This window comes from Yoonia tamlensis, from assembly GCF_900115105.1.
Taxonomy (GTDB): domain Bacteria; phylum Pseudomonadota; class Alphaproteobacteria; order Rhodobacterales; family Rhodobacteraceae; genus Yoonia; species Yoonia tamlensis.
The window spans coordinates 522,381-577,731 of sequence record NZ_FOYP01000001.1; the positions used below are offsets into that span (position 1 = coordinate 522,381).

Below are 55,351 nucleotides of genomic sequence, written 5' to 3' on the forward strand. Positions count from 1 at the left end.
AATCAACTTCGAAATTTTCGGGCCACCCTCAAAAGATGACCCCGGAATTTCGGTTGTCGTCTTGCTACTCATTACTGTCTTCACTGTGTTTCCCTTAGTTAACTTAACGAAATTATTCCGTTACCTGAGGTCAACTATTTTCAAAATAAGGCAAATTAAAGATAAAACTGAAGCGAAACTTGGGTTAGCTTTTTTGCAATTCTTAATCATAGTCAGAACGCCTATCAGCTGCTAAGGTACCGAAGGTTTCGTATCTTGAAACGCACATACTCCCTGATCAAAGAACGTTACAAATCCCTTTCGGGAATAGTATCCCACTGAGACTCTCTGTGATCATTGTTTCGAGCCGCGTTTGACCTGCACCAAGCTGCCCCCCCTTTTGCATCGATGCTGCGTTCGAGGTCATTTCTCTTACTCATCCGTGCAGTTATTTGCCTTGTGGAGGTTGCTCAAAACTCGTTGGCTTTAGCATTATCAAAATGCGCTGCCAGGATTGCAAAGCGGCTATTCGCCCGCGCTGCAGTATCAGATAGTTAGGGCTCAAAGCGGACATTATATAAATTGGTGCCTAGCCCGGCATCAGGTGGGCCGGAGCCCACCTGAATTTTCTTACAGGTTCGGATACATCGGGAACTTATCGCAGAGCGCTTCGACTTCGGCGCGGACTTTGGCTTCGACGGCGCCGTTGCCTTCTTCGCCGTTGGCGGCAAGCCCGTCGGTGACTTCGACGATCCAGTCGGCGATCTGGCGGAATTCAGCTTCGCCGAACCCGCGTGTGGTGCCTGCGGGTGATCCCAGACGGATGCCGGATGTGACCATTGGTTTTTCGGGGTCAAACGGGATGCCGTTTTTGTTGCAGGTGATATGCGCGCGGCCCAGTGAATTTTCGGTCGCGTTGCCTTTGACCCCTTTGGGGCGCAGGTCGACCAGCATCAGGTGGCTGTCGGTGCCGCCTGAAACAATGTCCAATCCACCTTTCATCAACTGATCCGCCAAGGCTTGGGCGTTCTTCACAACCTGTTCTTGGTAGGATTTGAATTCTGGGCGCAGGGCTTCGCCGAATGCCACGGCTTTACCAGCGATGACGTGCATCAAGGGGCCGCCTTGGATACCGGGGAAGATGGCAGAGTTCACCTTTTTCGCGATATCCGCATCATTGGTGCAGATCATGCCGCCGCGTGGGCCGCGCAGGGTTTTATGCGTGGTTGTGGTGGCGACATGCGCGTGCGGGAAGGGTGACGGGTAGATGCCCGCGGCCACAAGACCCGCAAAGTGGGCCATGTCAACCATCAGGATCGCGCCAACGGAATCCGCAATCTCGCGCATTTTTGCGAAATCAATGATGCGCGGGATCGCTGAACCGCCTGCGATGATCATCTTGGGCTGGTGTTCGGTGGCAAGGGTCTGGACTTCGTCATAGTCGAGCAGGCTGTCCTGACGGCGCACACCGTATTGCACGGCGTTGTAGATTTTGCCCGATTGGTTTGGCTTGGCGCCGTGGGTCAGGTGACCGCCTGCGTCCAGTGACATGCCCAGAATGGTGTCGCCCGGTTTAATCAGCGCGTTATAGACGCCTTGGTTCGCTTGCGAGCCTGAATTCGGCTGCACGTTCACGTATTCGCAACCAAACAGCTGCTTGGCGCGGTCGATGGCGATGTTTTCTGCAACATCCACATGTTCGCAGCCACCATAGTAGCGGCGGCCCGGATAGCCTTCGGCGTATTTGTTGGTCATCACGCTACCTTGGGCTTCCATGACGGCGGCAGAGACGATGTTTTCAGAGGCGATCAGTTCGATCTCTTTGCGCTGGCGGCCCAGTTCGGCCTGAATTGCCGCGTGGATTTCAGGATCGCGCGTATCAAGTGTTTCGGTGAAAAAGCCGGCGTCGCGGACGTTTGCTGTCATGGGGGTGTTCCTTGTCTCAGGGGCCTAATGCAAAGTGATGGCATCTCTTACCGCAGGACGCCGCGGTGCTAAAGCATCAAAACGACCATGATCTTTATGAGCGCGTCATAGGGGTCGTTTATCGGCGGCTTGCGTTTCAGGGGTGATCCCATCACTAATAGCAGGAGTAAGAGGACCAATTTGCCGATGTCGCAGCCCAAAATCGCCTTTGTTGCCAGCCCCGTGCCGACCGCGCAAAGCGCGCTGGATGCGTTGTCGGGGCTATACGGGAATAGGCCGCCTGATCAGGCGGATATGATTGTCGCCTTGGGTGGTGACGGGTTTATGCTTGATACATTGCACGGGACCCAAGGGCTGGACCTGCCGGTTTATGGCATGAACCGCGGCACGGTCGGGTTCTTGATGAATGCCTATAGCGCGGATGATCTGGTTGAACGGCTGAACGCCGCCGTTGAAGAGGTGATCAACCCGCTTGCCATGACGGCCCTGACCGTTGACGGGCAAATGCACGAGGCATTGGCCATCAACGAGGTCAGCCTTTTGCGCGCAGGCCCGCAAGCGGCCAAATTGCGCATTTCGGTTGATGGCAAGATGCGCCTGTCCGAACTGGTTTGTGATGGCGCGTTGCTTGCGACGCCTGCGGGGTCAACGGCCTATAATTATTCCGCACATGGCCCGATCCTGCCGATTGGTTCCGATGTGCTGGCATTAACTGCGATGTCGGCGTTTCGCCCGCGCCGCTGGCGTGGTGCCTTGCTGCCCAAACGCGCCATTGTCCGTTTTGATGTGATCGACCCTGGCAAGCGTCCGGTCATGGCAGATGCCGACGGGAAATCCGTGCGCGACGTGGCCAACGTTGAAATCCGCTCCGAGCCGATGGTCAAACACCGGATCCTGTTCGATCCGGGCCATGGGCTTGAAGAACGGCTGATCCGCGAACAGTTTGTCTAGGGAGACCGCGCTATGAAAATTCAGGTGGAAACAACCGTAAAGGCAACAATCCAGACGGTTTGGGCCTGCTGGACAACCCCGGCCGATATTATGTAGTGGAATGCGGCTTCGGATGATTGGCACACGACGGCGGCAACTGTTGATTTGCGCGCAGGCGGCAAGTTTTCGTCGCGGATGGAGGCCAAGGACGGTAGCATGGGTTTTGACTTTGCGGGCACATATACGTTGGTGGATGCGCCAAACCGGATCGTTGCGACATTTGGCGACAGGCAGATGGCGGTGTCATTTGTCGAAACGGCGGATGGCGTAGCCGTCACCGAAGAATTCGACGCAGAAGAAGAAAATGATTACGACATGCAGCGGGCCGGCTGGCAGGCCATTCTGGACAGCTTCAAGCGCCACGTTGAAGGGCTGTCGTGACGATGCGCGTCGCGCAACCCCTTAATAAAATTGACCAAATGGTTAATGCGTCATTTGCGGGTGCAGCAATTCCGAATCGCCATCCAATGCTGTGATGCAGCATTCGATACAGGTTGGCCGATTGCGCCGGTAGTGATGGAAATGCATGCGATTATTCAGCGTAAGGCCGCAAATTTAGCCGGATTCACCCGCTACAACCTATTTCCAGAACGCGCGAAACTGCTATAGTTGCTTGAAAAGCGGGAATAAACCCGAACGACGTGATATGTGTTTTGGGAGGCTAAGTTATGATCCGATCTGAATTGATCCAAAAAATTGCTGATGAGAACCCGCATTTGTATCAACGCGACGTTGAGAAAATTGTGAACACGATCTTTGATGAGATCACTGACGCTATGTCGCGGGGCGACCGGGTCGAATTGCGTGGCTTTGGCGCGTTTTCCGTGAAAAAACGGGATCAGCGTATTGGCCGCAACCCGCGCACGGGTGAAGCGGTTGAAGTCGAAGAAAAACATGTTCCGTTCTTCAAGACCGGCAAGCTTTTGCGGGATCGCCTGAACGGCAACTAAGAGGACGTTATGAAAACCATTCGCTATGCCTTTTGGGCCATTGCTGCACTTTGCCTGATTGTCATCGGGCTGGCCAACCGTGACGTTGTGACGGTGCGCGCGATGCCAAAGGCGCTTGCCGATCTGTTGGGTCTGTCACCGGATGTGCAACTGCCGCTGTATATCGTCATCTTTCTGGGTGTCGGTGTCGGGCTTTTGATCGGCTTTCTTTGGGAATGGGTGCGTGAACACCGCATCCGCGCGCAATCGCGTGCCAAAAGCCGCGAGCTGGACGGGTTGCGCCGTGAGGTGCAAAAGCTGCGCGGCGAAGCAGTGGGCGCAAAAGACAGCGATGACGTGTTGGCGATTTTGGAAAACGCGCGCTGATGCCATCACAGGTGCGTGTGAAAATCTGCGGGCTGCGGACTGTGGCTGATGTTATGGCCGCATCCGATGCCGGAGCGGCCTATGTCGGGTTCAATTTTTTCCCCAAATCGCCGCGCTATGTCAGCCCCGAACAGGCCCGCGATCTGGCGATTGAGGTGCCTGTCGGCATTGCCAAAGTCGGACTTGTGGTGAATGCGGATGACGCGCTGCTGGACCGGCTGGCAGAGATTGTACCGCTTGATATGTTGCAGTTGCACGGCGCTGAAACGCCGGAACGCGTTGCGCAAATCCGCGCGCGTTATGGGCTGCCCGTGATCAAGGTGCTGGGCATTTCAGGTCCGGATGATCTTGAGGCGATTGACCGCTATAGTCTGGTGGCCGATCAGTTGCTGGTCGACGCAAAACCTCCCAAGGACGCGGTGCTGCCTGGTGGCAACGGTGTGCGTTTTGACTGGTCGCTGCTGGCGCGCCGCAAATATTGGACCAAACCGTGGATGCTTGCCGGTGGGCTGACCCCTGAAAACGTTGCCCAAGCGATCGCCCAAACAGGCGCAATGCAGGTTGATGTGGCATCCGGTGTGGAATCCGCCCCGGGCTGCAAAGACGCGGGCCTGATGCGGGCATTTTGTGCGGCGGCGCGTGGGGCTTAACCCTGCATTGACTGTGTCCTGACAAAATTGACGCATGAAACATGCAGTCATTCCCATTACACCCGAAATCTGGTTCCGGCATTTATTCTCTGCACAGGCCGCGCTTGACGGTGGGGTTGTGCGCCGCAAATCGCGGGATATGGAACGGATTGTCGGGCGCGCGGCCTTTATCGCGGAAATCCAAAGACGGGGATATTCAGCCGTTGAAAATGCTGGGCAGGTGGTTGTCTTTTGCAATGCTGAACCCGTGCGCGTGATCGTGGGGTAGTCAATTTCTATTCTAGAAATTGGGGCCAAACCCTCAATGAGGGTTTGCAGGCAGAGTTTCAGTGAAACTCTGCTGTGCTTGTCTGCTTTACCATTCCCCGCAATAGCGATAGTCCTGAGCTGCGCGACAAAGTGAGATGTGACATGCCCAACGATCTATTCAACAGCTTCATGACCGGTCCCGATGAAAAGGGACGTTTTGGTGATTTCGGGGGCCGTTTTGTGTCGGAAACCCTGATGCCGCTGATCCTCGAACTTGAGGAACAGTATGAGTTCGCCAAAACGGACGATGCGTTCTGGGCTGAGATGAATGATCTTTGGACCAATTACGTGGGCCGCCCCAGCCCGCTGTATCACGCCGAACGGCTGACCGAACATTTGGGCGGTGCAAAGATCTATCTCAAACGTGACGAGCTGAACCACACAGGCGCGCATAAGATTAACAACGTGCTGGGCCAGATCATTCTGGCGCGCCGCATGGGTAAAACCCGGATTATCGCCGAAACGGGCGCGGGTCAGCACGGCGTTGCAACGGCGACAGTTTGTGCGAAATTTGGTCTCAAATGTGTGGTCTATATGGGCGCGCATGATGTTGAACGCCAAGCGCCGAATGTGTTCCGCATGCGCCTGCTGGGCGCCGAAGTTGTGCCTGTCACATCGGGCCGTGGGACGCTGAAAGACGCGATGAATGACGCGCTGCGCGACTGGGTCACCAATGTGCGTGACACGTTCTACTGCATCGGCACTGTGGCTGGGCCGCACCCTTACCCCGCGATGGTGCGTGATTTCCAAGCGATCATCGGCAAGGAAACCAAAGAACAAATGCAAGCCGCCGAAGGCCGTTTGCCCGACACGCTGATCGCCGCGATTGGTGGCGGATCGAATGCGATGGGCCTGTTTTTCCCTTTCCTTGACGACAAATCAGTGAATATCATCGGCGTTGAGGCCGGCGGCAAAGGCGTAAACGCCAAGATGGAACATTGCGCGTCGCTGACCGGTGGCCGCCCGGGTGTGCTGCACGGCAACCGCACCTATCTGTTGCAAGATGACGACGGCCAGATATTGGAAGGGTTCAGCATCTCGGCCGGCCTTGATTATCCGGGCATCGGCCCCGAACACGCTTGGTTGCATGAAATCGGCCGCGCACAATATGTGTCGATCACCGATGTCGAAGCGCTTGAGGCGTTCCAGCTTTGCTGTGCATTGGAAGGGATTATTCCTGCGCTCGAACCGTCGCACGCGCTGGCCCATGTCATGAAAATTGCGCCGACACTGCCCAAGGATCATCTGTTGGTGATGAATATGTGTGGCCGTGGCGACAAGGATATCTTTACCGTCGCCAAGCACCTTGGCTTTGATATGAAGGCCTAAATCAGGCCGTTTGCGTACTGCCGCAGCACATCTATCGGCACGATTTCCAACGCGCGTATATGTGTGGCGTGCAGATTGATCTGCGGCGCGCAGCCTTCGGCGTGCGCCTGAAAGAAACGGCTGGCGCACAGGCACCAGCTATCGCCGGCCTTTAGCCCCGCAAAGCCGAATTCGGGGCGCGGCGTGCTCAGGTCATTTCCGAAATATTTGGAATAGGCTAGAAATTCGTCGGTCATGATGGCACAGACCGTATGGCTACCTGTGTCTTGCGCACAGGTATCGCACGAACCGTTACGAAAATATCCGGTGACCGGATTAAGGGAGCAGGGGGCCAACGGGCCACCCAGCACATTGAAAGACGGGTCTTTATCCATGATTGGCCAGACTTTCTGCGATCTGTTGGAACATCACTTCGTTTTCGCGGCTGACGCCGTCCTCGCGGAATGCGCGGTCAGCGCTATGTACTGCGATGACGACCTGATTGATTTGATCAATATAGATATATTGCCCGTAAATGCCACGCGCCAGAAACTGCCCATCTTGGCAGCCCATAGGCACCCACCATTGATAGCCATAGCCGATTTCGCCGGGCGCGGTTTTGGCGCTGGCGCGGGTTGATTGTGCAACCCAATCGGCAGGGACAATCTGATTGCCTTGCCACATACCGCCCTGCGCCATCATCTGCCCGAAGCGGGCATTGTCGCGGGTCGTGCTGTTCAGCCCACCCAGCACAAAGGCGACCCCGTTGCCATCGGTCACGTAATAGGGAGCCTGTTCCATGCCCAAAGGTCCGATGATTTTCGCATGCAAAAGCTCAGCACAGCCGCGCCCAGTGGCCCCCCGAATGACCATGCCCAAAACATGGGTGTCGATGGATACATATTCCATCCGGGCACCGGGTGCGGCTGCGCTGGCCTTTTGCTTTTGCGCAAACACGTCCATTGATCCGCCAAGCGCCAGCACCCGCCCCATGCGGTTGATATCGGAAAAGAAGGCAAGATAGTCTTCGTCAAACTGCAGCCCCGACGACATCTGCAACACGTCCTTGATTGTCGCGTGGTGATAGGCGGTGCCGGCCATGCTTGGCGCGTATTTCAGGACAGGATCGTCAATGCTGTCGATTGCGCCTTCGGCCAGGATCACCCCGAACAGGGCCGACAGGTAGCTTTTGGAAACCGACCAGTTGATCCGCAAATCATCCGCACCTGTGCCGTGGAAATATTCCTCGCATACGCGCGCCCCGTCTTTGAGGATCACCAGTGCCGTCACATTGCGCGCGTTGATCCAGTGTTGCATTGCAGGGGTGATCGCCATTGGCGTGCCCGCTGGCAGGGGGATGATAGTGTTTGCTGCGGGCAGGCGGTCGGTGTTGAATGCCATGTCCATATGCGAAAAATTATGGAAAATGTTTTCGGCTGAGAACAGTTTCAGCACATGGCGCAGCCGCTTGATTTCTGTGCGTTTGATCATCGCGACCGTGGTCAGCGCGCCTGCGGCAATTGCTGCAGTCAAAGTCAGTGGGTGCATGTCAAATCGGTCCTTGTTCGGGGCACCATGCCGCGTTCAATCAGCCGAGGCAATGCCATCCCAGCGCACCCAACGCCCGTGAAAATCAGCGCGCCCCAGTGCAATGGTCAGATCACCGGGCCAAAGCCGTAGCGTCAGTGCCGCGCCGGGGGCGTTGCCATCGGTTTCCATGGTGAACCACGCCAGCGGGCTGTCACTGGTGGCTGTGCGCCCCGCCTGTTCGATTATCGCGGTGCCTTGCGCTTGCTTGTCTGCAGGGAAATACTGCCATGCCACGGTGCTATAGATCATATGCAACTGCCCGTGGTGATGGTCCAGTTGCCCATTCAGCCAATCAATGGCGTCGCCCTTTGTAACCGGCGTTTTTGCGGTCGCAATTGCCGCGCGGGTCAATGTCATCCGTGTCGGCTGATCGGCCCAGAGATAAGATTGCAGCCTCTGCGCATCTGCCTGTGGGTCAAGCGGGTTCAGATCAACGCCCGCCCGCGCAATGACATCGGGGCGGGTTGGTGGTGGTGGCGATCCGGTCCAGTCGGGGCGCAGCACCAAGGCAGGGTCGGCGGCACCAAAAATGGTGCCGTCAATATCCAACCCGTATTGATCCCAGTAAAGGTTTAACCCTGCGCTTGCGCCCAGTTCGGAAATACGGATCGGCAGGCCGAACCGGTCGGAAAGAACGTGACCGGCTGCGATCAGAACGGCTGATCTGCGGACTTCGTTGGTTTGCGGGGCTTGGTCCAGATGGGTGTTGATCGTATCGGGTGCGCGCAAAATTGCGTCACAAACAGCATCCCAAAGCACGGTATCATCGGTGTTGTTTGGCGGGTAAACCTGCGCGAGCATGGCATCCCCCGACAGCTTGCACGCATGCAGCGCCCCCGCCAGCCGCAGCGGCACGGATTGCCCGCTTGGGTGCAGGTCGCCTTGCCATGTGAAAATGCGGTCGGTGATCGCGCAATCCGGCCAGTCGCGTGTCGCGCACAGGCGCATGAGCTGCGCCATAAAGGGTGATCCCAAGTCATCGCAAGAAGCGGCTTGGTAAAGAAAAGCATCTTTGACATGGGGTGGTATCATCGGAAGCGATCCACAAGTTTTTGCATCGCAGAACGGTTGTCATCTTCGGCAGGGGCGGTTTCGACAACGGGTTTTGGCTTTGACTTGCTTGTCGATGATCGCGCTGGCGCGACGCGCAATGCGATGGCGTTCAGGAACTTTGGCCCGTCACCCGTAACCAGCTCGGTAATCCCGTCGCTTAGCCCGCGCAATACGTCATCCAGCCATGCGGCGTCTGCCTTGGCGAAATCGCGCAAGACATAGCCTGCGACCGCGTCCTTGTGGCCAGGATGACCGATGCCCATGCGCACGCGGTCGTAATCGGGGCCGATATGACCGTGGATCGACCGCAACCCGTTATGGCCTGCGTGGCCGCCACCGGTTTTCAGCCGGACCTTGCCTGGCGCCAAATCCAGTTCGTCGTGGAAAACAATAACATCTTCGGGCGCGGCCTTGAGATAGCGCATTGCCTCTCCCACGGACTGGCCGGACAGGTTCATAAATGTCTCGGGCTTGAGCAAGGCGACTTTTTCAGACCCGATGCGCCCCTCGCTCAGCTGGCCTTGGAACTTGCTCCGCCACGGTGCGAACCCGTGATCAGCAGCGATACGATCAACGGCCATAAAGCCGATGTTGTGACGGTTTTGCGCGTATTTCGCGCCGGGATTGCCAAGGCCTACGATCAGTTTCATAGGGCTTACTTACCCTATGCCGCAGTGCAGCGCTAGTGTTTCGTCTGACATAGGTCGTGATCGGCCAGTGATGTCAGCACATAACAATCACCCGCGCGGCCCGCCCCATAGCAATTGGTGGCAATGCGTGACAATTCCGTTTCGAGCCGTCGCAGCCGCGCGATCTTGGATTGCACGTCGGCCAACTGGGTTTGCGCAATCGCATTGGCCTGTGCGCAGGACCTGTCGGGGTGGTCATGCAAGGTGATCAGCGCCTTGATGGCGTCAATCGCAAAACCCAGATCACGCGCGTGTTTGATGAATGCCAAACGGTCAAGCCCAGATTGGGAATAGCGGCGCTGATTGCCGGCGGTACGTTCGGGCGGCGGCAATAGCCCCATGTCTTCGTAATAGCGGATCGTCGCGATTTTCACCCCTGTCCGGTCCGAAAGCGCGCCAATGGAAAACATCGTGAAAAAACCTCTTGAACCTCTAGTCACTAGAGACCCTACATAGGCTGCGATGACAAATAAAGGAGAATCGCATGGCGGGATGTTGCGGGCATGAGGCCCAGTTTGAAGGGGTATCAGCGGATTACAAGCGGCGGCTTTGGGCTGTGATCGCGATTAATGCGGGCATGTTCGGGGTGGAAATGGTGGCGGGCCATGCAGCGCAAAGTCAGGCGTTGCAGGCCGATGCGCTGGACTTCTTTGGCGATGCGGTGACCTATGGGATTTCACTGGCGGTGATTGGCGCGTCCTTGCGGGTGCGCAGCACGGCGGCACTGGCCAAGGGGATCAGCCTGCTATTGATGGGGCTTTGGGTGTTCGGGTCAACGGCCTACCGTGTGTTTAACACGGGTGTTCCCACGGCTGAAATCATGGGCGGCATCGGGTTTCTGGCGTTGCTTGCCAATCTGGCCAGTGTTGCGCTGCTGATGCGCTACAAGGACGGGGACGCAAATGTGCGGTCGGTCTGGTTGTGTTCGCGCAATGATGCGATTGGCAATATCGCCGTGATGGTGGCCGCACTTGGCGTTTGGGGCACCGCGACAGGCTGGCCCGACCTGATCGTTGCGGGCGTTATGGCGGCGCTATTTGTGTCAAGCGCCACGCAGATTATCCGGCAGGCGCGGGCCGAACGCGCGCGCGCTATTGCCTTGTAATACGGGCGCCGGTTTCGGCCGAAAACAAGGTCACAGCGCCCGGAGCAATCGCCAGGTGGATAGGGTCGGTGCGGTTTTCATCGATCCGGCCAGGGATGCGCGCGGTCAGTGTCGTGTCGGCCAGTTTGAACGTCACGTAGCATTCCGCGCCCGTGTTTTCGATCATCAGCGGTTCAACGCAAAGATCGGCGGGCGTTTGCGACAGCGACAGATGCTCGGGGCGCAGGCCCAGCTGCACATCGGGCGGCAGGTCGCGCGCCTGCCAGTCAGGGATCGCGAGCTGGGTGTTGCCAACCGCAAGCCCCGTTTCAGTCACGGTTGCGGGCACGATATTCATTGGCGGTGATCCCATAAAGTCGGCGACAAATGTATTGGCGGGCGTGTCGTAAATCTCGGCGGGCGTGCCGATCTGCTGCACATATCCGTCCTTTAGCACAACAATCCGCGTCGCCAGCGTCATTGCCTCGATCTGGTCATGGGTGACATAGACGATGCTTGCGCCGGTGGTCTTGTGCAGCCGCTTTATTTCGGCGCGCATTTCGACGCGCAGCTTGGCATCAAGGTTGGACAGGGGTTCGTCAAACAAGAACAGCTTGGGATCACGCACCAACGCGCGGCCCATCGCAACCCTTTGGCGCTGCCCGCCCGAAAGCTGCGCAGGCTGGCGATCAAGCAGGTGGTCAATTTGCAAAAGCTTTGCAACCTCTGAGATCCGCGCGTCCATCGCGGCCTTGGGTGTCTTGCGGATTTTCATCCCAAAGCCGATATTTTCGCCCACGGTCATCGTGGGGTAAAGCGCGTAGGACTGGAAAACCATCGCTATATCGCGGTCTTTTGGCGGCACTTGGGTCACATCGCGGCCGCCGATATGCAAACTGCCACCTGTGATTACTTCGAGCCCCGCGATGCAGTTCAGCAATGTGGATTTGCCGCAGCCCGACGGGCCGACCAGCACAAGAAATTCGCCTTCGGCCATGGTGATGGCAATGTCATGCAAGACATCAACCGCACCATATGATTTCTTAAGATTAATGGCTTCCAGAGCCGCAATGTTTGTGCTGTCGAGTGCCATTCAAGCCTCCTTTGGGGCGGGGCCGGTCGAGCCGCGCACGATCAGTTCAATATCCTGTAGCCGCTGCAATTCCAGGGCAGGGGTGCCGTTCAGGTGATCCAGTAAAATATCGGCAAGCGGGGTGCAGGCGTCGCGCAACGGCGCGCGCGTGACGGTTAGCGCCGGATCAAAATTAATCGCCCGTGTCAGGGGCAGCGCGTCGTCATGGGCCATGACCGAAACATCATGCGGCACGCGCAGCCCGCGGTCGCGCACGGCACGGATGACACCCGCAGCAATAACGGTTGATGCGCAAATGAACGCGGTTGGCGGGGTCGGGCCTGCCAGCATATCAAGCGCCTTGGTGTAGCCGTCGCTTTCATAGGTGGCCTCGTTTGCGATCGGGGTTTGTGTCAGACCAAGACCACGGGCCGCATCGTCGAAACCGGCCAAACGGTCGGACGCATAGGCATGCCGCAGTTTGCCATTGATCAGGGCGATCCGCTGGTGCCCCAGATTTGACAGCATCTTTACTGAACGCGCCGATACCGCCTTGTTGTCGATGCCAAAGCTCGGGTAGGTCGGGTCGGGACGATCCTGCCCGTGCAGCACAAACGGAATCCCGCGTTCAAGCAAAAAGCTTACCCGCGGGTCATTGGTGGTCGGCGCGTTCAATATAAACCCGTCCAGAATATCGCGTTCCAGCAATTTCTTGTAGGGTGTGACCGGATCGTCATCTTGATCAACTGCAAGCACAAGGTCAGTTTCGCGCCGCGATAGCGCGGCCGTCAATCCGGTGAGAATTTCGAAAAATGTCTGATCAGCGCTCATGTCGGCTTTGATTTTGACGATCATCCCGACCATGCCCGACCGTCCGGTAACAAGGCGCTGCGCCACGCGGTTGGGCCGGTAGCCGAGCCTGTCCGCGACTTCTTGTACCTTTTTTCGGGTGTTTTCATTCACCTCGGGAAACCCGTTCAGCGCACGGCTCACGGTTGTCACAGACCAGCCGAGTTCGGCGCTGATTTCCTTGAGTGTGGCCACGGGGCTGCTCCAAATCGTTTAAAGTTGAAATTGGCTATATAGAAATTCAGTCTTAAAATAAAGCAAATAGTTTTTCCAAAACGTTTTGAATAATATTTCAAGTTTGTTAATGTCGCTGCGAATCGAAAGGATAAACGATGCGTGAATGGTGGAGAGACGCGGTGATCTATCAGATCTATCCGCGGTCATTTCAGGATGATAACGGCGACGGGATCGGCGATTTGCGCGGGATCGCGCGCCGCTTGCCTTATGTTGCGGGGCTGGGCGTGGATTGCATCTGGCTGTCGCCTATTTTCATGTCACCGCAAAAAGACATGGGATATGATATTTCCGACTATATGGCGATTGACCCGCTGTTCGGGACAATGGCGGATTTTGACGATCTGATCGCAACGGCGCATGATCTTGGGCTAAAGGTGATCACCGATCAGGTGCTTTCGCATACCTCGGACCAGCATGAATGGTTCCGCCAAAGCCGCCAGAACCGCGATAACCCCAAGGCCGATTGGTACGTCTGGGCTGATCCGCTGCCGGACGGGTCGCCACCAACAAACTGGCACAGCCATTTTGGCGGGCCTGCGTGGGAATTCGACCCGCAGCGGGGGCAGTATTACCTGCATAACTTCCTTGCGGCGCAGCCTGATTTGAACTTCCATAATCCGGATGTTGTCGATGCCATTCTTGAAACCTGCAAGTTCTGGCTTGATCGCGGGTTGGACGGGTTCCGGCTGGATACCGTGAATTACTATGTCCATGACGCGCAATTGCGGTCCAATCCGCCCGCGCAAACGGCCCCGCAGGTGATGGCGACCGATCTTTATGGGATGCAGGACAATATTTACAACAAAAGCCGCCCCGAAAATCTGGATTTCCTGAAAAAGCTGCGCCTGCTGACCAATCAATATGACGACATCATGATGGTCGGCGAAGTTGGCGAAGGCGGACAAAAAGCGATCCGCCTGATGGGTGAATATACCGAAGGCGACACGCATCTGCATATGGCCTACAGCTTTGCGATGCTGGGGCCGGAATTTACGCCCGAACATTTGCGCAATTGCATCGAAGGTTTTCAGCAGGGCGCACCCGGCGGTCACCCGAGCTGGTCGTTCAGCAACCATGACGTGCCGCGCCATGTTACACGTTGGGCGGATCATGCGGTCAGTCCAAATGATCTTGCCCGTCTGACATGTGCCATGCTGATGGCGTTCGAGGGCACAATCGGGATTTATCAGGGCGAAGAGCTGGGCCAGACAGAAACCGTTCTGACCTATGACGAACTGACCGACCCACCCGCGCTGCGCTATTGGCCCGGGATCAAAGGGCGCGACGGTTGCCGCACACCGATGGTCTGGGAACATGACCAGCCAAACGCCGGATTTTCCGATGGCACGCCTTGGTTACCGGTCAAGGATCCGCAAAAAACATGTGCCGTCGATCTGTCCGAAGCGGACAAGGGCAGCACATTACATTTCTACCGCGACGCAATCGCGTTTCGGAAAGAAAACCCCGCGCTTACGATCGGCAAAACCGCGTTCTTGAACCTTGCTGCGCCGTTGCTCGGGTTCACCCGCCACTGTGCCGCGCAGCGGATCACATGTGTTTTCAACATGTCCAAAGACCCGCAAACGCTATCACTTTCCGGCCCCGCGACCATCGTCGGGCCGCACCATGCGCGTCTGGAGGATGCGTCTCTCGTACTGCCCGGCAACGGGTTTGCGTATCTGTCACATGACGGGGAACTTGTCCTGTCTGCCTAATTCAACCACATTCTCTGGGAGGAGAAACAATGAAAAAGACGTTTTCAATCACCGCATTATTGCTGGCAACAGCAATGCCCGCCTATGCGCTTGAGGATGGTGTGATCACTATCTGGACCGGTGCGAACCGTGACAAAGACGCGCTGATGGAAGCAGTCGCCGCGTTCACTGCCGATCTTGGTGTCGAGGTTGTTGTCGAAATCGTGGACCCCGATCTGCCGCAAAAATTCCAGCAAGCTGCAGCAACTGGCGATGGCCCTGATATCGTTTTGTGGGCGCATGACCGTTTTGGCGAATGGGCGGATGGCGGGTTGATCCAGCCGGTTTCCCCATCGGCAAGCTGGTCCGAGGACATTTTGCCCTCTGCGATGGAAGCCATGCAATTTGGTGGCAACACATGGGGCTACCCGCTGGCCGTCGAAGCGGTGACGCTGATCTATAACAAAGACCTGATCGCGACGCCGCCCGCCGCATTCGAAGACATCGCAGGTGCCGATATTACGGGTCAAAAGATCCTTTGGGACTATAACAACACATATTTCACAATGCCGATGCTGATGGCTGGCGGCGGTTACGCGTTCCAAAAGGTCGACGGCGTTTATGACGGCACGGCGACAGGCGTCAACACGGATGGCGCGATTGCAGGGGCTACGGTTCTGAAGGCATTGTTTGACGATGGTGTCATGCCCCAAGGTGTTGATTACGGCGTTATGGACGGCGCGATGCTGAACGGCGAAGTTGCGATGGTTCTGAACGGCCCGTGGTCATGGGCCGGCTTTGAAGAAGCAGGGATCAATATTGGCGTGGCGCCAATTCCGACAGTAAACGGCAATGTCGCGCCGCCGTTCCTTGGGGTGCAGGCACTGGGTATCAATGCGGCGTCACCAAATGCCGATCTGGCGGTTGAGTTGATCGAAAACTATCTGGCCACCGACGAAGGTCTGGCGATCTGGAACGCGAAAAACGGCTTGGGTGCTTTGGCGGATGCGTCGGCAGCGGTTGCGCAAAACAACCCGCTGGTCACCGATATGCTGGCCGTTGCGGCCAACGGCGTGCCAATGCCGTCCAACCCCGAGATGGGCGCATTCTGGGCCGCGATGGCGCCTGCGCTGACCAACATCACGTCGGGTGCAGCAACACCCGAAGATGCGCTGAACGACGCGGCTGCGCGTATCTTGGGCGAATAAGACCGGTTAGGGGCGGCGGGTATATCCTGCCGTCCCGCACCAACCTGTCGGGGGGGCATTATGGCGATCACGGATACATCAGCACCGCAAGGATCAGCATGGGTGCGACTGGCGGTTGTTGCCTGCGTCACGGCTGTCTTGCTGGCGGGGTCGTTTTACCTTTACCAGCTTTCGCAACCTGTTTTCGGGGCGATCCTGCTGGCGCTGGCGACAGGTTTTGCCATCATTTTTGGCGCCAAGCGCTACTATGGCGCGCGGTTCATCTTTCCGGGTGTCGCGGCAGTTTTGATCTTTATTGCCTTTCCGGTCGCCTACACGATCTATATCGGCTTTACGAATTATTCGTCCTTTAACCTGCTAAGCTACGAACGCACGATCGAGGTTTTGACCGCGCGCAGTTCGGTGGACGCATCAACAGAACAACCCTTTGCCGTAGCGGCCGAAGACGACGCCTATCGGATCTGGCTGCCCGAAAGCGGTTTGCTGTCGGATGTCGTCAGTCTGCAAGATGCGCAGTCAGCGGCCCTGACCCCCGCTAATGCGCCCGCGGTACTGCTGGACAGGCGTGATGCGATCAAGCTGCGCAGCGGGCTGCAAGCCCTGACCCTGACCACGCCTGACGGTACTGTGATCCAGAACGCCGGCTTGCGCACATTTGCAAGCCTGACGCCCGATTTTGTGCGCACCGGTCCGGACGAGCTGACGAAATCCGACGGTACAATCCTGATGGCCAATCATGAGACCGGATTTTTCGTGGATCAGGCGGGTGAAAACGTGCCGCCCGGTTGGCGGGTGACAATCGGCTGGGACAATTTCGCCCGCGTGTTCCAATCCGAAGGCATCCGCCAGCCCATGGTCAGCGTCTTTATCTGGACGTTCTTTTTTGCGACCGCATCTGTTGTGCTGACATTCGGGATCGGGCTGACCCTTGCCGTGATCCTGCAATGGCCACACCTGCGGTTCAAAGCGCTTTACCGGATTTTGCTGATCCTGCCCTACGCAGTGCCGGCATTCATTTCAATTCTGGTTTTTCGCGGGCTGTTCAACCAGAATTTTGGCGAAATCAACCTGATCCTCGAGGCGCTTTTCGGTATCCGGCCGAACTGGTTTACCGATGGCAATCTGGCGCGGGCGATGGTTTTGATCGTGAACACATGGCTTGGCTACCCCTATATGATGCTGCTGGCGATGGGGTTTTTGCAATCGGTCCCCGAAGACCACAAAAAGGCGGCCGCCCTTGAAGGGGCCAGTGCGCTGCGCGTGTTTTTCACGATTACCTTGCCGCAGATCATCCCGCCATTCCTGCCGCTGCTGATCGCAAGCTTTGCGTTCAACTTTAATAACCTGGTGCTGGTTTTCTTGCTGACGCGCGGTTTGCCCGACATTCCGGGCACGATCATCCCCGCAGGTGAAACCGATATTCTGGCATCGTTCACCTACCGGCTGGCATTTGATAACGCGGGGCAGCAATTTGGTCTGGCAGGCGCGATCACACTGCTGATTTTTCTGGTGGTCGCCGCGATTTCATATGCCAATTTTGTTGCAATGCGCCGCGCCGCACAGCGCCGTTCAGGAAGGGCAAACCTATGATTGTCGAACGTCCCCGCGACCTGATGGTCAAGAAAATTTGCGCCCACGGGTTCATGATCTTTTTCCTTGCGCTTATCTTGTTCCCGTTTTTGGTGGTGCTGTCGATTTCGTTCCGCGAAGGCAATTTTTCGGTCGGGTCTATCATCCCGCAGAACCCCACGCTTGAACATTGGTGGCTGGCCTTCGGGATGGATTACACCCGTGCGGACGGCACGGTGGTCACGCCGCCCTATCCGGTGCTGCTGTGGATGTGGAATTCGATCAAGATCGGGCTGATCGCGGGCTTTGGCGTGCTGGCGATTGCAACGGTTTCGGCCTATGCGTTCAGCCGTATCCGGATCAGGGGCAAGGGGGCCATGCTGGACGGGCTGTTTCTGATCCAGATGTTCCCGACCACGCTGGCGCTTGTCGCGATCTACGCCATCTTTGACGCGCTGGGCGAAGTGACCCCGATCATGGGGCTGAACAGCCATGTTGCGCTGGTGGTGATCTATCTGGCAGCGGTGACGCTGCATATCTGGACGATCAAAGGCTATTTCGACAGTATCGATACCGCGCTTGATAAGGCGGCAGCGATTGACGGGGCGACGCCATGGCAGACGTTCCGCTATATTTTCCTGCCGCTGGCGGTGCCGATCATGTCGGTGGTGTTTGTGCTGGCATTTATCGGCTTTGTGAATGACTACCCGATTGCCTCTGTGCTTATCCGGTCCGAAGACAAGATGACGCTGGCCGTGGGCAGCCGCCTTTACCTGAATGAATTCAAATACCTGTGGGGGGATTTTGCGGCTGCGGCGATCCTGTCGGGCCTGCCGATCACTGTCGTTTTCCTGATCGCGCAGAAATACCTTGTTTCAGGGCTAAGTGACGGGGCGGTCAAGGGTTAGGCAAACAAAAAGGGCACCCGAAACGGGTGCCCTTTGATCCACGCGGTTGCGTCGGATTATTCTTCGGAAGCGGCTTCTTCAGTTGCGGCTTCTTCTGTTGCTTCATCTTCATCGTCAGCAGCCAGCGTGCGCGGCGCTGCAATGTTCGCGATCACAAAGTCACGGTCGATCACAGATTTCGCACCTTCAGGCATCACAACTTCGCTGATGTGAATGGTATCGCCCATTTGGTGGTTCGCCAGATCGATCGTCAGGTGATCAGGGATGTCGCCCGCCAGAACGTCAAGTTCGACTTCGTTGCGTACAACAGTCAGCGTGCCACCTTTTTTGATGCCAGGGCATGTGTCAGCGTTTTCAAACTCGACAGGAATGAACAGCTTAACACGGCTTGTGCGCTTGAGGCGCATCAGGTCGATGTGACGTGGCAAGTCTTTGACGACGTCGCGCTGTACGCCGCGGCAGATCACGCGCACGTCTTCCTGGCCTTCAACCTTGAGGTTGAAAAGCGTCGACATGAAGCGGCCTTTGCGCAGCATGGTCAGCAGGTAATCGAATGGGATGCTAATGGATTGGGGCTCTGCGCCACCACCATAAACAATGCCAGGTACGTCGCCATCACGGCGAGCTTGGCGGGCGGCCCCCTTGCCTGTCCCCGCGCGTACCTTGGCGTTCAGATCAGGAATCTGTCCAGCCATAGTAATTCTCCAGTATGTTATGGGCCGCCCTCCAAGGGTGTGCGACCCGTTAAGACCTGTGCCTATAGGGGGGTTTCACCTTTTTGGAAAGGGTGTTTGGCAATTTGCACGGCTGTTTGTGCCTGCGCAAAGTCCCAAAGCCGTCGCGCGGGTAGGTCTGGGGTGCAAATCACCCCTCGCGTTGGGAAAATGAAAGCGATATGACACCGGACATGCGACGTAAATTTGGCATCATTTCCAGATTGTTAACGGCCCTTGCCCTGTTTGTGGCGCTTGGGGTTGCGGGGCTGTCGGGCCCCGCCAAGCAGCCTGTGCTTGCCGATGATGTGATCGCCTATCTTGCGGCGGGCGGATCCTTTGCTGATCTTTGCGGTGATACCACCGATCCCAGCCGAATCGGTGCACATTGTCCCGCCTGTCATTTGATCACCTTTGCGGTGCTGCCTGCCGCAAAGGTCGGTGCGCCGCAAATGCTGGCCACAAATTACCAGCGGCTGGTGGCGGTTGCGCAAAATATCGCGCAAGATCAAGCGCTTGATCCCGTCAGGCTGTCACGCGCGCCACCCCAAGCCTGAAATCCGTTCAATCCAGAGATTTCAACACATCTGCCCAAAGCGGCAGAGCCATAGGCTTGGAGCCAAACAATGACGACAATTGACACAAATGCGCAGCCCGAGGGCGCCGCGCAAAAACTTTACCGCGCCGCATGGCGTTGGCATTTCTACGCGGGGCTTTTTGTGATCCCGTTTCTGACCATTCTTGCCTTTACAGGCACAGCGATGTTGTGGATCGCATGGGTTGACGGGCGCGACGGCGAACGCACCCCCGTCACCCCGCAAGAGATCAGCACACCCGTATCGGCCCAAGCTGACGCCGCCCTAGCCGCTGTGCCAGACGGGGTGTTCAAGCAATATGTCGCGCCGCGCACGGATGATGTCGCGGCCTTGTTCCGTGTGGATGCGGGTGGCGATGCAATCATGGTTGCGGTTGATCCATACACTGCCACCGTGATCGAAACTTTCCCGCGCCGGTCGGGCTGGTACGACTTTTTCGACGGGATCCATTCGGATCTTATGCTGGGGGTCACAGGCGACCGGTTGTTGGAAACTGCCGCGTCACTGACGCTCGTGCTGATTGCGACGGGGCTTTATATGTGGTGGCCGCGCGAGGGCGGTTGGCGCCGCGCGCTGATCCCCACATTTGCGCGCGGGCGCAGCCTGTGGAAATCGCTGCACGGTGTTGTGGGGATTTGGGTGTCTGTCATTTTGGTCGTGTTCTTGCTGTCGGGCCTGTCATGGGCGGGCATCTGGGGCGGCAAGATGGTGCAAGCCTGGAGCCAGTTTCCAGCGGAAAAATGGAACGATGTGCCCCTGTCCAACGTCACCCACGCCAGCATGAACCACGACCGGCAAGAGGTGCCTTGGGCATTGGAGCAAACGCCGATGCCTGCATCAGGCAGCGACGCAGGTACAGGCGGGCTGGCTGGTCCCGTGACCATAGACATGATTGATGCGCTGGCCCGCGATATCGGGTTCGATGCGCGCTATCAAATGAACCCGCCACGCGGGGATACGGGCGTTTGGACGCTTTCCCGCGATTCCATGAGCACCGATAGCACCAACCCCACATCCGACCGGACCGTGCATGTGGATCAATACACCGGCAAGGTGCTCGCAGATGTGCGCTTTGAAGACTATTCGCTGGCGGGCAAGGCAATGGCCGTCGGGGTCGCGTTGCATATGGGGACATTGGGGCTTTGGAGTGTTCTGGCAAACACTGTCGTCTGCCTTGCGGTGATATTCCTTTGCGTCAGTGCGCTTGTTCTGTGGTGGAAACGCCGCCCCGCAAAATCGGGTCGCCTGTCCGCACCGCCCATGCCGCAGGAATTGCCGCTTTGGCAGGGGGCGGCGCTGGTTGGTCTGTTCGTTTCAATGGCGTTCCCGATGGCGGGGTTCGCGCTGCTAACTGTGTTGGCAGTCGACACGCTGATCTTGGCGCGCATCCCGAAATTGCGCGCTGTGTTCAGTTAAAGAATATTGCGCCGCCGCCGGATTGGCGGCGGCGCAACCCCTGCGCAAAATTTGAAACTTGCTTTGGGAAAAAATATCGGTCAGCGATGGCGGCATGTCTATTTTGAATGCTGTCTATATCTCGCGCCGTCCGGCCATTGCTTTTGTGGTGGTTGGCATATTCTGGGGCTGCTTTGCGGCCTATGTCCCGCATATCAAGGCGCATTTGGGCGTGTCGGATGCGATGTTCGGCACATTGCTTCTTGGGTCTGCGACGGGGCTTGTGTCGTCGATGTGGCTGGCCCCGATATTGGACCGCAAGCTGGGCGCGCGCGCCTTGCAGGCGGGGATTATCGCACTGTCGCTGGCGTGGTTGATCCCGGGGGTAATGACGACCCCGCTGGCCTTTGCGATTGCGCTGATGTTTGTCGGGCTGGCGTCGGGTCTTTTGGATGTGATCATGAATGCGCGCGTTTCCATGTTGGAAACGCAAACCGGCAAACCGCTGATGAACGCCAATCACGCGATGTTTTCGGTGGGCTATGCGGGGGCCGCGATTGTCGTGGCCTTCACCCGTGAGGCAGGTCTGCCGCCCGCGCCCGTCTTTGCCGGGTTCGCGGTGCTGTGCTGCCTGATGGTGCCGTTTGTCTGGATGGAGGCGTCAGATATCGCGCCGGACGAAGACGACGCCAAGGCCCGCTATCCGCTATGGCCGATTATCATCTGCGGCGCGATTGTCTTGGTGGCGTTCATGTCCGAAGCCACGGTCGAAGCATGGTCAGCCCTGCATCTTGAACGCACCCTGCACGGGCGCGCCGCCGAAGGGGCATTTGGCCCCGCGATACTTGGCATCACTATGGCCGTTGGGCGGTTTTCGGGGCAGGCCGTGGCGGCACGCTGGCGCGAGATCAACGTCGTGATCGTCGCAGCGATTGTATCGGCGAGCGGTGCGGTGATTGCCGCCATCGCGCCCGTGCCTGCGGTTGCCTATCTGGGTTTCGGGATCCTGGGCCTTGGCGTGTCGGTCATTGGGCCGATGGGGCTTGCGCTCGTCGGGCAACTGGTGGCGCCGCATTTGCGCACCGAGGCCATCGGGCGCACTGCTGTGATCGGATTTTCAGGCTTCTTTTTTGCGCCCGTTGTGATGGGGCTGGCGTCGGATGCATTTGGGCTGCGCGTGGCCTTTGGCGGGGTTGCTATGCTGCTCTTATGTGCTGTGCCGCTAGCGCTTGTCGTTGCCCGCATTCCACGCTGGCGTAAAAAAGGGGCCAGCGAAACGCCGGCCCCGATCTGAAAGATCCAACGCAAATGGCGCGGATCAGCACCTGAAGAGGTGATGGAGCTTAGATTGGCGTTTGGGCATCGTCATCGTCATCTGTTAGCTGTGACGCGATTAGCAGTGCCGCCAATACCCCGATCACGATAAAGGCAGGGCTTACGGATGACGTTGCCGGTGCTTCCATGACCTCGACAACCGGTGCTTCCATGACCGCTGGTGCCACGCCGCCCGCAAAGGCCGCGGTTGAAGTCAGTGCGAGTGCCGCTGCGGCACAAAGTGCTTTTGATAGATGCATTCTGGTTCTCCTTGCTATGTCGATGCTATGCTAGAACCCGAAGCGTAGCACCACGCGCACGCGCGATGCAAAACTTTTTCCACATGCCGGCGCGGGGGTCTGCAACAGACGCGCAGTTGCAGACCTGATTTTGGCTTAGCCTTCAGTCAAGGATGCGACGATCGTCATCGTCTTCCAGCTGGGATGCGATCAGCAGCGCTGCCAATACGCCCAAGACGATAAAGGCAGGGCTAACTGAAGAAGTTGCAGGTGCTTCCATGACTTCAACGACTGGTGCTTCCATGACCGCGGGGGCAACGCCGCCGGCAAAAGCCGTTGTTGAAGTCAAAGCGATTGCCGCCGCAGCGGCCAATGTTGTTATAAAACGCATTTTGTTTCTCCTGGATAAATAGGGATTCGCGAGTTTCAATATAGCAGCTTGACGACCGCAAGAGTCGCCATTCGTTAACAAATAATAAAAAAGGGGAGGTATCGCAAAGATACCTCCCCGATTGTCACCTTGCGCGCCAAAGCGGCAGGGAAACCTAGCTCAAAAGCAGAGCTTATTGGTTGTCTTCGTCGTCGCCCAGTTGTGACGCGATCAGCAGCGCAGCAAGAACACCCAGAACGATGTAAGCAGGGCTAACTGAAGAAGTTGCAGGTGCTTCCATAACTTCTACAACGGGTGCTTCCATAACAGCAGGTGCAACGCCACCAGCAAAAGCAGTTGTTGAAGTCAGAGCGATTGCTGTTGCAGCAGCAAGTGTAGTTGTGAAACGCATTGGTTTTCTCCTAGTGGTACATAAGTTGTGCGAGTGCAGTGACGGCGACATGCCGCTTGATCCGCATTCCGCGCCAACATTGATTTGAACGGGGCTAAGGTCAATGATTTGATAAAAAAAATCGCACGTTTTTCGAATATGTTGCGAAAAAGGCAGCCTCTTTGTGACCCGATTGCCTCTTGTTTTATTATGGCTGCCATTTTCCTTCAAAATCTTGAGGAATCAAAAGCACTTCGCGGTCAAGCGTCGTAACATCACGCCGCCCGCATAGCGCCATTGTCAGGTCCAGTTCCTTGTGAATCACCTCGAGCGATTTGGTCACGCCAAGTTCGCCCATTGCGCCCAGACCATAGATATAGGACCGCCCGATATAGACGCCCTTGGCACCCAGCGCGAGCGCCTTGAGAACATCCTGACCCGACCGGATACCGCTATCCATATGGACTTCGACCTGATCACCGACAGCGGCAATAATCGATGGCAGCATGCGGATAGCGGACAGCGCGCCGTCCAATTGTCGCCCGCCGTGGTTGCTGACGATAATCGCGTCGGCACCGATCTGGACAGCCTTTTGCGCGTCCTCGACGTCCAGAATACCCTTAAGAATAAGCTTGCCACCCCATTTTTCCTTGAGCTTGGCAATCATGCCCCAGTCCAGTTTGGGTTCAAACTGTTCAGCGGTCCACGACGACAGTTTGCGGGTATCGCCGACATTTTTGGCGTGGCCGACAATATTGCCAAAGGTCCGGCGTTTGGTCCCCAACATGCCAAGCCCCCAGCGCCATTTGGTTGACAGGTTGACCATCGTCGGAATGGTCAGTTTCGGCGGGGCGGTCAGACCGTTTTTCAGGTCTTTATGGCGCTGTCCTAGAATTTGCAGATCGAGCGTCAGCACAAGCGCCGAACAGCCTGCATTTTTGGCCCGCGCGATAATGTTGTCGACAAATTCTTCGTCGCGCATCACATAAAGCTGGAACCAGAACGGGTTCTTGGTGTTTTCGGCCACATCCTCGATCGAACAGATTGACATGGTGGACAGGGTAAAAGGCACCCCGAATTTTTCGGCGGCCCTTGCGGCTTTGATTTCGCCATCGGCGCATTGCATTCCGGTTAGGCCGACAGGGGCAAGCGCCACAGGCATCGCCACATCCTGCCCGATCATCTGCGATTTTGTCGTTCGGTCCGACATATCCACGGCGACACGCTGGCGCAGGCGGATTTGATCAAAATCAGAGGTATTTTCGCGGAACGTCTGTTCTGTCCAGCTACCGCTTTCCGCGTAATCGTAAAACATCTTGGGCGCGCGGCGCTTATGAATGCGTTTAAGATCGTCGATTGTGGTGATGACGGGCATGGCTGAAATCCTAAAATTGGTTAGGTTCTATTACCAATATTAGGATATGGAGGCAAGATGCACTAATCCTGCTGCGACAATATGTAGAGCATGGCTTGGCACAACAAAAAAAGCGCGCGCCTGAGACGGGCGCGCGTGGTTTTCAATGCATCTGTATTGATGTGAAAGGGGCTACCCCCGATGCGTCCCATCCGCCAGGGATTTTACGAACGCCAGCACATCCGCCACGCTTTCGCCTTTGCCGATTTTGTCGACGATGGCGGATCCAACGACGGCACCGTCGGCGATGCTGGCGATGTTTTCGGCCGCTTGCGGTGTTTTGATGCCAAAGCCAACGATCACAGGCAGGTCGGTTTTGGCTTTGATCCGTGCGACCTCTGGGGCGACGTCGCCTGCTTGGGCTTCGGCGGTGCCGGTGATGCCGGTGACGGACACGTAGTAAACAAAACCCGATGTGTTTTGCAGCACTTTGGGCAGGCGTTTATCGTCGGTCGTGGGGGTTGCCAGACGGATAAAGTTGATGCCTGCGGCTTGGGCGGGGATGCACAGTTCTTCGTCTTCTTCGGGGGGCAGATCGACAATGATCAGCCCGTCGATGCCCGCGGCAACCGCGTCTTTCAAAAACACATCAACACCGCGCGAATAGATCGGGTTGTAATAGCCCATCATGACAATCGGGGTTGTGTCATCGTTCTTGCGAAACTCACGGGCGTATTGCAGCGTTTTTTCCAATGTCTGCCCAGCCTCGAGCGCGCGTTGCCCAGCAAGCTGGATCGTCGCGCCATCGGCCATCGGGTCGGTGAAGGGGACACCCAGTTCGATAATGTCGACGCCAGCGTCTGGCAGACCTTTGACGATCTCAAGCCCTTTATCATAGTCAGGATCGCCCGCCATGACATAGGCGACAAACGCCTTTTTACCGTCAGCGCGCAATTGCGCGAATTTTGCGTCGATTCTGCTCATGACTTTTCCCCGGATATCTACTTGGGTTCGGTTTGCGCGATAGGGGGCGGAAAATCAATGGGGTGCACGAAATAATGGGCGCGCGTTCCTTGACGCGCCCGAGAGTGCAGGCTAGCCCGAATTCGGGTGGTAAGGTTGGTTGTGAAATTGTGGCGTAAAGTTGTTACCGCTGGTGCCGCGATTGCGATCGTGTGTTTGGCCAGTGTCTTGATCATGATGCCCTATTTGCGGCCGCAACCGTTCGGGCGGGCGGCGCTTGGGTGTGGGTGTATTGCCATCGTTTTGGGCGGTCGTGGCATCTGGCTGCGCCCTGGCTGGCATTTTCTGGCAGTGCCGTTTACCGGTCTGCTTATCCTGCCCGGTCTTGTCATTACCAATCACTTTGGCAATTTCGATCTTATCTCGGTCATTCACCATCTTGGCTATGAGGGCGGCGGTCCCGACATGCGCGCCTTTGCCTTTGAAATTCAGGACGGTGTGCTTGCAATCGCCTGTTTTGCATTGGCCATTTACTGGTTGCGCAATCTGTTCCAAGGCGCAGGTTTTTGGTATTATCTTGCGGCGCTGTTTATCGGCGTGATCAACCCGATGAGCATGAGCCTGCTTTTGGCGGGTTTTGCGCCGAAAGCGGATTTTGACCTTTCAGCGCAGCTTGTTGTGCCCGTGACCAGCAGGCCCGCATCCCGCCCCGATATCATCATGATCTACCTTGAAGGGCTGGACCGCCGCTTTGCCGATACGGCCCGTTATGGCGCGGCCTATGCGGGGTTGCTGCCGCTGCAATCTGCGGGTCTCGATCTTACGCGCGTGGGCCAGATCGCAGGGACCGGTTGGTCGCTGGCAGGGGTGGTGGCAACGCAATGCGGTCTGCCGCTTTTGCCGAACGGCATGCGCGCACATAACGGTTTCGAGGATCAAACGAAGTTTATGGCTTCGCAGATATGTCTGGGCGATGTGGCCGCAGGCTATGGCTATCAAAGCAGCTATATTGTCGGGGCAAGCGCCGGTTTTGCAGGGCAGGACCATTTCGTGCGTAGCCATCGCTACCAGCATATTATTGACAGTGATGTGCTGGCCGAAAGCTATGATGGGTCGGAATTGGCAAAGGCCTATGAACCCCGCCTGCACACCTATGACGATCAACTGGTTTTTGATGCGGCGCGGCGCCACTATGACAGCTTGGTTGCCGGAAATGATCCGTTGCTTATGTCGGTCATGACCTTTGGGCCGCATGGGACATCGGGCATCTTGTCACGTCATTGTCGCGCCGACGGGCAGGCGCGCTATTCGGCGGATTTGCGCCAGACTGTTGCTTGCAGCATTTCGGATATGCTGCCGTTTCTTGACCACATCCGGACAAGGCGCGCGGGCCGGCCGACGCTTGTTGTGGTGATGTCGGATCATCTGAACCACAAGCGCGATCTGTTTGCGCCCGCCATGCATATGAACACGGTGACGTTTTTGGGCTATGGGATTGCCGGTTTTCCTGCGGGGCAGGAAAATACGCGGGCGGCGGCGATGATCGACGTTTACCCGACCGTACTTGCGCTTTCGGGGTTTGCGCAGCCTGATGTTGCGGCCGGTCTCGGGCGGTCTGTATTGGGCAATGGACCTACATTGGTTGAACAATACGGGATTGCGGTGCTGGACCGTGCGCTGGAAACCGATCTTGACCTGCGGCTTGCGCTCTGGCGTTGACATGACCTTGCGCAAATCGCCGCGCGGGCCTAGAAGCCCCCTAAGTTTCAAGGAGAGCTGACATGGGTTTCAAAATGGGTATCGTCGGTTTGCCGAATGTGGGCAAATCAACCCTTTTCAATGCGCTGACAAAAACGGCTGCGGCGCAGGCTGCAAATTTTCCGTTTTGTACAATCGAACCCAATGTCGGCGATGTGGGCGTGCCCGATGCGCGGCTTGATAAACTGGCCGCGATTGCCGGATCGAAACAGATCATCCCGACGCGGATGACATTTGTTGATATTGCCGGATTGGTCAAAGGCGCGTCCAAAGGCGAAGGTCTGGGCAACCAGTTTCTTGCCAATATCCGCGAATGTGACGCCATCGCCCATGTGCTGCGCTGCTTTGAGGATGATGACATCACCCATGTCGAAGGCCGCGTTGATCCGGTCGAAGACGCGCAGGTGATCGAAACCGAACTGATGCTGTCCGATTTGGAAAGCATTGAAAAACGCCTGCAAAACCTTGTGCGCAAGGTCAAAGGCGGGGACAAGGACGCGTTGCAACAGGTCCGCCTGCTAGAAGCGGCGCGCGCCGTATTGGAAGACGGCAAACCGGCGCGCGCAGTCGCTGTGGATGCCGAGGATGCCAAAGCGTGGAAAATGCTGCAATTGCTGACCACCAAACCCGTCCTATATGTTTGCAACGTCGAAGAAGACAGCGCAGGCAGCGGCAACAGCCAATCCGCACGTGTGGCCGAAATGGCCGCCGCTGAAGGCAATTCACATGTCGTGATTTCCGCGCGCATCGAAGAAGAAATCAGCCAACTTGACGCCGAAGAAGCGGAAATGTTCTTGGGCGAAATGGGGCTAGAGGAAGCAGGGCTCGACCGGTTGATCCGTGCGGGCTATGAATTGTTGCACCTGCAAACCTATTTCACCGTCGGCCCGAAAGAGGCGCGCGCATGGACGATCAAGGCAGGCACATCCGCGCCGCAAGCCGCTGGCGTGATCCACGGCGATTTTGAACGTGGGTTCATCCGTGCGGAAACCATCGGCTATAATGATTTTGTGACCTTGGGCGGCGAGCAAGCGGCAAAAGAAGCAGGAAAAATGAAAGCCGAAGGCAAAGCCTATATCGTCAAAGACGGCGATATCATGCATTTCTTGTTCAATACATAACGCGCCTGCGGCAACTATCTGGCCGCTTTGGGGGATCTGAGCTCTTCGATCCGGTTGGTCAGTGCGTCATGGTCAACCACCGTAATCGCGCCTTTGGTGACTTCGACAATTCCTTGGTCGCGCAAGCGCCCCAGTTCCTTATTGACGGTCTGGCGGGTGCATCCGACGGCATTGGCCAGATAGGACTGGCTTTGCATGAATTTGAAATTCTGCGTCGATAGATAGCGCAGATAGAGACATATTTTTTGTTCGACCGTGTAAAACTGATCCGCTGATTTGAACATATTATCGCGCGTAATCATGTCGTGCGTGGCGATGGCGAAATTGCGGATAAATACCGGCGATTTCAATTGCACCATGAGCAGGGCCGTCGGGCAAAACAGAACCGCAGTATTGGCAAACGCCATACAGGTTGCGGCGCAGGGGCGGCCTGCGACGGCTTCGATCATGCCCAACACCTGACCCGGCCCTGCGTGATAGATGATCGAACGGTTGCCATCCTTGTTCAGAAAGCTGACCTCGACAGATCCATGCGCCACGACAAACATGCCATTGGTAGGTTCCGACTGGGTCAGGATCGCTGTGTCCTTGGCGTAAGATCTGTTGCTGCAGCTATCAAGAAAGGTTGTTTTATCCGCATCGGGCAGGTCGTTCAGCAGCGCTGTGTTTAGCAATTGCGGAAAGCGGAGCGTGTTTTTCATGCCAGTTTCAGTCTCTGCTATATATGCACAGTCTTATCTTTGGCTGAAAGCATAATGCCGCCTACGTTAATTGTGAATGACGCAGGCGGCATTTACCTCCAAAAACACGAAGGCGGCACAAAACGAAACTCGTTACACTATGCGCGGTTATCCGCCAATTCCGGTTTTTTGCTTGTCGTCTAGCCGACACAGGGCGCTGTATTACCGCTAACAGTGAAAGTTTTTAGTAAAAATTAATGCAGAATATGTTCTTAGTCGTGTGGTGGTCGCGGCCTATACACGTGATGCGTGAATGGTGCCGCTCGGGTTGAACAGATCCCCAAGGTCGCGGTCGATTCGCGCGCGGTTTCGGCAAAAGTCGGGTTTCGGCTGGCCTGGATGAAATGACAGGTTGCCGTCGATGAATTGGGCGGTCAACTGCGGTGTGGCGATCATCCAGTCGAGATCGGGCAAACGCTGCGCAAAATAAGGTGCACAGGGTTCGACGATGTGATGCGCGGGCGTATACCACGCTGCAAAACTGTGCCGCGCTCCGGCTTGGCGCAGGTCCCGAAAGCTGACGGATTTGCGCATCTTTGCCTGCGCGCGCTGCACGTCCAGTTCATATTCATTTAGCTGCAAAATCCCCGCATCCGCGCTGTCGTTCATCAGGTTTGGTGCGCTGCGCAGCCGCCACAAAAGCGCATATAGCCGCGCAAACCGGTCGTCATTTTGGTGCCAGATGACCGCGTTTGCCAGCGTCAAAAACCGGTTCGGGACCTGCAAGCGGCGGCGTACCGCGGGCAGGGGCGTATCCACAAGCGGCGACAGTCGACCTGCGTAATCCCACAAGATGTCATCGGGTGCGATGCCTGCGCCAATCAGCCGTTTGGCCGCATCGCGCCATGCAATATCCGTTCCAATCTGCGGTAGGGGGATCGTAAACATGATTGCGCGACTCAAGTTCTGGCATTTTGTTCATGTTATGTTCTGCGCTGTAGCAACGCAAGCCCGTTGCCCTAGATCGCCTGCGATAAGGTGATTGGCGCGCCGGCGACGCCGGGCACGGCTTCAAAGGCGATATCCGCCGCGTGCAACGCGCCCGCATCGCCTTGGCTGATATGTGCGGTCCCGCCGCATAGGCGCACCACGCGGTTGCCCTGCTTTGCGGCGGCGATCAGCAGCCCCAACGGATGCGCGGGCGCGCCAAGGGTTGCTTGGTCAATGTTAACGCGCGCGGCATCACGACGGGCCAGTTCCAGCATCTGCGGATCAACAGTTGCGTCGTAAAAGATGACATCGGCCTCTTGCAGGCGCTGCACGCCGCGCAGGGTCATCAGATCCTTCGCCCCCGGACCCGCACCGACAAAGGCAATCGCGCAGGTTTCGCCGCCGCCAAAGTCGCCAGTGGCAATCGCGTCCTTGATCAACTGCGCCGCTTCGCGTTCGGCGCCGCGTTTATGAGCATCACGCGCAGGTCCGTTGAACACCCAGCGCCACAGATCGCGCCGCTGGCGTGGTTGCAGGCGCTGTGCTGCGCTATCGCGCAAGCGACCCACGATGGCCGCCAGATCGCCAAGCCGCGGCTCGAGGATTTCTTCCATACGGGTTTTGATCTGGCGCGCCAGCACCGGCGCTGTCCCTTCGGTGCCAATTGCGACAACAACGGGCGATCTGTCCACAATTGACGGGGTGATCGCATCGCATAGATCGGGGCGGTCCACGACATTCACAGTTGCGCCGGCCTGTTTGGCCAAAGCATGTAGCGCGCAATCGACGCCAGGGCACCCAGTGGCGATGAACACAAGCGCCGTGCCCGCGAAGTGCGCGGGCGTGATGGCCGTATTGTCCCAAATGATTTTACCCGCCGCATGTAAATCGGCCAGTTCAGGGTCAAGCGCGGGCGCAAGCACGGTGATCCGCGCGTCTGTTTTCAAAATCAACCGACATTTCTGCGCGGCCTGTTCACCGCCGCCTGCAATCACAACGCTGCGGTCGGTCATGGTTAGAAACATCGGAAAAGTTTTCATCGCTCTATCCTTTGCGCGCGGCCCAAAGGGCGGCGGCCATTTTGTCAGCTTGCGGGATCGTTGCTGCCGCGCCCAAAGTCCAAAGCGCGATGCCCGTTGTGCCAATCACTGTGGCTTCGGCAAAGGCGTCGCTTTGGGTGCCGTTCCAGAGGTGCAGGACGTCGACCTGCGCTGCGGGTTCGTTCATGCGGCGGGTATCATCGCGTAGGGCGGGGGCGTCTGTCTGGTGGTGATCGCCCGCGCGCAGCCCAAAGACCTGTACGGATTTGGCGGGGTTGCGTTCAAATTCGCCGCCGCCGCCTTTGATCACGGTCAGATCGGACTGACCCAGCAGCGAAGCTGCCTGTGCTTGCAGCCCGCGATAGCTGGGATGGAACACGCCTTGCACCGTGGCGCGCGCATCCGTGGGGTTCCACATGCGCAAAACGGTGTTGATACAAGACCGCAGCCCGAATGAGTCGCGCAGGCGCAAGATGTCAAAGGCCGCAGGCGCGTGGGTTTCGACCGGCAGGTAGGTCAGCGGCGCGTCACTGGCGTTGACGGGGATGTCCAATGCATCAAGCGCGTCGCGCACCGATGCGCCCGTGCTTTGGTGCGAATTCCAGCCGTGCAGCACGGTGCGATACCCCGCCTGCGCCACCAGTTTGGCCGCCAGCAAAAACAGCGGTGCGCCGCGTGTGCGCCCCGCAGCATAAGACGGCCAATCAAGATCGGCCTGCATCGGCGCGGGGAAATCTGCCCGCAAAGCGGCGGTAAAACCTGCGATTTCTTCGGGCACTTCGCCGCGCAGGCGCAGCACCATCAAGAGCGCGCCCAGGGCTTCGGGCTCTGCCTTGCCCGATAGCATCACATGCATTGCGGATTTTGCTTCGTCCAAGGTTAACGGGCGCGCGCGACCCGTGCCACGCGCAACAATCTGGACAAAGGGGGTCAGGGTCATTCAGCGGCCACCGGAATCTGGAACTGGGCGATCAATGCGGCCAATTCGGGTTTGCAAGACCCGCAGTTGGTGCCCGCGCAAGTCGCTTTGCCCAATGCGGCGACGGTATTGGCACCTTGGCCAATCGCGTCTCGCAATGTGTTTACGCCGACATTGAAGCAGGCGCAAACGGTGGCGCCGGGGTCGGGCATATCCGCAGCGGCACGTCCGGCAAGTGCGGCAAGCCCTGCAACATCGGTGCCAATCAGGCTGGCGGCATGTTGGCGGGCGACGACAACGGGGGTCGTGCTTGCGAAAAAGAGCGCAGCGATCTTGTTGTCCTTGATGATCGCCACACGCACGTCGCCCGTGGCCGCATCATGCAAAACAGCCGCATCGCCGCCTTTGGTTGCGGTGATATTGCGGGCCTCAAGTTCCCAGTCATGCGGGGCTTTCATACCGGCGCATTCTGCCTGCCAGCCTGTGCCGGTCTTGGCGATGGCGTGATAGGGGCGGCTGGGTTGCATTGCGTTTGCGCTGACCGCAAACCCGTACCAAGCGACAGGGCATTTGCCGGCGTCGACTTGGGTGCTCTTTGTGGCGGGCTGACCTGAGATCGGGTCGGTACGCGGGCCAATCGCGCTATTGACGACACCAGAGGCAGATTGCTGCCGCGTCCAGTGCAGCGGTGCAAATAAACTGCCCCGCCCCACATTGGTCGTGATAAGCGCGCGAAAGATGGCTTTGCCCTTGGGGCCATAAACGGTGACCAGCTCGGCGGTATCCACGCCCATTTCGGCGGCATCATCGGGGTGGATTTCAACGTAAGGTTCCGCCAGATGCGCGCCCAAACGGGCCGATTTTCCGGTGCGGGTCATCGTGTGCCATTGGTCGCGGTTGCGGCCAGTGTTGAGGATAAATTTGCCATTGGATTGTGCGGGCGGGGTGACGGCGATCATCCGCGCCTTTCCGTCCGGATGATAGAACCCGCCATCCGCAAAAAACCGGGTCTTGCCGCCAACGGGCCATTGCACGGCTTCAAGCGATTCATAATCCGCGCCATCCAGGGCCGTCAGGTCAAGGTCCTTGCCAAAGTCACGGCTGAGCGCCGTTGTCGCGACATATTCCGCGAACACATCGGCAGGGGTTTCAAAACCGAAACCGTCAAACCCCATGCGCTGGGCCACATCGCAGATGATTTTCCAGTCAGGACGGGCATGCGCAGGGGCGGGCAGGAACGCGCGTTGGCGCGAAATCCGCCGCTCGGAATTGGTGACAGTGCCGTTTTTTTCGCCCCAACCCGTTGCAGGCAGCAGCACATCGGCCAGATCGCCCGTATCGGTGCGCGCCATGATGTCGGTCACAACTGTGAAAGGCACGTTCTTGATCGCCGCAGAAACCCCGTCGGCGTCAGGTAGGCTGACGGCGGGGTTGGTTGAGATGATCCAAAGCGCCTTGATCTTGCCATCGGCGCAGGCCTGAAACAGATCAACCGCCTTCAGCCCCGGTTTGGTGCAGATCGTTGGGCTGCTCCACGCGGTTTGCACGGCGTCGCGGTGGTCGGGGTTTTCGATATCTAGATGATTTGCCAGCATATTGGCAAGCCCGCCAACCTCGCGGCCGCCCATCGCGTTGGGTTGTCCGGTCACCGAAAACGGCCCCATGCCCGGTTTGCCGATGCGGCCCGTGGCAAGGTGGCAGTTGATAATCGCGTTGACCTTATCGGTGCCGGATGTGGATTGATTGACGCCTTGGGAATAGACAGTGACAACCTTTTTGGTGCCCGCCCATAACGCATAGAATTGCGCGATTTCATCCGCGGTCAGGCCCGAAAGCGTGGGGTCGCCCGCAGCTGCGGCAATGGCTGCATCAAACCCGTTCACATGGGCGTCAATATAAGGCTGGTCCAGCGCGTCTGTATCGGCCAGATGGCGCAGCAAACCGTTGAACAGGGCCGCATCGCCATCGGCGTTGATTTGCAAATGCAGATCGGCCAGATCGCTGGTTGCGGTTTTGCGCGGGTCGATATTGACGATGCGCATTTCGGGGCGCGCGTCCTTGGCAGCAGAAATGCGCTGGAAAAGAACCGGATGACACCACGCAAGGTTGGACCCGACCAGCACGATCAGATCAGCCTGTTCAAGGTCTTCATAAGTACCGGGAACCGTGTCCGTGCCAAAGGCGCGTTTGTGGCCCGCCACAGAGGAGGCCATGCAAAGGCGCGAATTCGTGTCGATATTGGCAGAACCGATGTAACCTTTCATCAGCTTGTTGGCGACATAGTAGTCCTCGGTCAGCAACTGGCCAGACACGTAAAACGCCACGCTGTCAGGGCCGTGGTCGCGGATGGCGGCGCTGAACTTGGTTGCGACCAGATCCAGTGCATCGTTCCAACCCGCGCTCCGTCCAAGGATCTGCGGTGCGAGAAGACGACCATCGAGATCGATGGTCTCGCCGAGCGCCGAGCCCTTGGAGCACAGCCGTCCGTAATTGGCGGGATGATCAGGATCGCCTTTGATTGTGCCATCGGGTTTGGCGATGACACCACAGCCCACCCCGCAATAGGGGCAGGTTGTCTTAACGCCTGTCATTCTGCCGCCACCTGATTTGCAATCGCAGCCGTCGCCAGCAATATCCGCCCCTCTGCGATCTTCAGATCATAGGTGGCGACACGGCCCTCGTCTGCGCCTTGGGCTTCGCCTGTGGCCAGATCAAACACCCAGTTGCGCATCGGGTCGGTGACCATTTCGCCGTGCTGGATGCCGTTGGACAGCGGGCCTGCCTTATCCTCAAGGTATTCATCGACCGCATAGAAATTGCCCGAGGCAGTGCGAAACACGGCGATATCGCCGCGCTGCGTACGCACAAGCCGCGCCCCTTGCACGGGGATGTCAGTGATGTGTCCGATATCGATAAAATCAGTCATTCTGCGGCTACCTTTGTAAAGTCGGCAAGCGGGGTGAATTCATGCGCATCAACGCCTTTGCGGGCGCGTTCGGCCCATGGGTCAACCTGATAGAACTGCTGCGAATAGCGGAACCGTTCGGCCAGTGCAGCGCGGTTTTCAAGATCATCCGCGACCTGTTCCTTGACCCAGTCAAGACCCACTTTGGCGATCCATTTATAGGGGCGGTGCAGATATTGCGCGCCTTCGCGGTAAAGCTGGTAGAAGGCACAAGACACGTCAATCGCCTCTTGTTCGGTTTTCACTGTGATCAGCAACTCGGCCTCGAGCAGGTCAAGCCCAGCGGCCCCGCCAACCAAAATCTGATAGCCGCTGTCGACGCAAATAATCCCGAGATCCTTGCAGGTGGCTTCGGCGCAATTGCGCGGGCAGCCTGTGACCGCAAGCTTGAACTTATGCGGCGACCAAGCGCCCCACATTTCGGATTCGATCTTGATGCCCAGACCGGTGCTGTCTTGGGTGCCAAAGCGGCAATGATCGGTGCCGACACAGGTTTTCACCGTGCGCAGACCCTTTGCATAGGCTTGGCCAGACATCATGCCCGCCTCGCCCAGATCATACCAGATCGCGGGCAGGTCTTCTTTTTTGACGCCCAGCAAATCGATCCGCTGCCCGCCGGTGACCTTGACCGTTGGCACGTTGAATTTATCGGCCGCATCCGCAATGGCGCGCAGTTCATTTGGCGTAGTGATTCCGCCCAACATGCGTGGCACCACCGAATAGGTCCCGTCTTTCTGGATGTTGGCGTGCACACGTTCGTTGATGAACCGCGATTTGCCGTCGTCGACTTCTTCTCCCGGCCATGCGCAGACCAGATAATAGTTCAGCGCGGGGCGGCAAACATGGCAGCCACCCGGGGAATTCCAGTCAAGTTCCTGCATGATCTGCGGGATGGATTTCAATTGTTTGGCGATGATCAGCTTGCGCACATCATCATGGGACTGGTCTGTGCACTTACAGACGGTTTCCTTTTCGGGCATCTTGAATTCATCGCCCAGCGTGATCCCCAACACTTGGGTCACAAGCCCGACGCAAGACCCGCAGGACGAACCCGCCTTGGACGTGGCTTTTACCGCATCAAGCGTATTGGCGCCTGCGTTGATTGCCGCAACGATTTGACCTTTGGAAATGCCATTGCAGCCGCAGATTTCTGCGTCATCCGGTAAGGCTGCAACGGCTGCTAACGGGTCCATGGGGGTTCCCCCCTGATAGGCCGGTCCAAAAATCAGAGTCTCGCGCATATCGGCGATATCGGTGCCGTCCTTGATCATGCCAAAGAACCAGTTGCTGTCGGCGGTATCGCCATACATCACCGCGCCGATGATCTTGTTATCCTTAAGAACAAGACGGCGGTAAACGCCCCGCGCAGGGTCACGGAACACGATATCCTCGCGGTCTTCGCCTTCGGCGAAATCGCCCGCGCTGAACAGATCACAGCCTGTTACCTTCAGCTTGGTCGAGATTTCTTTTTGCACAAAGGTGGCATGTTCGTTCAGCAAGGTTTGCGCCGCAACCTTTGCTTGATCATATAGCGGCGCAACTAGCCCGAAGATCGCGCCGTCATGTTCGACACATTCGCCCACGGCCAGAATATCCGCGTCAGAGGTCAGCATCTGGTCATCCACATGGATACCCTTACCGACGGCCAGTCCGACATCCTGCGCCAGTTTCACATTGGGGCGGATGCCTACGGCCATCACCAACAGATCACAGGGCAGTTCGGTCCCGTCATCCAGCTGCAATGCGCGGACCTTGCCGTTTTCGCCCAGAATTTGTTTAGAGTTCGCCTGACAGCGCACGGTAATGCCCTTGTCGACCAGCGCCTTGCGCAGCAGGTATCCGGCGGCTTCGTCAAGCTGGCGTTCCATCAGGTGGCCCATGATATGCACCACGGTCACATCGACGCCGCGCGCGGCCATGCCTGCGGCGGCTTCCAGCCCCAGCAAACCGCCGCCGATGACCACAACCTTGTTGCTGTCATTCATCGACATCATCAGTTCGGTATCTTCCAGATCGCGGTAGGCAATGACGCCTTCCAGATCATGACCCGGCATCGGGATGATAAACGGATTGGACCCTGTGCCGAACAACAGCTTGTCATAGGGCAGTTCATCACCGTTTTCGGCAACCACAACCTTGCGGGCGCGGTCGACATTGGCGACGCGTTCACCAAAGCGGCAGGTGACGCCGTTGGCCTCGTACCATTCGGCGGAATGGGTGACGATTTCGTCATATGTCTTTTCGCCCGACAGGACGGGGGACAGCATGATCCGGTTATAGTTGCCGCGCGGTTCTGCGTTGAACAGGGTCACGTCATAGGCGTTGGGGTCCGCCTCGAGCAATTGTTCCAGCGCGCGGCCAGAGGCCATGCCAGCACCAATAATGATAAGTTTTTGTGTCATGATTTATTCCGCTGCTATCGATTGTGGCTTTGGTTTTGGTTTGGCCCCGTGTTCGTATTCTTCAAGGAAATCCAAAACCTCTTGGCGGTAGTTGTAGTAATCAGGGTGCTGCAATAGCGCCTTGCGGGTGCGCGGGCGGGGCAGTTTTACATCGGTGATCTTGCCGATTGTGGCCTGTGGCCCGTTGGTCATCATGACCACGCGGTCGGCCAGCAAAATCGCCTCGTCGACATCATGGGTCACACAGATCGCGGTCACTTTGGTGCGCGACCAGACTTCCATCAGGACCTCTTGCAGTTCCCAGCGTGTCAGGCTGTCAAGCATCCCGAACGGTTCATCCAACAACAACAGTTTCGGCGACAACGCAAAGGCGCGCGCGATGCCCACCCGCTGTTTCATGCCGTTGGACATGCTTGATGCGGATTTATCCATGCTGTCGGCCAACCCGACCCGTTCAAGATAGTATTCGATCACGTCCTGACGTTCGGCTTGGGAGGCTTTGGGGTAGACTTTATCAACCCCGATCGCCACGTTTTCCTTGGCCGAAAGCCAAGGGAACAGGTTCGGCGATTGGAACACAACCGCGCGTTCTGGGTCTGCGCCTTGCACATCCCAACCATCAAGGCGGATCGCACCCTTTGAAATCGGGTTGAGCCCAGCAGCCATTGTCAGCACGGTGGATTTGCCGCAGCCGGAATGGCCGATCAGGCTGATAAATTCACCCTTGTTGACCTTGAGGTTAAAGTCTTCGACCACCGTCAACGGCCCTTTGGGTGTCGGGTAGATCTTGTGCAGGCCAGAGAAAGTCAGGAAACCGTCGTCGCGTGCGCTTTCTTGGGCTTTTGCCACGGCGGCGGGCAGCCCGTGGATCGGGGTCACATCCGGCAAATGGCGCGTTTCGGCAACTTTGGACGCGATGCCCTTGTCCATCAGGTATTTGGTGACATCCGCGCGCAGTTTTTTGAAACCGTCGTGGTTGTTCATCTCGCTGCGCTCACGCGGGCGCGCGATATCGACGCTGAATTCATCGCCAAGCGTCCCATCAGGGTTCAGCGCGATGATACGGTCGGCGAGAATAATCGCCTCGTCCACGTCATTGGTGATCAGCACACAGGTCTTTTTATCGGCGTCCCAGATATGTTCGATCTCGTCCGCCAGATTGGCGCGGGTCAACGCGTCAAGCGCGGAAAGCGGCTCGTCCAGCAGCAAGACTTCGGGGTTCATGGCCAATGCACGGGCCACGTTGACCCGTTGACGCATCCCGCCCGACAATTCGGCAGGGCGGCGTGTCATCGCGTGGCCAAGGCCCACCATTTTGACGAAATGCGCTACCTTTTGCGCCTTTTCGTCCTTTGGCATTTTCGGGAACACGCTATCAAGCGCCAGCTGCACATTGCCCGCAACGGTCAGCCACGGCATCAGCGAATAGTTTTGAAAGATCACACCGCGTTCGGGGCCAGGGCCAGCGATTTCGGCGTCCTTAAAGGTGACCTTGCCGGATGACGGTTTTTCAAGGCCCGCCATCAGGTTGATAAGGGTGGTTTTTCCGGTGCCGGAAAAACCAAGGAGAACCAGAAATTCGCCTTCTTTGACATCAAGGTTGATGTTCTTCAGCACGTCCGCCTTGTGCAGGCCTTCGCCATAGCTTTTCGAGACGTTTTCAAACTTGAGAATGCTCATGATCTTACCGCTGCTCTGTAAAGGTGAACATGGATTGCAGGGCGTACATCACGCGATCCAACATAAAGCCGATGATCCCGATGGTCAGCACGGCCACCATGATTTTGGCCAGTGATTGTGACGACCCGTTCTGGAATTCATCCCAGACGAATTTGCCAAGACCGGGGTTTTGCGCCAGCATTTCGGCGGCGATCAGCACCATCCAGCCAACACCCAGCGACAGGCGCAAACCGGTAAAGATCAGCGGCAGCGCAGATGGCAAGACCAGTTTGGTGATCTTTGTATAAGTGTTCATTTTCAGAACCTTGGACACCGACACGAGGTCCTTGTCGATGCTTGCCACACCCAAGGATGTGTTGATCAGCGTGGGCCAAAGCGAACAAAGCGTCACGGTAATCGCGGAGACAAGGAATGATTTCGAGAACATCCCGTCATTGGTCGCGTAAACGGCGGACACGATCATGGTCACGATAGGCAACCACGCAAGCGGCGAGACGGGTTTGAAAATCTGGATCATCGGGTTGATGGCCGCGTTTGCCGTCGGGCTAAGTCCGGCCATGATCCCCAAGGGAATAGCGACGATTGACGCAATCAGGAAGCCAAAGAAGACCGTTTTGATCGAGGTCCAGATCTGGTCGTAATAGGTGGGTTTGCCGGTATAGGGGCGGTCGCGCACCTTGTCAGGTTCGCCATTGGCGATGTGTTCTGCATTGCGCGCCTCTTGGCGTTCGTAGAACTCTACTTCTTTTTCGCCTTCGCGGATGGCGTCGTCATGCAGGTTGCCAACCTGTTCCCAGACTTCGGCCGGGCCAGGGATCGCGCCCAGTGATGTTTGCACCTTGGGGGCCAATGTGCCCCAAGCGACAAGAAAAATCCCGATCGCAAGGACAGGCACGCCAAGCAGGCGCCAGATTTCTTTCATTTGCGCGCGCGGATTGTCACCGGCGATGGCCTTGAGGATCGGGGTCATCCACGACAGGCCCAGAACCTGGAACCAAGCGTCTGCCTTGTTGATCCGCGTAAACAGCCGGGCGCGGCGGGCCTCGGCGTTAAGGGTATCTGGGTCGATTGCGGTCATGATCTTTTGTCCTGTGGTCTATGCGGGCAATGGGAATTGCCCCACCCCGGCATGGGGTGGGGCGTTGATGGGTTATTCTTGGATTTCGCTGCCAACGATGGTCTGCGTGCCCTTCAGCCCGATTGGCAGGCTGTCGAGATAGGCGTTTGGTGCGCGACCGTCATATGCAATGCCGTCGATGATATCCTCGGCGGGTGTTGGCGCCTTAAAGCCGTCGCTGTCCCAAGGGAAATCAGCCTCGTTTGCCAAGCCTTCGTCGACCAGCAGGCGCGCGGCTTCAAGGTAGATGTCGGGGCGGTAGACGCTTTGCGCGGTTTCAATGAACCATTCGTCTGTTTGTGGCTCGGCGATTTGGCCCCAGCGGCGCATCTGTGTCAGATACCAGATCGCATCCGAATAGAACGGGTAAGTCGCGTTATAGCGGAAGAACACGTTGAAATCAGGGACTTCGCGCACATCGCCTTTTTCGTATTCGAATGTGCCGGTCATCGAGTTGGCGATCACTTCGGCATCAGCGCCCACGTATTCGGAACGTGCCAGAATTTCCACGGCTTCTTCGCGGTTGGCATTGTCGTTTTCATCCAGCCAGATTGCGGCGCGGATCAGCGCTTTGGTCAGGGCAATGGTTGTGTTGGGGTTTTCTTCGGCAAATTCAGCAGAGATCCCGAACACTTTTTCGGGGTTGTTGCGCCACAATTCATAGTCCGTGATCACCGGAACACCGATGCCTTTGAACACAGCGGCCTGATTCCATGGTTCGCCAACGCTATAGCCAAAGATTGTGCCGGCTTCCAATGTTGCTGGCATTTGCGGTGGCGGGGTTACTGACAACAGAACATCCGCGCCGATCTGGCCGCTGATGTCGTCAGGTGAATAATAGCCTGGCTCCAGGCCGCCAGCAGCCAACCAGTAACGCAATTCGTAGTTATGCGTGGACACAGGGAAAACCATGCCCATGTTGAAAGGGATGCCTTGGTCTTTGTAATCTTCAACGACCGGACCCAATGCGCTTGCGCTGATCGGGTGTTGCGGGCGACCGTCGTCCATCAATGGCACATTCGGTTTCATCTGTTCCCAAACGTCGTTGGAAACGGTGATGCCGTTACCGTTCAGATCCATTGAAAACGGGGTGATGATATGGGCTTCGGTGCCGTAGCCGATTGTCGCTGCCAATGGCTGACCCGCCAACATATGCGCACCGTCAAGCTGTCCGTCGATCACACCATCCAGCAGGACTTTCCAGTTTGCCTGCGCCTCAAGCGTCACAAACAGGCCCTCGTCTTCGAAATAGCCGTTTTCATAGGCCACAGCCAAAGGGGCCATATCTGTCAGCTTGATAAAACCGAAAGTCAGGTCTTCTTTTTCAAGGTCAAGCGATTGAGCCATCGCTGTGGTGCCAAGCAGAACGCTGGCAGTTAGCGTGAGTGGGAGGGTTTTTAGCATGTTGCGGTCCTTGTTGGTGTTGGTCAAAACAAAAAAGCCGCTCGAAACCAATGTGCAGGGGAGGCTGCACAAGTGTTTCGAGCGGCTTTGCTCAGTTCGTGAAATCCCGTTCGGCGGGAATATCGCTAAAGACGCCATTGTCTTTGTTGGGACCATCATCGCGCTTGAGAGATTGAATTCAAGCTGCACTGCAGCGCGAAAACGGAAAAATTGCTGCAGTACAGCAATTGCCTATTTTTTAATCACTCTGGCGCGCTAAAGTCGAATATTTTGCCATCAAAGAATGCATCCGGCCCTAGAATCATCTCGCCTTTGGTCGACGCAACTGCCGTGGGATGGCGCAATGCGCCTTCGATTTTTGCGGATGCGCCGGGCATATCCACGCCCAGCGGCGCCAGATTTTCACGGAACAAATCGCTACGAAAACAGGCCGATCCGCGTGCGACGGCATCCTTTAGGTCGTGGCCCGTCCATGCGGCAATTCGTTCGCCGATCCATGCGCCCTGACTGCGCCACGGGAAATTGCCTGCATTATCATTGAAGAACAGAAAATGCGGCGGTTGGGTCGGGGCCGCGCCTTTGCGCGGCACGATCTGGCCGAAAATTGCGGGATCGATGGCCTCGTGCGGCAGATCGATATGCTGGCTGCGTGCAAGCAGTTCGACCGCGAGCGGCTTGTTTTGCGGTTGGTCAAGCCAGCAGGTCGCGCGGTAGATTGCCCGCATCAAGCGACGGCAGGCATCGGGGTTTGCGTCGATCCACGCGCGGGTCGCGCCCAAGACTTTTTCAGGTGCAAACTGCCAGATCGCAGAGCCCGGCAGCACCAGTTCGGCCACGCCTTGCTGGACGGCCGCCGTGCCCCAAGGTTCGCCGACGCAAAACATATCTAGCGTCCCTTCGGCCATTGCTGCGGCCATGCGCGGCGGCGGTACGGTCACAATTTCAACGCGGTCGCTGTGAAACGCGCGATGTTCTGACAACCAATGTTCAAGCAACATCCGGTGCATGGAAAACGGAAACGGGGTGCCGATCCGGATCGGATCGCGTCCGGTTGCAAACAATGCCTTTGCTGCTTCAGCGGGCCGTGTGAAATCCGCGTCCCATCCGGCGGTCTGCATATCGCGCGCAAGGCTGTTTGAAACCCCGACAACAGTGCCGTTTACAGAAAGCACCATCAAGGCATCGACTTGGGTCGGCAGGCCGCTTTTGCCAAGTGTCATCGCGATCGGCATCGGCGACAGCATATGTGCCGCATCAATCTGGCCAAGCGCCAAAAGATCGCGCAGCGCCGCCCATGAAGGCTGTTTGACAAGCCGCAAATCGACACCTTCGTCGCGCGCGAAATTCAATTCGCGCGCAATAATCAGCGGTGCTGCATCGACAAGCGGCAAGAACCCGCATCTGATCTTATGCATTGTCATCCAAGTAGATCCGCCGCTGTCACCAGTGCCTGTGCCACATCAATCACCTTGCGGCCCTGATCCATCGCGGTCTTGCGCAGCAGGGTATAGGCCCGTTCTTCGTCGATGCCGCGCGCCGTCATAAGCAGGCCCTTGGCACGGTCAATTGTCTTGCGATCCGTGAGCGCCTGTTTGGCTGCATTCAGCTCAAGGCGCATCTGTTCAATCATCTTGAACCGCGCAATCGCCGTTTCAAGCACAGGTTTGATCCGGTTCTTTTGCAACCCGTCCACCACATAGGCGCTTAGCCCCGCACTAATTGCAGCTTGGGTCAGGTCCGAATCCGAGCGGTCCACAAACATCGCGACCGGACGCGACTGCGCATGCGATATATGGCCGATGTGTTCCAATGTGTCGCGGTCCGGATGGGCAAGGTCGATCAACACGATATCGGGGTCGATCTGTGTCAGCTTTTTGGCAAGTGCAGAGATCTCAGCGACAACATAGACGCTGCTCCAGCCCGCATCCTTGAGCGCGTCAATAATATCCTGCGCGCGCATGGCGTCAGGTTCAACGACAAGAATCTTGAGGGTGGTGTCCATAGCATGCAGCTAGCAGAAACAGCGGCGCTGCGCAGATCGCAAAAGGTGATTGGGTCTGGCTTGATTGGATTTGCACGCTAAATGGGCGCGGATGGGTTGCCTGCTTAAATGATGGGCGAAAATCAAACCTGCCGCACGTGGTCGGCAATGCGTGCGTCGACCTTGGCCTTGAAAGCAAGAGTCGCTTCGCGCGACAAAGCAAGCATTTCCGGGCGTGAAATGCCGCGACCAATATCACCGTGCCAGTCGGTAGGTGAGGACATCAGCGGAGGCTGCAGATAGTGACCAAATTTGTTTGAGAATGGAATGCAAATCGCTTTGCGGCCCATGAGCAATGCCCAATATACACCGTGGTACGAATTTGACACAACTGTTTCGCCACTGGCAATAAAACTGAGTGCGGTGTTCAAGTCTCCACAGACATTATTTTCGGTAGGCATTTCTTGCGGGATATTCAGTTTCATCTGCTTCGTCTTGCCAGCATGGGCATAAAAGACAACCTTGTGCGAGGGCGGCGGTGGATTGTCGAATAGTGGGGACATGCAACTTGGGCAGGGCGCATATTCATACCGGTCGTCGCCAAAGTCACGCGAACCAATAAGATCCATCCTGCGTTTCGAGATGAAATGGCGTGGTGAAATCAAGAACGATTTGTTTGATCCAATGCCCCACGCAATATTCAGCACCCTCTTGTTTCGAGTAACACCTTTATAGTGCGACAGCCCTCTGAAAATTTGTCCCCCGCCATAGATACCGACATCATGCGCGGGCGTATCTGCGGCGCGCAGATCCGAAACCGTTGCATCGCCCCAGTCAAAGTAGTCGAATGGCGAGCAACTGCGATCACCCACATTCTTTGTGTCGCGCAGGTGCTGGAAATGTAGTTTCATAAGAGGGTCCTTTTCGACGGCCAGATCCGTCCTTTTTTTGCCAGCCAGAAAATACGTCGAAAGTAATTGCCAGCCTTTAGTCGATAATGCGGGAGCCGGCGGTACCATCTGAATTTGTTCACCAGCCCAAAATTTGCACCCGTGATCGAGCTGACATCGCCATCGTCGACATGGCTTGTAAAGGGCTCGAGCCCCATCTGCCGGAAATCATGTTTGAAAAACCGGTTGAGCTCGTGGTCAAGCGCGCGGGTTTGCGGCCATAGGTTGGGCAGCAACCGCTTGGCCACGTCCTTGTGCAACAAATATGCCGCGTTGCCGGTGAATGGTCCGGCATAGGCGTTCAGCGTGTACCGCCCGATCCTGCCTTGGCCAATCGGCAGTTTTGCACGGATGCAATTGAACCGCACAGTGTCCCAATGCGCCGCACCCGCGAGCGCAAGATCAAGGCTTTCCAGAAAATCATCATGAAAGACGACATCATCTTCGAGGATCAGTGCCACCTTGTGATCCGAGGCAACAAATGCCTCCCAAACGGCGATATGGCTGGCGTAACAGCCCATTTTTCCGGGTAGTATCGGACTGCCCATATTGCGCGCATAGGCGGCGGCATCGGCCCGTTCGGCAAGCGTTGCTTGGTGGTCTTTGCCATAGATCGCCGGAAACCGCGTATAGCTAAGGCCCAGCTTATCCAGCTGTGCAACCATATCCGCAAGCCGGTCCGTATCGCGGTCAAGGTTGATCAGCCAGATGCCAAGGTCAGCGCGCGAAAACGGGTTACCCATCCAGATCGGACCATTTCAACTGTGTGTTGCGCGTGACGGCGCGGGCTAGTGTTTTGCCGACGACCTTGTCAAAATCATAGCCCGCGATTTCACCTGAACCGGGGCGGCGGGCCCAGATATCGGCCTCGGTAATGACGTGGCCTGCGGGCAGGTCGCGGTCGGCGACCACGCTGGCGCGGGCAAAACGGTAGACGTCTTCTTCGGCGGCGGTGCGCTGTTTGGGGTTGCGCAGGGCCGTATGGATTTCGCGGGACCGGTCGATGATATGGCGCAGCTCTGACGGGTCCATCGAATTGATGATGTCAGGGCCTTTGCGATAGCGGCTGTCGGTGTAATGGCGTTCCAGAATGCACGCACCCAGCGCGACAGAGGCCAGCGCCATTTCCGGCCCGATCGAATGATCCGAAAACCCGACAACGGCATTTGGGAATGCGTTTTTCAGGTCAGTAACGCCTTGCAAGGATACGATTTCAGGCGGTGACGGGTAGAGGTTGGTGCATTCAAGCAACGCATATTCAATGCCTGCATCCTCGAGAATTTGCACGGAGGCCCGCACGGAATCGATGCTTTGCATGCCCGTTGACATGATCACAGGTTTGCCCATCCGCGCGATGTGGCGGATCAGTGGCAGGTTGTCGGCCTCGCCTGATCCGATTTTGAACGCGGGCACCCCCAGATCATACAAAAAATCGGCGGCGGCGCGGCTGAACGGCGTGGAAATCCAGATCATGCCAAGGCTTTCAGTATAGTCTTTCAGCGCCTTTTCATCCTCAAGCGATAGCGCGCAAGCTGCCATCACATCCCAGATCGACACATCCGCGTTGGGCGGGAAAATCTGTTTTGCTTCTTCGGTCATCTCGTCTTCGATGATATGGGTCTGGTGCTTGATCATTTCGCAGCCAGAGGCGGCCGCGAGGCGCACCATTTCTTTGGCGACCGACAGGTCACCACCGTGGTTAATGCCAATCTCGGCGATCACCAGCGGCGGGTGTTCTGGTCCAATTTTACGGCCTGCAATTTCCAAGGGTATTCTCCTGCGCGATGCTATTGCCCCGGTTCTAGGGGTTTTGACGCCACGGAGCAATTGCACAGATTGATTGCAAAACGCGGCCAATTGGTCCAAGTCACGGGTCAATGACCTAAATTGGACCCGCGATGATCCGCCGTATACACCGATATCTTGTTGGCAAAGAACAGGCCCTGCGCAGTTCATTCGGGCATGACATCACCGACCCTGCTGAACGCAAGCGGTCGCAGTTTCATTTCAACTGGCTCGATCACGGGGTTTTGCGGCTGCGCTGGCATAATTTCGAAGAATTCGCGCCAGGCGCCTATCGGTCGAACCACCCCAATCACAAACGCTTTACGGCCTATGCCGCGCTGGGCGTGAAATCCGTGTTGAACCTGCGCGGGGTCGCCAAACAGCCGCATTACCTGTTCGAGGTCGAAAGCTGCGAAAAGCTGGGGCTGACGTTGGTCAATTCACAAATGGCCGCACGCCGCGCCCCGTCGGTAAAAGAGCTGACCAAGCTGATCCATTCATTTGAAACCATCGAAAAGCCGTTCCTGATGCATTGCAAATCCGGTGCCGATCGCACGGGGCTGGCGGCCGCGATCTATCTGATGCTTTATGCAGGCAAGCCGCTCGAGGAAGCACGCGGCCAGCTTAGTTTCCGGTTCTTGCATATCCGCAAGACTGCGACAGGTATTCTGGACCATTTTTTGGACGTCTACGCGGCACGTAATGCACGGGCGCCCATCGCGATCGACGACTGGATCAAGTCCGAGTATGACCCAGAGGCCCTGACAAAAAGCTTTGCCGAAAAGCAAGCCAGCTTGCGGTTCTGGCAGGGCTGGCGCTAGGGGCGCGAAAGAATTTCGCGAAATTCATTCTATTTTGCTGGCGCACGCAGCCCTTCGGCGATTTGTTTGCCCATCAGGTATTCAATTACATCCCAGTCAAACGGGCTGTCGACGTCCAGACTGCGTTCATTGGGCACGATCAGCGGGATGACATGGCCTTCGAATAGGCGCGTGGCTGTGCGCAGGTAGGATGGTTTGACCACATAGACCAACCCGACATGGTCATAGACCATGGGCGCCTGCTGGCGGGCGACAACGCCGTGGGGCAGGGGTTTGGACACGTGCAGCCCCCCGTTTTTATCGGTTTCCAACATGTTGAAATAGGGGTTTTTGCGGCTTTCGCAGCATGACATCACCATATCGGGCTGTTCTTTGGCGAACAGATCCAGACCGGCGTCGACATCTTCGGGCAGGCGCAGGGGCGATGTGCAATCAAGGTCCAGAAATGCATCGGCGGGGCCGACCTGTTTTTCGACCTCAAGCAGCGCGTGCTGCCAGACATCCCATTTTGCCGCTGTATCTGTGGCAAGATGGGCGGGACGCAGCCCGATATCGAGCGCGCCGCGTTTGATTCCATGCGCGTACATTTTGGGACAATCGGTCGAGACAACCACATGATCGACGCGGCCATTGTCAAATAGCTGGTCCAGCGCCCAATCGATTAGCGGTTTGCCGTGCAAATCGCGAAAGTTTTTGCCAGGAACGCCCTTGCTGCCCGCGCGTGCGCCGATATGCCCGATGATCATCGCCGCCCCCTTAGTCGCGTGTGCCTGCGAACCGCGCAGCCCATTCTTCGCGTTCTTCATCCGTGATTTTGCGGAACAGGTTTTCCGGCACGGAGAACGCATGGCCTGCGGGCAATGTTTCCAACGCAGCGGCGACATCTGTCGGCCAACTGTCATCTTCCGTTTGCATCGCCGCGATCATTGTCGCCGCCGCGTCGGGAATAAACGGTGCAGAAAGCACCGCGTAAATGCGGATCAAGTTCAACGCGAGCCGGATTTGCATCGCGGCTGTGTCAGGGTCCGTCTTAAACGTGGTCCATGGTGCATTGGCTTGCAGGTATTCATTGCCAAGCACCCAAATCGCGCGCAACTCGGCCGCCGCTTTGCGGACTTCGGTTGCTTCCATATGGGTTTCATAGGCGCGGATACGGGTGGTCAGGTCGGTGATCAATTGGGTTTCTGCCGCGCCATAGGTGCCGCCTGCAGGAACATCTTCAGAAAACTTCGACCGGCAAAACTTAGTCACGCGGCTTACAAAGTTGCCAAGCACGTCAGCAAGGTCTTTGTTCACATCCGTTTGGAAGTTTTCCCAAGTAAATTCTGCATCCGAAGATTCAGGCGCATGCGACAAAAGCCACCAACGCCAATAGTCTGATGGCAAAAGTTCAAGCGCTTGGTCCATGAACACGCCGCGCCCGCGCGAGGTGCTGAACTGGCCGCCGTCATAGTTCAGATAGTTGAACGATTTGATGTAATCGACCAGCTTCCACGGCTCTTGGGTGCCTTTGATCGTCGCGGGAAAGGACAGCGTGTGAAATGGCACGTTATCTTTGCCCATAAACTGTGTGTAGGTTACGTCATCGGCACCCTTGTCGGTGCGCCACCAGCGTTCCCAATCACTGCCTTTGCCCGCGTCCTGCCATTCTTGCGCGCAGGCGATGTATTCAATCGGCGCGTCGAACCAGACGTAGAATACCTTGCCTTCCATGCCCGGCCATTCCGCGTCACCGCGTTTGACAGGCACGCCCCAGTCCAGATCACGGGTGATGCCGCGATCCTGAAGCCCGTCGCCATCGTTCAACCATTTCTTCGCGATGGACGTGGTCAGGATCGGCCAGTCGGCTTTGCTGTCAATCCATGCGGCCAAATCGTCTTTGAGTTCAGACTGGCAGAGATACAGATGCTTTGTCTCGCGTACCTCAAGTTCGGTTGATCCCGAAATGGTGGAATGCGCGTCGATCAGGTCGGTCGGGTCCAGCTGTTTGGTGCAATTGTCGCATTGGTCGCCGCGCGCAGATTCAAAACCGCAATTGGGGCAGGTACCTTCGATATAGCGGTCAGGCAGGAAACGCCCGTCACTGACGGAATAAACCTGTTCTTCGGTCACTTCGCGGATCAGGCCCATATCGGCCAGACGCCCCGCAAAGGCTTGGGTCAGTTTCTGGTTTTGGGGGCTGGACGAGCGGCCAAAATGGTCAAACGACAGGCGGAACCCTTCGGCAATGCGTGCCTGCACGTCGTGCATCTCGGCGCAGTAATCCGCGACCGGCTTGCCTGCTTTGGCGGCGGCCAGTTCGGCAGGGGTGCCGTGTTCATCGGTTGCGCAAAGAAACAAAACTTCGTGACCGCGTGCGCGCATGTAGCGGGCAAACAGGTCAGCAGGCAATTGGCTGCCGACAAGGTTCCCAAGGTGTTTGATCCCGTTGATATAGGGAATTGCGGAGGTAATAAGGTGACGGGCCATCGTGATTTTCCTATCAATTTGGGCCTGTCTAACGGGGCTTGCGCCCAGATGCTAGATAGCGCGCGTAAGTACTGGATTTGCTGTGGCGTGGCAGCTATTATGGCGGCAATAAACAATATTGAGGCAGACAATGAAAACGATCATTCTTGGCGCCGCGTTTGCGGCATGTGCTGGCATGGCATCGGCACAGGGGTTCTATGCGGGCGGCACGCTTGACTATGCCTATCCGCATACGGGCGAAACACAAACCGCAGCGTCGATCATCGCGGGTGTTGCGATGGGGCAGGGTGCCTTGGGATATGGTGCCGAAGTCGAGCTTGGCGCGCATGTTGCGGGTGATGCGGATTATAACACGCGCCGTTTGCGCGCACTCGGCACCTATGATTTGGGCGCTGTTGCGGCGCTGGCCGCCGCTGGTGTGACAAGCTATGAAAGCGATGGTGCAAATGCGTCGGGATTTAACCTTGGTGTTGGTGTGCAAACCGATTTTAGCAACACAATCAGCCTGCGCGCCGAATTTATCCGCGATTTCATGGATGACCACACAACAGCGGCAGTCACCACCACCCGCATTGGCGCATTCTACAATTTCTAGCGTTCACGGCTACGCCCCAAAAGCCGGCCAATAAGAAAGCTGGTGCGCGGGGCGTAGATATAGCGCGTGCGCTGTTCTGGCGCGCGCCGCACCCGCATCCGCCCTATCCCGAAGACAATCAGCGCGATGTGTCCCAGTGAGACAAAGTAAAACAGTGCCGCGGGCCCGAAATGCGCGATCAATGCGGATGTCGTGTAGGGGGCCGCGATAGCCCCCACTGCGTAAAAGAACATCAGCGCAGCCGAGAGTTCGACGCGTTGGTTGTCGGTTGCAAAATCATGCGCATGGGCGGTGGCGACCGAATAGATCGGGAAAGTCGTCATACCAAAGAAAAACGCTGCAATCATCACGCTGTTGGACCCGTGGCCTGCGGTGGCTATGGTCAGTCCACAAGCCGCAATTGCCGCGACAGACAGGCCGATCATCACCCAGCGGCGGTCAAATTTATCGGCGAGCCAGCCCATCGGATATTGCGCAATTGCGCCGCCCGCCACATAGGCCGCCAGAAAATAACCGATCTGGTCTGCGCCCAGCCCGACCTCTTGGCCGTAAATCGGTCCGACCATCCGGAATGACGCCCCCGAGAGCGCCGACACAAGCACCGCAGCGACGCCAAGCGGCGAACAGGCCCAGGCAAGCGCGGGGCGCAGCCGCGTGGCCTTTGGGGTTGCGGGTTGTTCGGATTGCGTCAACACCAGCGGCAAAAGCGATGCGCAACACAGGATCGTCAGGATATTATATGCGATATAGGTGGGCATATCGGCCAGCGCCCCGATCATGAACTGCGCGACAAATGACGCGCTGATATCCGCGACACGGTAGCTGCCCATCGCGCGCCCGCGCGTTTCATTGGTGACCTTGGCCTGTAGCCATGCTTCGATCACGGTATAGCAACCCGCCACGCAAAAACCCGAAGCAATCCGGAAAAGCGCCCAAAAAGCCGGATCTGTCACGATCACATGCGCCGCCATGCCAATTGCGCCGGTCGCGGTGAAACAGGCATAGGCGCGGCTGTGGCCGACGCTGCCCATCAGTCTTGGCGCAAGCCAGCAACCGATGAAAAACCCCATGAAATGCGCCGAGCCAAGAAACCCGACTTCGCCGGTTGTGAATCCGCTGCGCAGCCCTGTTAACGCATCCAGCGGCCCGACCCCGCCCGAGGAGAGCTGCAAAAGCACCACTGACAAGAACAGGGCGGCAAAGGAAATGAGCATGCGCATGCGGCGACACTGCGCCAGATGTTCTTCTGATACCAGATCAAAAAACGCCGCGCGCTGCGGTTGTGGCTTGCCCCTGTGCGCCCAGTGACTAGGTTACCCGTCGCAAAGCAATTTAAGGCAGACCCATGCAAAGACTTCCCCTTGGCCGCACTGATATTGTGGTCTCAGACTGGTGCCTTGGCACCATGACATACGGCAACCAGACCCCGCAGGCTGATGCACATAAGCAGATTGATATGGCGCTCGATGCGGGTATCAATTTTCTTGATACGGCCGAAGCCTATCCGGTGAACCCGATCAAGGCCGAGACGGTGGGCCTGTCAGAAGAGGTGATCGGCAATTGGATCGCAAAATCAGGCCGCCGCGACGAAGTGGTTGTTGCGACAAAGGTGTCAGGAAATAACCCGGGCTGGGTGCGGGACGGCAAGGGCTTTGACGGCAGCAATATCCGTGAAACTGTCGAAGCCTCGCTTAAGCGCCTCCGGACAGATGTGATCGACCTGTACCAGCTGCACTGGCCGGATCGCGGGTCCTATATGTTCCGCCAGAACTGGACGTATGATCCATCGCGCCAGAACCGCGCGCAAACGCTGGATCATATGATGGGTGTGCTGACTACATTGGGCGATTTGGTCGCCGAAGGTAAAATCCGGGCGGTGGGCACGTCAAACGAAACGGCATGGGGCATGACCAAATGGGTTGATCTGGCCGAGGCCGCAGGTCTGCCGCGTATGGCATCGGTGCAAAACGAATATTCGCTGATGTGCCGCCTTTACGATACGGATATGGCTGAAATGGCGGTGAACGAAGACGTGACGCTTTTGTCATATTCGCCGCTGGCTTGCGGCGTGCTGACCGGCAAATACCAAGGTGGCACGATTCCGGCGCACAGCCGGTTGAGCCTTTCGCCTGAACTGGGTGGCCGGTTGACCCCGCGCACATTGCCCGTTGCGCAAGCCTATCTTGATCTGGCGGCAAAGCACGGCGTTGATCCTGTCCATATGGCGTTGGCATGGCAGCGCACGCGGCCCTTTGCGATCTCTGCGATTTTTGGCGCCACAACATCCGCGCAACTGGCGCATATCCTTGCGGGCAAAGATTTGCAGCTGGATGAAGCGGTCTGTTCCGGGATTGACGCCGTTCACAAAATGCACCCGATGCCGTTTTGAGGCAGGGTGGATCAGGATCCACCCTACGGGCTGGGTCTAGAAGGCGATTGTAAATCTGGGGCCGGGTTGTGTGGTGATTTCATCCCAGCCCATCGCACGGTAGGCGGCTGCGGCCTGCGGGTTATCGGGGGCTGTGCCGATCGTTAACCGCGCGGCATGGGTTTTGCGCGCATGGGTCTGCGCGGCTGCAACGAGCTGGCGGCCGATGCCCTGACGGCGCCTTTGCGCTTGGACAAAAAGGTGCAGTATATCAACGCTGTCGCCGTTTTGCATGGGCCGCCAATGGGTCGCCAGTGTCGCAAAACCGACAGGCATCCCGCCTTTGCGCGCAATAATGCCTGTCAGCGGGCCGTTAATAAATTGCGCATGGATATCCGCAACCCCGCGCAGGCAGGTATCGCCGTGATGGGCGCAAAGCGCGCATAGCATTTTATGCAGCGCAGGAACGTCGGCGGGCGTGACAGTTGTGATGGTGGGCATGGCGTTGGTCCTTTGCATTGCCGCAAGGGACCGGAAACGCGGGACACCCTTGCGGGCGTGCCGTTGTCTGATATCAAAAAAGACCCGGTCGCCGCGATATCGCGCCGGGATAATAGCGTGCCGTGATTTGCATGGCATTGGTCATGTGACGGGCTTGGCCCATGGCCACCCACTTTGTCAAGAATTGCGCCTTGTCGTCATGCCGTTTTTGCGAGACTGTCGGCAAAACCAGTCTTCGGAGCACAAAATGCCGCATTCCATACAAGCCGCGCGCCCGAAATTGCGGGCCACGGGCACAGCGCTGCGGGCGCTGGCGGTGCTGGGCATTTTGGCAGGCTGCGCAGCCGTTGTCCCTGCTTCAACCTACCGCGATGCGGGCGTGCCGATTTCATCCAAGGCGTTTTTCGAACCCGACCGCTATATCGGGCTTTGGCACGAGGTCGCGCGGTTTCCGGTGCCGTTCCAGAGCGATTGCCCCCGCGCCACAGCGGAATACGGGCTGCAAACCGATGGCAGCCTTTCGGTGCGCAATATCTGCCGCAATGCGGATGGCAGCGAAAAATCGCGGATCACGGGCAGCGCCACGATTACCGGACCTGGCCGGTTGGTTGTGCGGTTTGACGGGTTGCCGTTTATTGCGGCCGATTACTGGGTGCTTTGGGTCGACGAAGGCTACCGCACTGCCGTGGTGGGCAGCCCAAATGGCAGGTCGGGCTGGATTTTGAACCGCGATCCTGAAATACCCCCTGATAGGTTGCGCGCTGCGCGTGATATTTTGAGATTTAATGGCTATGACGTCAGTCAATTGATGGAGATGACCCCGTGAAAAAGCTTGTTTTGGGATGTGTGATGTTCTTGGGCGCTTGTGAAACCGGCGGCGTGATGGGCGGAAGTCCGGGCATGCAAGAGCGTCTGGTAATCGGCAATCGCAGTATGACATTTGAACAATGCCGCGCCAGTGGCGGGCTGATTATCCGCGATCAGGGCAGCCCGATGGTGGCTTGTGATCCTTCGGTGCGCGGTGAACCCGTACCGGCGGATGAGTTCAACCACCCGACGACCTAGCGCCGCGCATCGGGCCGCGCTGCCGCAGCCCCAAGCGGTCGGCCGCGCGTTGCAAGGCCTGCGCCAAAGGACAGTTCATGGAACTTTGGATACCGATCACGCTGGCCGCGGCCACGGCGCAAGCGCTGCGGTTCATGTTGCAAAAACACCTGCGCGGGATGCAGCTTTCGACGGCGGGCGCGACATTTGCGCGGTTTATCTATTCTTCGCCTTTGGTCATGGTGATCGCGGTGACCTATGCGCGCACATCCGCGCAAGGCGCGCCGCTAGTCCCTGCCGCATTCTGGCCCTATGCGATTGCAGGGGGTGCGTCGCAAATTCTGGCGACGATGTGTGTGGTGGCGCTATTTAGCCACCGCAATTTTGCGGTCGGGATCACATTCAAAAAAACCGAAGTCCTGCTCAGCGCGCTTGTCGGCTTTGTCATCTTGGGGGATGTGATTACCCTTTGGGCGATTTGCGCCATGCTGATCGGGCTGATCGGGGTGATCTTGTTATCTGACCCGCCCGATGCGGTGGGCGCATGGCACACCCGGATTTTCAATCGGGCAACAGCGCTCGGGCTGGGGGCGGGGCTGCTGTTTGGGGTGTCGGGCAACGGCTATCGCGGCGCATCGCTAAGCCTTGGCGCGGGCGATGTGTTTTACCGCGCGATTGTGACCTTGGCGATTGTGACGGCACTGCAAACGGCGGCGATGGCGCTTTGGCTGGTCTGGCGTGAACGTGGCGAAATCAGCCGCGTGCTGCGGGCGTGGCGGGTTGCGGGGCTTGTGGGCTTGACCAGCATGGTCGGGTCAATCTGCTGGTTCAATGCCTATACGCTGCAAACAGCGGCCTATGTCAATGCGCTGGGGCAGGTGGAATTGCTGCTGTCGCTGGCAATTGGTGCCTTTGCCTTTGGCGAAAAAATATCAAAACGCGAATGGCAGGGGATCGTGTTTTTGGGCGCAAGCATTTTGCTTCTGGTGGTGCTG

58 protein-coding genes (2 of these 58 only partly in view) are annotated in these 55,351 nt (G+C 57.3%); 23 read left to right on the forward strand and 35 right to left on the reverse strand.

What is annotated here, in order from left to right:
* Positions 1-84: the 5' end (the start) of a PKD domain-containing protein gene (locus tag BM320_RS02690; RefSeq protein WP_131802253.1), read on the reverse strand. The gene continues 2,220 nt to the left of window position 1, outside the view; 84 of the gene's 2,304 nt are visible here — the first part of the coding sequence; its start codon is at positions 82-84; its stop codon lies beyond the left edge, outside the window.
* 525 nt (positions 85-609) lie between these two features.
* On the reverse strand, positions 610-1,905 hold the full coding sequence (gene glyA / locus BM320_RS02695; protein ID WP_090196118.1) for a serine hydroxymethyltransferase: 1,296 nt from the start codon (positions 1,903-1,905) through the stop codon (positions 610-612).
* A gap of 186 nt (positions 1,906-2,091) precedes the next feature.
* Here glyA and BM320_RS02700 point away from each other — a divergent pair, with 186 nt between their 5' ends.
* Positions 2,092-2,856, forward strand: a complete 765-nt coding sequence (locus tag BM320_RS02700; RefSeq protein ID WP_090196120.1) for an NAD kinase — start codon at positions 2,092-2,094, stop codon at positions 2,854-2,856.
* 20 nt (positions 2,857-2,876) lie between these two features.
* On the opposite strand, the gene BM320_RS16470 is transcribed toward BM320_RS02700, so the two are convergent.
* The gene (locus tag BM320_RS16470) at positions 2,877-3,053 is read right to left on the reverse strand and encodes a hypothetical protein (RefSeq protein ID WP_242651039.1); all 177 of its coding nucleotides are present in this window, start codon (positions 3,051-3,053) and stop codon (positions 2,877-2,879) included.
* Between BM320_RS16470 and BM320_RS16475 the strand changes: the two genes are divergently transcribed.
* The 6 genes from BM320_RS16475 to trpB all read left to right on the forward strand — a co-directional run bounded on the left by BM320_RS16475 (position 3,031) and on the right by trpB (position 6,499).
* Entirely contained in the window at positions 3,031-3,276 is a 246-nt protein-coding gene (locus tag BM320_RS16475; RefSeq protein WP_242651009.1) for an SRPBCC domain-containing protein, read from the forward strand. The genes BM320_RS16470 and BM320_RS16475 overlap by 23 nt on opposite strands.
* 287 nt (positions 3,277-3,563) lie before the next feature.
* Positions 3,564-3,845: an integration host factor subunit beta gene (gene ihfB, locus BM320_RS02715; protein WP_090196126.1), complete on the forward strand. Its 282-nt coding sequence runs from the start codon at positions 3,564-3,566 to the stop codon at positions 3,843-3,845.
* Between the two features lie 9 nt (positions 3,846-3,854).
* Positions 3,855-4,211, forward strand: coding sequence for a LapA family protein (locus tag BM320_RS02720; RefSeq protein WP_090196128.1), 357 nt, complete (start codon positions 3,855-3,857; stop codon positions 4,209-4,211).
* A complete protein-coding gene (locus BM320_RS02725) occupies positions 4,211-4,861 on the forward strand; it encodes a phosphoribosylanthranilate isomerase (protein WP_090196130.1) in 651 nt (216 codons plus the stop codon). The genes BM320_RS02720 and BM320_RS02725 overlap by 1 nt, the downstream gene beginning before the upstream one ends.
* A 34-nt stretch (positions 4,862-4,895) precedes the next feature.
* The gene (locus tag BM320_RS02730; RefSeq protein WP_090196133.1) at positions 4,896-5,129 is read left to right on the forward strand and encodes an N-(5'-phosphoribosyl)anthranilate isomerase; all 234 of its coding nucleotides are present in this window, start codon (positions 4,896-4,898) and stop codon (positions 5,127-5,129) included.
* Between the two features lie 143 nt (positions 5,130-5,272).
* The gene (gene trpB / locus BM320_RS02735; protein WP_090196136.1) at positions 5,273-6,499 is read left to right on the forward strand and encodes a tryptophan synthase subunit beta; all 1,227 of its coding nucleotides are present in this window, start codon (positions 5,273-5,275) and stop codon (positions 6,497-6,499) included.
* On the opposite strand, the gene BM320_RS02740 is transcribed toward trpB, so the two are convergent.
* Genes BM320_RS02740 through BM320_RS02760 form a run of 5 tightly spaced genes read right to left on the reverse strand, consistent with a single transcriptional unit; the run spans position 6,496 to position 10,220 of the window.
* Positions 6,496-6,873, reverse strand: a complete 378-nt coding sequence (locus BM320_RS02740; RefSeq protein ID WP_090196138.1) for a DUF2237 family protein — start codon at positions 6,871-6,873, stop codon at positions 6,496-6,498. The genes trpB and BM320_RS02740 overlap by 4 nt on opposite strands.
* Positions 6,866-8,026: a serine hydrolase domain-containing protein gene (locus tag BM320_RS02745; protein WP_090196140.1), complete on the reverse strand. Its 1,161-nt coding sequence runs from the start codon at positions 8,024-8,026 to the stop codon at positions 6,866-6,868. The genes BM320_RS02740 and BM320_RS02745 overlap by 8 nt, the downstream gene beginning before the upstream one ends.
* Before the next feature lie 36 nt (positions 8,027-8,062).
* Positions 8,063-9,100: a DUF2332 domain-containing protein gene (locus BM320_RS02750; RefSeq protein WP_090196142.1), complete on the reverse strand. Its 1,038-nt coding sequence runs from the start codon at positions 9,098-9,100 to the stop codon at positions 8,063-8,065.
* Entirely contained in the window at positions 9,097-9,771 is a 675-nt protein-coding gene (gene pth, locus BM320_RS02755; RefSeq protein WP_090196145.1) for an aminoacyl-tRNA hydrolase, read from the reverse strand. The genes BM320_RS02750 and pth overlap by 4 nt, the downstream gene beginning before the upstream one ends.
* Before the next feature lie 32 nt (positions 9,772-9,803).
* Positions 9,804-10,220, reverse strand: a complete 417-nt coding sequence (locus BM320_RS02760; protein ID WP_090196148.1) for a MerR family transcriptional regulator — start codon at positions 10,218-10,220, stop codon at positions 9,804-9,806.
* A gap of 74 nt (positions 10,221-10,294) precedes the next feature.
* On the opposite strand from BM320_RS02760, the gene BM320_RS02765 reads away from it, so the two are divergent.
* The gene (locus tag BM320_RS02765; RefSeq protein WP_090196153.1) at positions 10,295-10,915 is read left to right on the forward strand and encodes a cation efflux transmembrane domain-containing protein; all 621 of its coding nucleotides are present in this window, start codon (positions 10,295-10,297) and stop codon (positions 10,913-10,915) included.
* On the opposite strand, the gene BM320_RS02770 is transcribed toward BM320_RS02765, so the two are convergent.
* Complete coding sequence (locus BM320_RS02770; protein ID WP_090196156.1) at positions 10,902-11,987, reverse strand: ABC transporter ATP-binding protein; 1,086 nt, start codon at positions 11,985-11,987, stop codon at positions 10,902-10,904. The genes BM320_RS02765 and BM320_RS02770 overlap by 14 nt on opposite strands.
* Positions 11,988-13,010, reverse strand: coding sequence for a LacI family DNA-binding transcriptional regulator (locus BM320_RS02775; RefSeq protein WP_090196159.1), 1,023 nt, complete (start codon positions 13,008-13,010; stop codon positions 11,988-11,990). It lies immediately after the preceding gene.
* Positions 13,011-13,147: 137 nt separating this feature from the next.
* Between BM320_RS02775 and BM320_RS02780 the strand changes: the two genes are divergently transcribed.
* Genes BM320_RS02780 through malG form a run of 4 tightly spaced genes read left to right on the forward strand, consistent with a single transcriptional unit; the run spans position 13,148 to position 18,431 of the window.
* Entirely contained in the window at positions 13,148-14,767 is a 1,620-nt protein-coding gene (locus tag BM320_RS02780) for an alpha-amylase family glycosyl hydrolase (protein ID WP_090196161.1), read from the forward strand.
* A gap of 29 nt (positions 14,768-14,796) precedes the next feature.
* Positions 14,797-15,954, forward strand: coding sequence for a maltose/maltodextrin ABC transporter substrate-binding protein MalE (gene malE / locus BM320_RS02785; protein WP_090196165.1), 1,158 nt, complete (start codon positions 14,797-14,799; stop codon positions 15,952-15,954).
* Between the two features lie 60 nt (positions 15,955-16,014).
* Entirely contained in the window at positions 16,015-17,544 is a 1,530-nt protein-coding gene (gene malF / locus BM320_RS02790) for a maltose ABC transporter permease MalF (protein ID WP_090196168.1), read from the forward strand.
* Positions 17,541-18,431 carry a maltose ABC transporter permease MalG gene (gene malG / locus BM320_RS02795; protein ID WP_090196170.1) on the forward strand — a complete coding sequence of 297 codons (891 nt, stop codon included), beginning with the start codon at positions 17,541-17,543 and terminating at the stop codon, positions 18,429-18,431. Before malF ends, malG begins: the two co-directional genes overlap by 4 nt.
* Before the next feature lie 56 nt (positions 18,432-18,487).
* Here the strand turns inward: malG and BM320_RS02800 are convergent, their stop codons facing one another.
* The gene (locus BM320_RS02800) at positions 18,488-19,126 is read right to left on the reverse strand and encodes a 50S ribosomal protein L25/general stress protein Ctc (RefSeq protein ID WP_090196173.1); all 639 of its coding nucleotides are present in this window, start codon (positions 19,124-19,126) and stop codon (positions 18,488-18,490) included.
* A 212-nt stretch (positions 19,127-19,338) separates the two neighbouring features.
* On the opposite strand from BM320_RS02800, the gene BM320_RS02805 reads away from it, so the two are divergent.
* From BM320_RS02805 to BM320_RS02815, 3 genes are all read left to right on the forward strand, one after another.
* Positions 19,339-19,701, forward strand: coding sequence for a hypothetical protein (locus BM320_RS02805; RefSeq protein ID WP_131802255.1), 363 nt, complete (start codon positions 19,339-19,341; stop codon positions 19,699-19,701).
* A 69-nt stretch (positions 19,702-19,770) separates the two neighbouring features.
* Positions 19,771-21,156: a PepSY-associated TM helix domain-containing protein gene (locus BM320_RS02810; protein ID WP_090196178.1), complete on the forward strand. Its 1,386-nt coding sequence runs from the start codon at positions 19,771-19,773 to the stop codon at positions 21,154-21,156.
* 94 nt (positions 21,157-21,250) lie between these two features.
* Positions 21,251-22,429: an MFS transporter gene (locus tag BM320_RS02815; RefSeq protein ID WP_090200289.1), complete on the forward strand. Its 1,179-nt coding sequence runs from the start codon at positions 21,251-21,253 to the stop codon at positions 22,427-22,429.
* 49 nt (positions 22,430-22,478) lie between these two features.
* Here BM320_RS02815 and BM320_RS02820 read toward each other — a convergent pair whose 3' ends face one another.
* From BM320_RS02820 to trpA, 5 genes are all read right to left on the reverse strand, one after another.
* Positions 22,479-22,709: a hypothetical protein gene (locus BM320_RS02820; protein ID WP_090196181.1), complete on the reverse strand. Its 231-nt coding sequence runs from the start codon at positions 22,707-22,709 to the stop codon at positions 22,479-22,481.
* Positions 22,710-22,851: 142 nt separating this feature from the next.
* Positions 22,852-23,079: a hypothetical protein gene (locus BM320_RS02825; RefSeq protein WP_090196184.1), complete on the reverse strand. Its 228-nt coding sequence runs from the start codon at positions 23,077-23,079 to the stop codon at positions 22,852-22,854.
* Positions 23,080-23,251: 172 nt separating this feature from the next.
* Positions 23,252-23,470, reverse strand: a complete 219-nt coding sequence (locus BM320_RS02830) for a hypothetical protein (protein ID WP_090196186.1) — start codon at positions 23,468-23,470, stop codon at positions 23,252-23,254.
* A gap of 187 nt (positions 23,471-23,657) precedes the next feature.
* Positions 23,658-24,824: an alpha-hydroxy acid oxidase gene (locus tag BM320_RS02835; protein ID WP_090196189.1), complete on the reverse strand. Its 1,167-nt coding sequence runs from the start codon at positions 24,822-24,824 to the stop codon at positions 23,658-23,660.
* A gap of 171 nt (positions 24,825-24,995) precedes the next feature.
* Positions 24,996-25,787 carry a tryptophan synthase subunit alpha gene (gene trpA / locus BM320_RS02840; protein WP_090196192.1) on the reverse strand — a complete coding sequence of 264 codons (792 nt, stop codon included), beginning with the start codon at positions 25,785-25,787 and terminating at the stop codon, positions 24,996-24,998.
* Between the two features lie 147 nt (positions 25,788-25,934).
* Here trpA and BM320_RS02845 point away from each other — a divergent pair, with 147 nt between their 5' ends.
* Both BM320_RS02845 and ychF read left to right on the forward strand, forming a co-directional pair.
* The gene (locus BM320_RS02845) at positions 25,935-27,485 is read left to right on the forward strand and encodes a sulfatase-like hydrolase/transferase (RefSeq protein ID WP_090196195.1); all 1,551 of its coding nucleotides are present in this window, start codon (positions 25,935-25,937) and stop codon (positions 27,483-27,485) included.
* A 62-nt stretch (positions 27,486-27,547) separates the two neighbouring features.
* The gene (ychF, locus tag BM320_RS02850; RefSeq protein ID WP_090196198.1) at positions 27,548-28,645 is read left to right on the forward strand and encodes a redox-regulated ATPase YchF; all 1,098 of its coding nucleotides are present in this window, start codon (positions 27,548-27,550) and stop codon (positions 28,643-28,645) included.
* A gap of 14 nt (positions 28,646-28,659) precedes the next feature.
* Here ychF and BM320_RS02855 read toward each other — a convergent pair whose 3' ends face one another.
* From BM320_RS02855 to BM320_RS02925, 15 genes are all read right to left on the reverse strand, one after another.
* The gene (locus tag BM320_RS02855) at positions 28,660-29,346 is read right to left on the reverse strand and encodes a Crp/Fnr family transcriptional regulator (RefSeq protein WP_090196201.1); all 687 of its coding nucleotides are present in this window, start codon (positions 29,344-29,346) and stop codon (positions 28,660-28,662) included.
* A 273-nt stretch (positions 29,347-29,619) separates the two neighbouring features.
* A complete protein-coding gene (locus tag BM320_RS02860) occupies positions 29,620-30,273 on the reverse strand; it encodes a DUF4130 domain-containing protein (protein ID WP_090196203.1) in 654 nt (217 codons plus the stop codon).
* Between the two features lie 71 nt (positions 30,274-30,344).
* A complete protein-coding gene (locus BM320_RS02865) occupies positions 30,345-31,355 on the reverse strand; it encodes a siroheme synthase (RefSeq protein WP_090196206.1) in 1,011 nt (336 codons plus the stop codon).
* Positions 31,356-31,359: 4 nt separating this feature from the next.
* Positions 31,360-32,295 (reverse strand): glycosyl transferase family protein, encoded by a 936-nt coding sequence (locus BM320_RS02870; protein ID WP_090196209.1) that lies wholly within the window; start codon positions 32,293-32,295, stop codon positions 31,360-31,362.
* Complete coding sequence (locus tag BM320_RS02875) at positions 32,292-34,865, reverse strand: nitrate reductase (RefSeq protein WP_090196212.1); 2,574 nt, start codon at positions 34,863-34,865, stop codon at positions 32,292-32,294. The genes BM320_RS02870 and BM320_RS02875 overlap by 4 nt, the downstream gene beginning before the upstream one ends.
* The gene (locus BM320_RS02880) at positions 34,862-35,200 is read right to left on the reverse strand and encodes a nitrite reductase (NAD(P)H) small subunit (protein ID WP_090196215.1); all 339 of its coding nucleotides are present in this window, start codon (positions 35,198-35,200) and stop codon (positions 34,862-34,864) included. The genes BM320_RS02875 and BM320_RS02880 overlap by 4 nt, the downstream gene beginning before the upstream one ends.
* Positions 35,197-37,641 (reverse strand): nitrite reductase large subunit NirB, encoded by a 2,445-nt coding sequence (gene nirB, locus BM320_RS02885; protein ID WP_090196217.1) that lies wholly within the window; start codon positions 37,639-37,641, stop codon positions 35,197-35,199. The genes BM320_RS02880 and nirB overlap by 4 nt, the downstream gene beginning before the upstream one ends.
* 3 nt (positions 37,642-37,644) lie before the next feature.
* On the reverse strand, positions 37,645-39,321 hold the full coding sequence (locus tag BM320_RS02890) for an ABC transporter ATP-binding protein (RefSeq protein WP_090196220.1): 1,677 nt from the start codon (positions 39,319-39,321) through the stop codon (positions 37,645-37,647).
* 4 nt (positions 39,322-39,325) lie between these two features.
* Positions 39,326-40,399 (reverse strand): ABC transporter permease, encoded by a 1,074-nt coding sequence (locus tag BM320_RS02895; protein WP_090196223.1) that lies wholly within the window; start codon positions 40,397-40,399, stop codon positions 39,326-39,328.
* A gap of 72 nt (positions 40,400-40,471) precedes the next feature.
* Positions 40,472-41,842 (reverse strand): CmpA/NrtA family ABC transporter substrate-binding protein, encoded by a 1,371-nt coding sequence (locus BM320_RS02900; protein WP_090200291.1) that lies wholly within the window; start codon positions 41,840-41,842, stop codon positions 40,472-40,474.
* A 242-nt stretch (positions 41,843-42,084) separates the two neighbouring features.
* Positions 42,085-43,263 carry a CmpA/NrtA family ABC transporter substrate-binding protein gene (locus BM320_RS02905; RefSeq protein WP_090196225.1) on the reverse strand — a complete coding sequence of 393 codons (1,179 nt, stop codon included), beginning with the start codon at positions 43,261-43,263 and terminating at the stop codon, positions 42,085-42,087.
* Positions 43,260-43,844: an ANTAR domain-containing response regulator gene (locus BM320_RS02910; protein ID WP_090196228.1), complete on the reverse strand. Its 585-nt coding sequence runs from the start codon at positions 43,842-43,844 to the stop codon at positions 43,260-43,262. The genes BM320_RS02905 and BM320_RS02910 overlap by 4 nt, the downstream gene beginning before the upstream one ends.
* A gap of 122 nt (positions 43,845-43,966) precedes the next feature.
* Positions 43,967-44,734, reverse strand: a complete 768-nt coding sequence (locus tag BM320_RS02915) for a glycosyltransferase family protein (protein ID WP_090196231.1) — start codon at positions 44,732-44,734, stop codon at positions 43,967-43,969.
* The gene (locus BM320_RS02920; protein ID WP_090196233.1) at positions 44,731-45,516 is read right to left on the reverse strand and encodes a glycosyltransferase family 25 protein; all 786 of its coding nucleotides are present in this window, start codon (positions 45,514-45,516) and stop codon (positions 44,731-44,733) included. The genes BM320_RS02915 and BM320_RS02920 overlap by 4 nt, the downstream gene beginning before the upstream one ends.
* Complete coding sequence (locus BM320_RS02925) at positions 45,509-46,540, reverse strand: N-acetylneuraminate synthase family protein (RefSeq protein ID WP_090196236.1); 1,032 nt, start codon at positions 46,538-46,540, stop codon at positions 45,509-45,511. The genes BM320_RS02920 and BM320_RS02925 overlap by 8 nt, the downstream gene beginning before the upstream one ends.
* Before the next feature lie 131 nt (positions 46,541-46,671).
* On the opposite strand from BM320_RS02925, the gene BM320_RS02930 reads away from it, so the two are divergent.
* Positions 46,672-47,379, forward strand: a complete 708-nt coding sequence (locus tag BM320_RS02930) for a phosphatase domain-containing protein (protein WP_090196239.1) — start codon at positions 46,672-46,674, stop codon at positions 47,377-47,379.
* 29 nt (positions 47,380-47,408) lie between these two features.
* Here the strand turns inward: BM320_RS02930 and BM320_RS02935 are convergent, their stop codons facing one another.
* Together BM320_RS02935 and metG are read right to left on the reverse strand one after the other, a co-directional pair.
* Positions 47,409-48,125: an acylneuraminate cytidylyltransferase family protein gene (locus BM320_RS02935; RefSeq protein ID WP_090200293.1), complete on the reverse strand. Its 717-nt coding sequence runs from the start codon at positions 48,123-48,125 to the stop codon at positions 47,409-47,411.
* A gap of 10 nt (positions 48,126-48,135) precedes the next feature.
* On the reverse strand, positions 48,136-49,848 hold the full coding sequence (metG, locus tag BM320_RS02940) for a methionine--tRNA ligase (protein WP_090196241.1): 1,713 nt from the start codon (positions 49,846-49,848) through the stop codon (positions 48,136-48,138).
* A gap of 130 nt (positions 49,849-49,978) precedes the next feature.
* Between metG and BM320_RS02945 the strand changes: the two genes are divergently transcribed.
* Complete coding sequence (locus BM320_RS02945; RefSeq protein ID WP_090196243.1) at positions 49,979-50,443, forward strand: hypothetical protein; 465 nt, start codon at positions 49,979-49,981, stop codon at positions 50,441-50,443.
* Here BM320_RS02945 and BM320_RS02950 read toward each other — a convergent pair.
* Positions 50,440-51,663 (reverse strand): MFS transporter, encoded by a 1,224-nt coding sequence (locus tag BM320_RS02950; protein ID WP_090196246.1) that lies wholly within the window; start codon positions 51,661-51,663, stop codon positions 50,440-50,442. The genes BM320_RS02945 and BM320_RS02950 overlap by 4 nt on opposite strands.
* A 125-nt stretch (positions 51,664-51,788) precedes the next feature.
* On the opposite strand from BM320_RS02950, the gene BM320_RS02955 reads away from it, so the two are divergent.
* Positions 51,789-52,832: an aldo/keto reductase gene (locus BM320_RS02955; protein WP_090196249.1), complete on the forward strand. Its 1,044-nt coding sequence runs from the start codon at positions 51,789-51,791 to the stop codon at positions 52,830-52,832.
* 36 nt (positions 52,833-52,868) lie between these two features.
* On the opposite strand, the gene BM320_RS02960 is transcribed toward BM320_RS02955, so the two are convergent.
* Positions 52,869-53,312, reverse strand: a complete 444-nt coding sequence (locus tag BM320_RS02960; protein ID WP_165614975.1) for a GNAT family N-acetyltransferase — start codon at positions 53,310-53,312, stop codon at positions 52,869-52,871.
* A 247-nt stretch (positions 53,313-53,559) separates the two neighbouring features.
* On the opposite strand from BM320_RS02960, the gene BM320_RS02965 reads away from it, so the two are divergent.
* From BM320_RS02965 to BM320_RS02975, 3 genes are all read left to right on the forward strand, one after another.
* Entirely contained in the window at positions 53,560-54,138 is a 579-nt protein-coding gene (locus tag BM320_RS02965) for a lipocalin family protein (protein WP_090196254.1), read from the forward strand.
* A complete protein-coding gene (locus BM320_RS02970; RefSeq protein ID WP_131802257.1) occupies positions 54,135-54,377 on the forward strand; it encodes a hypothetical protein in 243 nt (80 codons plus the stop codon). Before BM320_RS02965 ends, BM320_RS02970 begins: the two co-directional genes overlap by 4 nt.
* Positions 54,378-54,454: 77 nt before the next feature.
* On the forward strand, positions 54,455-55,351 hold the 5' portion of the coding sequence (locus tag BM320_RS02975; protein ID WP_090196261.1) for an EamA family transporter. Its footprint extends 6 nt past the window's final position; only the first 897 of its 903 coding nucleotides appear in the window; it begins with the start codon at positions 54,455-54,457; its stop codon lies beyond the right edge, outside the window.

What these genes read in the sequence shown, in the direction of transcription:
- BM320_RS02930 (WP_090196239.1), top strand. Translation starts at nt 46,672, where the DNA reads ATGATCCGCCGTATACACCGATATCTTGTTGGCAAAGAACAGGCCCTG.
- BM320_RS02935 (WP_090200293.1), bottom strand. Translation starts at nt 48,125, where the DNA reads ATGATCATCGGGCATATCGGCGCACGCGCGGGCAGCAAGGGCGTTCCT.
- ihfB (WP_090196126.1), top strand. Translation starts at nt 3,564, where the DNA reads ATGATCCGATCTGAATTGATCCAAAAAATTGCTGATGAGAACCCGCAT.
- BM320_RS02945 (WP_090196243.1), top strand. Translation starts at nt 49,979, where the DNA reads ATGAAAACGATCATTCTTGGCGCCGCGTTTGCGGCATGTGCTGGCATG.
- BM320_RS02730 (WP_090196133.1), top strand. Translation starts at nt 4,896, where the DNA reads ATGAAACATGCAGTCATTCCCATTACACCCGAAATCTGGTTCCGGCAT.
- BM320_RS02740 (WP_090196138.1), bottom strand. Translation starts at nt 6,873, where the DNA reads ATGGATAAAGACCCGTCTTTCAATGTGCTGGGTGGCCCGTTGGCCCCC.
- BM320_RS02835 (WP_090196189.1), bottom strand. Translation starts at nt 24,824, where the DNA reads ATGCCCGTCATCACCACAATCGACGATCTTAAACGCATTCATAAGCGC.
- BM320_RS02745 (WP_090196140.1), bottom strand. Translation starts at nt 8,026, where the DNA reads ATGCACCCACTGACTTTGACTGCAGCAATTGCCGCAGGCGCGCTGACC.
- BM320_RS02905 (WP_090196225.1), bottom strand. Translation starts at nt 43,263, where the DNA reads ATGACAATGCATAAGATCAGATGCGGGTTCTTGCCGCTTGTCGATGCA.
- ychF (WP_090196198.1), top strand. Translation starts at nt 27,548, where the DNA reads ATGGGTTTCAAAATGGGTATCGTCGGTTTGCCGAATGTGGGCAAATCA.
- BM320_RS02800 (WP_090196173.1), bottom strand. Translation starts at nt 19,126, where the DNA reads ATGGCTGGACAGATTCCTGATCTGAACGCCAAGGTACGCGCGGGGACA.
- malG (WP_090196170.1), top strand. Translation starts at nt 17,541, where the DNA reads ATGATTGTCGAACGTCCCCGCGACCTGATGGTCAAGAAAATTTGCGCC.
- BM320_RS02780 (WP_090196161.1), top strand. Translation starts at nt 13,148, where the DNA reads ATGCGTGAATGGTGGAGAGACGCGGTGATCTATCAGATCTATCCGCGG.
- BM320_RS02825 (WP_090196184.1), bottom strand. Translation starts at nt 23,079, where the DNA reads ATGCGTTTTATAACAACATTGGCCGCTGCGGCGGCAATCGCTTTGACT.
- BM320_RS02725 (WP_090196130.1), top strand. Translation starts at nt 4,211, where the DNA reads ATGCCATCACAGGTGCGTGTGAAAATCTGCGGGCTGCGGACTGTGGCT.
- BM320_RS02830 (WP_090196186.1), bottom strand. Translation starts at nt 23,470, where the DNA reads ATGCGTTTCACAACTACACTTGCTGCTGCAACAGCAATCGCTCTGACT.
- BM320_RS16475 (WP_242651009.1), top strand. Translation starts at nt 3,031, where the DNA reads ATGGAGGCCAAGGACGGTAGCATGGGTTTTGACTTTGCGGGCACATAT.
- BM320_RS02910 (WP_090196228.1), bottom strand. Translation starts at nt 43,844, where the DNA reads ATGGACACCACCCTCAAGATTCTTGTCGTTGAACCTGACGCCATGCGC.
- BM320_RS02750 (WP_090196142.1), bottom strand. Translation starts at nt 9,100, where the DNA reads ATGATACCACCCCATGTCAAAGATGCTTTTCTTTACCAAGCCGCTTCT.
- BM320_RS02900 (WP_090200291.1), bottom strand. Translation starts at nt 41,842, where the DNA reads ATGCTAAAAACCCTCCCACTCACGCTAACTGCCAGCGTTCTGCTTGGC.
- BM320_RS02965 (WP_090196254.1), top strand. Translation starts at nt 53,560, where the DNA reads ATGCCGCATTCCATACAAGCCGCGCGCCCGAAATTGCGGGCCACGGGC.
- BM320_RS02865 (WP_090196206.1), bottom strand. Translation starts at nt 31,355, where the DNA reads ATGAAAACTTTTCCGATGTTTCTAACCATGACCGACCGCAGCGTTGTG.
- BM320_RS02920 (WP_090196233.1), bottom strand. Translation starts at nt 45,516, where the DNA reads ATGGGTAACCCGTTTTCGCGCGCTGACCTTGGCATCTGGCTGATCAAC.
- BM320_RS02860 (WP_090196203.1), bottom strand. Translation starts at nt 30,273, where the DNA reads ATGTTTACGATCCCCCTACCGCAGATTGGAACGGATATTGCATGGCGC.
- BM320_RS02855 (WP_090196201.1), bottom strand. Translation starts at nt 29,346, where the DNA reads ATGAAAAACACGCTCCGCTTTCCGCAATTGCTAAACACAGCGCTGCTG.
- BM320_RS02875 (WP_090196212.1), bottom strand. Translation starts at nt 34,865, where the DNA reads ATGACAGGCGTTAAGACAACCTGCCCCTATTGCGGGGTGGGCTGTGGT.
- BM320_RS02955 (WP_090196249.1), top strand. Translation starts at nt 51,789, where the DNA reads ATGCAAAGACTTCCCCTTGGCCGCACTGATATTGTGGTCTCAGACTGG.
- malF (WP_090196168.1), top strand. Translation starts at nt 16,015, where the DNA reads ATGGCGATCACGGATACATCAGCACCGCAAGGATCAGCATGGGTGCGA.
- malE (WP_090196165.1), top strand. Translation starts at nt 14,797, where the DNA reads ATGAAAAAGACGTTTTCAATCACCGCATTATTGCTGGCAACAGCAATG.
- BM320_RS02720 (WP_090196128.1), top strand. Translation starts at nt 3,855, where the DNA reads ATGAAAACCATTCGCTATGCCTTTTGGGCCATTGCTGCACTTTGCCTG.
- glyA (WP_090196118.1), bottom strand. Translation starts at nt 1,905, where the DNA reads ATGACAGCAAACGTCCGCGACGCCGGCTTTTTCACCGAAACACTTGAT.
- BM320_RS02700 (WP_090196120.1), top strand. Translation starts at nt 2,092, where the DNA reads ATGTCGCAGCCCAAAATCGCCTTTGTTGCCAGCCCCGTGCCGACCGCG.
- BM320_RS02890 (WP_090196220.1), bottom strand. Translation starts at nt 39,321, where the DNA reads ATGAGCATTCTCAAGTTTGAAAACGTCTCGAAAAGCTATGGCGAAGGC.
- BM320_RS02895 (WP_090196223.1), bottom strand. Translation starts at nt 40,399, where the DNA reads ATGACCGCAATCGACCCAGATACCCTTAACGCCGAGGCCCGCCGCGCC.
- trpB (WP_090196136.1), top strand. Translation starts at nt 5,273, where the DNA reads ATGCCCAACGATCTATTCAACAGCTTCATGACCGGTCCCGATGAAAAG.
- BM320_RS02870 (WP_090196209.1), bottom strand. Translation starts at nt 32,295, where the DNA reads ATGACCCTGACCCCCTTTGTCCAGATTGTTGCGCGTGGCACGGGTCGC.
- BM320_RS02880 (WP_090196215.1), bottom strand. Translation starts at nt 35,200, where the DNA reads ATGACTGATTTTATCGATATCGGACACATCACTGACATCCCCGTGCAA.
- BM320_RS02810 (WP_090196178.1), top strand. Translation starts at nt 19,771, where the DNA reads ATGACGACAATTGACACAAATGCGCAGCCCGAGGGCGCCGCGCAAAAA.
- BM320_RS02770 (WP_090196156.1), bottom strand. Translation starts at nt 11,987, where the DNA reads ATGGCACTCGACAGCACAAACATTGCGGCTCTGGAAGCCATTAATCTT.
- BM320_RS02815 (WP_090200289.1), top strand. Translation starts at nt 21,251, where the DNA reads ATGTCTATTTTGAATGCTGTCTATATCTCGCGCCGTCCGGCCATTGCT.
- trpA (WP_090196192.1), bottom strand. Translation starts at nt 25,787, where the DNA reads ATGAGCAGAATCGACGCAAAATTCGCGCAATTGCGCGCTGACGGTAAA.
- BM320_RS02915 (WP_090196231.1), bottom strand. Translation starts at nt 44,734, where the DNA reads ATGAAACTACATTTCCAGCACCTGCGCGACACAAAGAATGTGGGTGAT.
- BM320_RS02805 (WP_131802255.1), top strand. Translation starts at nt 19,339, where the DNA reads ATGCGACGTAAATTTGGCATCATTTCCAGATTGTTAACGGCCCTTGCC.
- BM320_RS02950 (WP_090196246.1), bottom strand. Translation starts at nt 51,663, where the DNA reads ATGCGCATGCTCATTTCCTTTGCCGCCCTGTTCTTGTCAGTGGTGCTT.
- nirB (WP_090196217.1), bottom strand. Translation starts at nt 37,641, where the DNA reads ATGACACAAAAACTTATCATTATTGGTGCTGGCATGGCCTCTGGCCGC.
- BM320_RS02765 (WP_090196153.1), top strand. Translation starts at nt 10,295, where the DNA reads ATGGCGGGATGTTGCGGGCATGAGGCCCAGTTTGAAGGGGTATCAGCG.
- BM320_RS02960 (WP_165614975.1), bottom strand. Translation starts at nt 53,312, where the DNA reads ATGCCCACCATCACAACTGTCACGCCCGCCGACGTTCCTGCGCTGCAT.
- BM320_RS02820 (WP_090196181.1), bottom strand. Translation starts at nt 22,709, where the DNA reads ATGCATCTATCAAAAGCACTTTGTGCCGCAGCGGCACTCGCACTGACT.
- metG (WP_090196241.1), bottom strand. Translation starts at nt 49,848, where the DNA reads ATGGCCCGTCACCTTATTACCTCCGCAATTCCCTATATCAACGGGATC.
- BM320_RS02760 (WP_090196148.1), bottom strand. Translation starts at nt 10,220, where the DNA reads ATGTTTTCCATTGGCGCGCTTTCGGACCGGACAGGGGTGAAAATCGCG.
- BM320_RS16470 (WP_242651039.1), bottom strand. Translation starts at nt 3,053, where the DNA reads ATGCTACCGTCCTTGGCCTCCATCCGCGACGAAAACTTGCCGCCTGCG.
- pth (WP_090196145.1), bottom strand. Translation starts at nt 9,771, where the DNA reads ATGAAACTGATCGTAGGCCTTGGCAATCCCGGCGCGAAATACGCGCAA.